A 57671-nucleotide genomic window follows, 5' to 3' on the forward strand; every position below is an offset into this window, starting at 1 on the left:
TTTCCTGCAACAGTCCGGACTGACGAAGAATCGTCAAATACTGACTGGCACATCTGTCTTTTGTATTGTCCGTCCAGCCATCCACAAATTCATCTCTCAAAGAAATCTCACTGAATTCCATCATGATGTCATTCTTCCTAAGCGTTCTATCCACCGAATTCCAATGCTTGACGGTGACATTGAAATGAAAATCAAAGACCAGTTTATAGGCTTTTAATATAGAATAAAGCAAATATGCCCTCTGAGTCTTTTCATTCTTGTCAATGAAAGCAATCCAAAATGAAGCAGGCACAGAATTATACCGTCGTTTAAACTCATTGAGAAATGTTTGTCTTGCCTTTTCCGAGTTCACCTGCAAGATACGGTTATTTTTCTTTTCATCTCTTAGTAGTTCATCAGAGTTTGGGGACATCAATAAAGGAAGAATGCGCAAAAACTCATTGAAGAGAAATGCACATCCGGTTATTGTTGCTGTATATGGACTGTTTTGTTTCATGTATTTTGTTTCTATAAAAATTTAATTAGCTTTACATCTTCACCTGCTCGTGAAGAATTAAGCAAATCTTTCACGTCTACTTCCAATACTTTTGAGATTTGAAGTAACGTTTCCAATCCTGGCTGGGCAGTGTTTGTACACCACTTTGAAACAGTCGCAGGGTCTTTGCCTAACTGTTCTGCCAACCATTTATTAGTGCGCTTTTTCTCAGCCAGCACTACTTTCAATCTATTGATGTCTTTTGTCGCTTCCATTGAAAAATACTGTTATAAATCTGTTTATACTTACCAAAGTAATAATAATTCCAGACAGATCATCATATTTCCCGATAAATTTACTAAATAAATTGCGTATAGCGTCAATTTAATGGTAATATATCCTTGTTTTTGCGTAAATAAGATAAAAATAGAGAATAAGGCAATAAAGAATTTGACCATTATATAGTTTATTCATTGAATTTTTGTACCTTTGCATTAATAGTTGATCACTTTAGGTGCATGATGACTGGTACATCGTCAACGTTTACTTGTTCTGGGGCCCGACCCCTCTCATAATCGGCCTATCAAAAAGGAGTTTGTTTAAACTTTACAACGAGTGAACGTATATGCAAGACAACATCATTATTACTTTTGCCAATCAAAAAGGCGGTGTAGGCAAGACAACGCTGTGTACGCTATTTGCCAATTATTTGGTAGCCCACCGGAAGAAGGTTCTTGTTATTGACTGTGACGTCCAGAAGACGATCAGTTTCAGGCGCAAGGCAGACCTTTAGAAATACAAGGATGTAACTATTCCTTATAACATTCAGCCTTTCAATATTGCCAATGCCACGAATGTACAAAACCTGATGACAAACCTTCGGAAGATGCAGGGAGTCATTCTCATTGATGCTCCCGGTAATCTTACCCAGCAAGGACTTATTCCCATCTTCGCCAATTCGGACTACATTATCTGTCCTTTTCAGTATGAGGTAACTTCCATCGTATGCCATCAGCAAACTGCGTCTTGTACTTATAGATTGTAAATTATAATGGATGTCCTATATGTAGTGGTTTTCGTGGAAGTAATGGATTTCAAATAACTCCATTTGCTTTCAATCTATCAGGAAGTAAATCAGCTAAGTCTCTAGAATAATCCTTGTCATAATCATGCACATGATCTAAAAAATATATCATCCATTTTCTAAAGTCTACATTTGCACCTTTGCAACATCCCATAAAACTGTATATAATGGCTGTACTTTCAGCAGTGTCATCATTTTGGCAAAACAAATTCTTCCTGCCTAAAGCTACCGGTATGGCTGCATTTTCTATGCCATTGTTGTCTATAAAGTATCTGCCATCAAGATGGTAACGTGATAATTTATCAAAACGTTTATATGTGTATAGAATTGCTTTTTCTATAGGACTGCCCTTGAGAACTTTTGGATGTTCTGCAACAAGCCACTTTTCAAATCTTACCATAATAGGATATGCCAATCGACTTCTTAGTTTAGCAGCGTCCTGGTATGAATGATTCTGGTCTTTAATCTAGCGTAAGTAATTTCATTATAGCATCCATGTCCCTAACATTGTCAATTTCCAAGACAACACCATTAGGATAAGTCAGTTTCACATTGTGTATCTGTGGATGGCGTGTTTCCTGTGACCTGGAAGTTTCTAATAAGTTCCTCGCACATTCATGACTTATAGGAAGAAATTTATTTGAAGGATTAGGGGAAGGGACGGTACGTTTCTTTATTATGTTTATCCAATAGTAAAAACTATTTTCTTTTAAACCTTGTCCCTTGCAGAACTCCCTTACACTCACTCCTGATGACTTATATTGATCATAAAGGATCTTGAAATAATCTAATATCCAGTATACCATATCTTTTTTTGTATGTAAAGATAGATAGCTATGTTACAGATAGAAGACGCAGTTTACCGATGGGATACTCTGCATCAAGCGAATCAGTATTGTATTCCTTACCATCCGCAGCTAGAAACTTCAGTTGGTTAGTGACACTAACCAACTGAAGTTTCTCTTTTTTGAGTTTCGTTTTAAGGTATTTCCAATAATTACGCTTTTTCTGATAGTCATCTTGAGAATTGATAGCTCCAATGATATCCAATACAGAGAACCACCATTTGGAACGCTCATCATCCCAAACAGCACGAACTTCATGATCATTGTAGAATCTGATTGATACCTTGCTCATAGTATTTAAATTCGATATTTTGTAACTTTAGTCACTTATACAAATATGCTCAAAGTTATTCCCAGATGATAATTTTAACAAAGGAAAAAGGAGTCGTAATCGCTATTATAAGCGTATTACTACTCCTTTTATAGTTTATAGTACTAATTTGTACCTTACATTCGATTAACTAGCCAAAGTTGTCGAACATGATAGAACTTGGATCAACTCCAAGACTGTCAAGCATATCTTGAGCAGCTTTAGACATAGGACCAGGACCACACATGTAGTACTCTATATCTTCAGGAGCTTCATGATTTTTCAGGTATGTTTCATAGATAACGCTGTGAACGAATCCCGGAGTATACTTAACACCTGCTGCATCTGCTGCTGGATCAGGACGGTCAAGAGCAAGATGGAAGTGGAAGTTAGGAAACTCCTTCTCAATATCTAAGAAATCCTGTAGATAGAATACCTCGTTCAATGCACGAGCACCATAGAAGTAGTGCATTTCACGATCAGTAGTATGCAATGTCTTAGTCATATGCATAATCTGAGCACGAAGAGGAGCCATACCGGCACCACCACCAATCCACATCATCTCTTTCTTAGAGTCGAATATTGGGTGGAACTCTCCGTAAGGGCCACTCATTGTAACTTTATCACCTGGTTTAAGAGTAAATATATACGAAGATGCTATACCTGGCATTACATCCTGAAATCCAGGGCCTTGTTCTCTTGGCTTGAATGGTGGAGTTGCAATACGTACTGTAAGCATAATTCTATCTCCTTCAGCTGGGTAGTTAGCCATAGAGTAAGCACGGATAGTCTCTTCTGTATTCTTACATTTCAATCCGAATAAACCGAAGTTTTTCCAAGCAGGCAGATAAGCATCACCAATAAGGCTCTTGTCGATATCCTTATCGTAATCCATATCGTATGTAGGGATCTTGATCTGTGCATACGAACCAGGGATGAAATCCATGTGCTCACCTTCAGGAAGAGCAACAATAAATTCCTTGATGAAAGTTGCAACGTTCTTGTTGCTGATAACCTCACACTCCCACTCTTTAACGCCAAGAACAGAATCAGCAACTTTGATGCTCATGTCACTCTTAACCTTAACCTGGCAACCTAGTCTCCAGTGGTCCTGCTGTTGTTTACGTGAGAAATGTCCCTTTTCAGATGGAAGTATGTCACCGCCACCTTCAACAACCTGACATTTACACTGTCCGCAAGAACCTTTACCACCACAAGCTGATGATAGATATACTCCATTTACTGAAAGAGTATTCAAAAGAGTAGAGCCCTGTTCTACATCTATAGTCTTGTCACTGTTTATTGTCAACTTCACATTTCCACTTGGAGTAAGGAATCTCTTACTTACAAGCAGCATTATTACAAGCAAGAGTATAATTCCAAGGAATACTCCAATGCTAGCTAAAATTAAATTTGTATCCATTGTTTTTTCCTTTTATATTTTAAGACCAGAGAAGCACATAAATGCCATAGCCATAAGACCTACTGTAATAAATGTGATGCCAAGTCCTCTCAATGGAGCTGGTACATCCGAATAAGCTAATTTCTCACGGATAGCTGCAAGACCTACTATGGCAAGCAACCAACCAATACCTGAACCAAGAGCGTATGTTGTAGCTTCACCAACATCTAAGAAATGACGTTGTTGCATAAACAATGATGCACCCATAATAGCACAGTTTACAGCTATGAGTGGCAAGAATATACCTAGAGATGCATAAAGTGTAGGACTGAATTTTTCAACCGCCATCTCAACAAGCTGAGTGATAGCTGCGATAACGGCAATGAAAAGGATAAAGCTCAGGAAGCTCAAGTCAACACCCTCAACGATAGCATTAGCTTTTAATACATAATTTTCAAGAAGGTAGTTCACTGGAAGAGTTACAACTAATACAAATGTAACCGCAATACCAAGTCCTAACGCTGTCTTGACATTTTTCGATACTGCCAGGTAAGAACACATTCCCAGAAAGTATGCGAAAATCATATTGTCCACAAAGATGGACTTTACAAACAAACTTAAATATTCCATATTCTTTTCGTTTTACTGGGATTAATTATTACTCTCCTGAAGTTCTTTATGCTTAGCACGCTGATACCAGATGATGCAAGCAAGAATGATAAGTGCCAAAGGTGGCATAAGCATCATACCGTTGTTGATATAACCAAGATCATAAAGAGATTGTGGTATTACCTGGAAACCAAATAGTGTTCCGGCACCAAACAACTCACGTATAAATGCTACAATTACCAGAATCTTAGCATAACCTATACCATTACCGATACCATCAAGGAATGATTCCCAAGGGCCATTCATCATTGCAAAAGCTTCAAGACGACCCATAAGAATACAGTTTGTAATAATCAAACCTATATAGACAGAAAGCTGTACACTTACATCGTAAGCAAATGCTTTCAATATTTCACTTACTATAGTAACCAGTGTAGCAACGACAACCAACTGAACGATGATACGTATACGGTTAGGTATTGTCTTACGCAACAAAGAGATTACGAAATTCGAAAAACCTGTAATGATAGCTACAGACAACCCCATTACTACTGCAGGTTTAAGCTGAGAAGTTACTGCTAGTGCAGAACAGATACCAAGTACCTGAACTGTTACCGGGTTATTCATTCCAAGTGGAGTTAAAAGAACTTCTCTATTCTTTTTAGAAAATAATTCGCTCATATTCTATTGTTCCTCCTCTTATTGTTTAACATTTAAAAAATTGGTATACATCTTAAGACAATCCTTTATCATGCATTAACACCATTTGAAGTAATTGTACCACCTGAGATACCATCTACCTGATGCGCCGCATCTGTCACCTTACCAAATTTTGCTACGCCAAGAGCAATATTACCATCACCCATGACTTTCTTATCGGTAAACTGGTTCTGGAACTTAGTTGTTGAGATTTCAGCTCCAAGTCCCGGAGTCTCACCCTGATGAGAGAAGTATACACCATAAACTGTATCCTTATCATCATTAAGTGCTACATAACCCCAGATAGGGCCCCAAAGTCCTGCTCCATATACAGGGATAACATATTTGGTAGCACCGTCTACATCACATACAAATACGTGAAGACGGTTATTTGCTAATTCGGATTTATAAGAGGTCTGGAAAGATCCTTCGTTCTTAGCCAATGTTCCATCAGGCTGAACCAACATATCTTCCTTAACATGTTTCTTGTAATCTGCTTCTGCATTCTGAACCTCTTTAAGATTAAGAGCAGAAAGAATCTGCTTCTTTGTATCCAGTTCAATATTCTTGTACTGAACATCTTTCAAAGATGATGATACAAAAGCAAGAAGGAATGCAACGATAACAACCATTACCGAAGCATAAATTATAGTATATACATTACTATTAGTATTCATGATGTTTCGATTTATTAGTTGTTGATTAAGTTAGCTCTCTTCATACGTGCTGTGATATTCTTCTGAACCACAATATAGTCGATAAGTGGAGCAAAAATATTCATGAGAAGAATTGAAAGCATCATACCCTCAGGAAAACCAGGGTTAAGCACGCGGATAATGATTGCCATTGCACCGATAATGAATCCGTAAATATATTTACCTGTTTCAGTACGTGCTGAAGTAACAGGGTCGGTAGCCATGAATACTGCACCGAAACAGAAACCTCCAAGTGCTAGATGTTCAAACCAAGGAAGTTGAGACATCACATTTGCCTCAGATCCGAATAGGTTGAATGTGATTGCCATTACGATACCACCTGCAAATACAGAGAACATTGTTCTCCAACTTGCAATACCACTCCAAAGAAGTATTATTGCTCCTATAGCGATTGCAATAACACTGGTCTCACCTATTGAACCGGGTATGAAACCTAAAATCATATCCGAAAGTGATGCCTGAGTACCGTCAACATTGATAAGTTCAAGTGCACCTGTTGATGTAGCAGCCTGTCCAAGCATTGTTGCACCTGTGTAACCATCAACTAGCTGACCGCCACCGATACCGAGAATACTCTGTGTGCTTACCCAAACAGCATCACCCGACATCTTAGTAGGATATGCGAAGAAGAGGAATGCACGGGCGATAAGTGCAGGGTTGAATACATTCATACCTGTTCCACCAAATACCTCTTTTGCAAAGATTACTGAGAATGCAACAGCAATGGCAAGAATCCATATTGGACACTCAACAGGAACTATCATAGGGATAAGAAGACCTGTAACAAGGTAACCTTCCTGAATCTCCTCCTTTTTCCATTGAGCTACTACAAACTCAATACCAAGACCTACTACATATGAAACAATGATTTTTGGCAATACTGCGAGGAAACCATAGATGAATTTCTCAAAGAATCCTGCTTCCTGTCCTACTGCTAGGAAATGCTGGTAGCCTACGTTGTACATACCGAACAGAAGTGCCGGCATCAACGCAATAACTACCATCGTCATGATACGCTTACTGTCTATCGCATCATGGATATGAACTCCTGATTTCGATGTTGTATTTGGAGTGAATAGGAATGTCTCGAATCCATCAAATACAGATCGGAATGCGTGGAGTTTGCCACCCTCTTCGAAGTTTGGCTTTATCTTGTTGAGATAATTTCTTAACGCTTTCATTAATTATATTAGTTTTTTATTAGCACATTTCTTTGCGAAGCATGTCAAGACCCTGACGTACTATACGCTGTAATTCCAACTTAGAAGAGTCGACAAACTCACAAAGAGCAAAATCTTCTGGAGCTACCTCGTAGATTCCAAGTGCTTCCATCTTGTCGATATCACCGGCAATGATTGCCTTGATAAGATATTCAGGGAAGATATCCATAGGGAACATCTTGTCGTATTCACCCGACATAATCATATGTCTCTCACCACCTTTAACACGAGCATCGATAGTATACTCCTTCTTAGGAAAGAGCCAGCTGAAGTAGCTATGGTTTAAACTGAACTGATTGCAGCGTGGCATAACAAAACCAAGGAATTCACTGATGTTGTCACCCTCAGGGATTACTGTAAGTGATGTTGTATGTGCACCAAGATATCCATTAGGTTTGATCTGCCTACCTGTAAGTACATTGCCGTCAATGTAACGAAGAGATTTTGATTCATCAACATTAGCAGCAAACACATCAGTCAGCATAGCTCCAACTTTAAGCTTGCAGTATGCAGCCTTCTTCACTTCAGAACCTGTAAGTGCTATTGTACGTGATAAATCAATTCTACCTGTATTAAATAGACGACCGATGAATATAACTTCTTCAGCACCAAGTGTCCAAACGACCTCACCCTTATTGATAGGCTGATGCGGTTAATCTGTACGCCGACATTACCTGCAGGGTTAGGACCTTGGAAAGCAGTTATTGTAACATTCTTGGCATCTGTAAGTGCCTTACTCTTTTGGCAAACGCAAATATTTAGATATGTCTTTGCTATCTTAGATAGTGCATCAAGACCGGTCTGGAAATCAGATTCCTGTCCTTGAAGAACATATTCAAAATCTGGAGCAAGAGGATTTTTGTCGAAAGCGGAGATAAAGATACCTTTAGGAGTAGAATTAGGATCAGCAATCACGCTGTAAGGACGTTGTACGAAGAAAGCGAACAAACCAGCCTCCAAAAGGGCCGACTTAACATCTTCTCCACTCATTGTCGATACATCTTTTTTGCCAAATTCCTGATAATCCTGTTCGGTTGCCGCTGCCACAGAGATACACATTACTTTTCTTCTCTCTCCACGCTCAACACTTGTAACAACACCACTAACGGGAGAAACGAATTTAATTTCGGGGTTATTCTTATCAACAAAGAGTGGTCCCCCGGCCATAACATATTCCTGTTCTTTTACCACCACTTTAGGAGTAACTCCATAAAAATCATCTGGAATCAATGCATAGATTTCCGGCTGATTTACTTTGATAATTTCCTGTGATGGTTTACCTTTCAGGTTGATGTCTAGGCCTTTACGTAATTTAATTACATTTGCCATATTTGGTTATATAAATGATTTTTAAATTTAGTCGCAAAATTAGATAAAAAATATATAAAAAAAGAATTTTAATATCACATTATGGAAAAATTTCTTCAATTAATCCATAAGTGATTATCAACCTTATAATAATTAAACATAAAAGTCGCTGAATCAGACAAAAACATATCATTATTCTACTTAAAAAGTTTATCTTTTTTCCTCGTAATCATACTATGCCAAGGCAACCTATTATCGTCTTCTCTCCATCATCCATAATAGTACCACAACCCTCTTATTATTGCTTTCGTTATGCTACTATTCCCCTTCGAATTGATAAGATAACATAAAAAGGAGTAAAAATTGATGAATTGTTTTGGGCAACATTGCACTATATTACTACTTTTGTTAACCAAAACAAAAAATGGCTTTAAAATTCTCTTATAAGAATCTGTTTAGGATATTTGTAGTCTCAATACTGGGAACCTATATACTTTTGATTGCTCTTTTGAATATCCCGTTTGTTCAAAAGAGATTGTCTGGTTTTATAGCCGACGAACTCAGTAATAAGCTGAAAACAGAGGTAAAAATAGGGAATGTAGATATCGGACTACTTAACAGAATTATAATACACGATCTTCATGTAAAGGATCAAAAAAAAGGTAACCTTCTTGATGTATCCGACCTCTCTGCTAAATTCAAAATTATGCCTCTTTTTGAGGGCAAGATTGTTATCAGCAGCGTGCAGATATTCAATTTCTATCTCAACGTCAACCGAAAAGATAACAACTCCCCTACAAATCTTCAGTTTATCATCGATGCTTTATCAAGCAAAGACAAGAAAGCAAAGAGTTCAAAAATAGATTTACGAATAAACTCCCTTCTTATACAGAATGGAAACTTCAAATACGATGTTATATCATTGCCAAAGACAGAGGGAAGGTTCAATACATCACATATCGATGTAAGCAATCTCTCTGGAATAATTTCTCTTAAAGCATTAAGAAATGACTCTCTCAATGCCAGAGTCAGACGCCTGCAGTTCAAAGAGAAGTCAGGCATAGACCTGCAACGTTTCTCATTCAGAGTAATAGGCAACAAGAAGAAGCTTAGCATAAGCAACATAGACATAAAGTTACCTTCATCATCATTAAGACTTAACAACATTGTCTTCACCTACAATGAATTGAAAAATCTCCCTCGCTTCTCGGATGATGTGCGCTTCAGCGGAAATTTCATTGCTCAGATCAGTCCTAATGACCTCTCCTCCTTCGTCCCTGTAATGAGTAACTATAGAGATGATATCAATATCAGCATTCGTATATCGGGAAACAATGATAAGGTTGTATGCTCACGCTTTAATATGACCGATAAGTTAGGTATGGAGATAAACGGCGAGGCATATATTGACGGGCTTAAGAGCAAGAATCCGGAGGTCTCACTTACTCTGTTCAACTCAAACCTCACTAATAGCAATATTAATAATATTGTAAACAGTTTCAGAATATCCCTTCCTGCTCCTATTACCGAGAGAAAGTTCATTAATTTCAAGGGAGAAATAAGCGGTGTACTCAGCAACCTTGCACTGAATGGTATTCTACAGTCCGATCTTGGTATAGTGAATACCAAAATTGTGATGAACAGAAACGATAATGGTATACGTTCATACTCAGGAAACGTAGATTGCAAGGAGTTCTCACTCTCCACACTGCTTAACAACACCGACTTTGGTAATGTTGACTTCAATGTTGAGTTGAAAGGTTTCAACTATAGAAACAAATTCCCTGAGTCGTACATAGCAGGCAATGTAAACTCATTTGAATACAAAGGTTACAAATACTCAAATATTTCTGTCGACGGCAACTTCAAAAAGGGTGGCTTCAATGGAAAGTTCAATATGGATGATAAGAACTGTAATATAAATGTAGACGGCGGATTCAGCTTAGAGAATAAGACCCCTGTCTTCAATATAATAGCAAAAGTAAAAAACTTCTCTCCAAACAGACTCAACCTGACTGATAAGTATGCTGACTCAGATTTCTCATTCAATGTCAATGCTAATTTCGTTGGGAAGACTATTGACGATATCGATGGAACAATCTCTGTAGATAGTCTTACACTGAATGCTCCAAAGGATGGTTCATACTTTGTCGATAACATATCTGTAAATGCAAACCATAATGGAAAAGCTAAAGAGATAACATTGTCCTCATCATTTATGAATGGTATCATTTCCGGAGAGTTCAACTACAACTCACTCCCTCATAGCATCATATCTGCTCTGAACAGATATATACCTTCACTGGTAGCAAATAAGAAGGCTGAGCAGTCACACAACAACTTCGATTTCAACTTCAACATTGAGAATGGTGAATTCTTCTCGAAGATGCTCTTCTTGCCTATCGAACTCAATAAGCCTGCCCGCATAAAGGGATTCCTTAATGATGATGAAAACAAGTTCAGAGTAGAGGCATCGATGCCGCAGTTCAAATACAACAACTCCCAATACGACTCGGGCGTACTACGCTGCGAGAATACTGGGAATGAGATATTGTGTAATATCTATGGCTCAACACTGCTCAACAGTGGTGTAATGGTCAACCTCTCAGTAAACTCCTCTTTGAAGGATGATAAGTTGAAGACCACACTCAACTGGGGAAACAACTCTGCAAATACCTATGGAGGTAAGTTCACCACAGTAACCGCCTTCTCAAAGTCAACAAAAAGCAATAATATCAATGCTGATATAGATATCCTCCCTACAGAGGTGATAATAAACGACTCTATATGGAACTTACGGCCATCATCTATCTCAATAACAGATGGTGATGTCGATATAAACAATTTCGTCTTCGAACATCGTAATCAGCATATCATAGTCAACGGACAGCTGACAAAGAATGATAATGACTCATGCGATATAGATTTGAAGGATATCGACCTACACTACCTTCTTAATATAGTTAAGTTCGATGATGTGAAATTCGGCGGTATGATAACTGGTAATGTAATCTTGAAAAATATAATGAAGAGTCCCGACATGTACGCACTCCTCGACGTTAAGGATTTCTCTTTGAATGATGCTGTTCTTGGTAGAGCAGATATAAAAGGAGTATGGGATAAGGAGAAAGGTGATATCCGACTTAATGCCGATATCAAAGATAATGAAAAGCATACCGTAGTCACAGGTTTTGTCTCTCCAAAACGAGCAGATCTTGACCTAAAGATAAAAGCCGACGGTACCAACATAGCTCTACTATCACCATTTGTCAAAGGTATCTTCAGTGATATTCGTGGTGGTGTATATGGTGATGTACGACTATTTGGCGACTTCAAGCATCTCGACTTCGAGGGTGATGCCAAGGCAAACCTTGAGGCAAGAGTGGATGTGCTCAACACCTACTTCCGTATAGTAAACGACTCTGTACATATCCGACCGGGAGAGTTTGCATTCAACAATGTACATATACAGGACAGAGATGGAAACGACGGATATGTCACAGGTGCCCTGCGTCATACAAAACTAAAGAACCTTACCTACCGCTTCAACATCAATGGTAACAACTTGCTTATGTACAACACAGCACAGAGCAGCTCATTACCATTCTTCGGAAAGGTGTATGGAACTGGAAATGTAGTTATCGACGGCGGCAACAATGCCATGAACATAGATGCATCAATAAGGACATCCCGCAATACCACATTTACATATCTTACTTCTATGCCAAACGAGGCGACAAACACACAATTTATCACTTTCGTCGACAAGACTCCTAAGAGAATTCAGGATGTTGTTGAGACAAACCTCTATCACCCTCTCAACAAGAAGAAACAGAAAGAGGAAGATGGACCTCCTATGGATCTCCATATCAACATGGCAATTGAGGCTACTCCTGATGCAACAATGAGGATTATCATGGACCTATTTCAGGCGATAACATCTCAGCTACAGGTAATGGAAATCTGCAGGTGAACTACTATAATAAAGGAGATTTCAGAATATTCGGCAACTACATCATCGATAAAGGTATGTATAAACTGAGTATGCAGGAGATTATACGCAAGGATTTTACTCTGAAACAGGGTGGTACAGTGACATTCAGCGGAGATCCCTATCAGGGTAATCTCGATGTACAGGCTTCATATACGGTGAACTCAGCATCACTTAGCGACCTTGGCGTAGGTGTATCCACCTCACAAGGAGGACAGAGCACAGTTAAAGTCAACTGCCTCATGAACCTCAACGGCAGCATCTCAAACCCGACAATAAAATTTGATCTCGAGTTGCCTAATGTCAGCGAAGAGGATAAAGAGATTGTGCGCAGCGCCACACGTACCGAGGAGCAGATGAATACCCAGATTATATATCTACTTGGTATTGGTAAGTTCTACACATACGACTATGCCAACAATGCCAACACCCAGTCATCGAATGCGACTAGCTCACTCGCCTTCAGCACCCTGTCGGGACAGCTCAACAACATGCTCTCACAATGGATGGACAACAAAAACTGGAATATCGGAGCAAACCTCTCCACAGGTGAGAAGGGATGGACAGATGTAGAGGCAGAAGCAATACTCTCGGGAAGTCTTCTTAACAACCGACTACTGCTGAACGGAAACTTCGGATATAAGGATAATGCCTTGGCAAATACCAACTTCGTAGGAGACTTTGAGGCTATATGGCTTCTTACAAAAAATGGAGACTGGCGTTTGAGAGGGTACAACCAGACAAATGATAGATATTACTTGAAATCAACTCTTACCACTCAAGGTATCGGCATTATGTACAGAAAGGACTTTACTAAATGGAATGACCTTTTCAAATGGGCTTTGTGGTGGAAGAAATCTGATAAGAAAAAATAGATGACTATGAATAGACCCTTTTTACCTGCTGAATGGGAAGAACAGGCCTTCATTCAGCTTACTTGGCCACATAAAGAGACTGACTGGAATTATATGCTCGATGAAGTTGAGGAGTGCTATATAAATATTGCACGTGAGATACTCAGCAGAGAGAGATTGATAGTCGTCACTCCTGAACCGGAACATGTGGAACAGGTACTGGCTAAAGCCGGCATCTGCTTAGACAACCTCACCCTTGTAAAGATTGAGACCAACGATACGTGGGCACGCGACCATGCTTTCATAACCACCATCGACGAAGATGGCAATGCAATGCTTAATGACTTCTGTTTCAACGGATGGGGAATGAAGTTTGCAGCCAACCTAGATAATCAGATAAACAAGAAGCTTATGAAAGAGGATCTGTTGCAAGGGAAATATGTCAGCCGACTCAATTTCGTTCTCGAAGGCGGTTCTATAGAGAGTGATAGTGATGGCACCCTCCTCACCACAGCTGAATGTCTTCTCTCCGACAACCGCAACGATACCTTGTCGCGTGAGGAGATAGAGAAATATCTCAAGTCTACATTCCATGTTGAGAAGGTATTATGGATTGAGAATGGTTTTCTCGAGGGTGATGACACAGATAGTCACATTGACACACTTGCCAGACTCTGTCCAGACAACACTATAGTTTATGTGAAGTGTAACGATAAAGATGATATCCATTATTCAGCCCTCAAGGCTATGGAAGATGAACTTTTTCAGTTCACAAACTGCAGAGGTGAGCACTACAGACTGCTCCCTCTCCCATTTCCTGATGCTGTTTATGATGAAAATGATGAGAGACTTCCTGCTACTTATGCAAACTTCCTTATTATGAATGGAGCCGTTCTCTGCCCTGTATACAACCAGGAGGAGAATGACAAAGAGGCTTTGAAGGTTCTTAAGAGTGCCTTTCCTGACCATGAGATTATAGGAATAGATTGCAGTCCTCTAATACGTCAGCATGGTTCATTGCACTGCATCACCATGCAATATCCAAAATGTGTTCAAAAATAAATCTATATTTAGTTATGGAAAGAAAAGTGATAAAAGTCGGCATCGTTCAGCAGTCATGTTCTGCTGACTTCAAAGGTAACATAGAGAAGCTGAAAAACAATATAAAGGATGTTGCTCAGAAAGGAGCTCAGCTTGTTGTACTTCAAGAGTTACACAACTCTCTCTATTTCTGTCAGGTTGAAGATACCAATATGTTCGATCTTGCAGAGAGCATACCCGGACCATCGACAGACTTTTACGGAACACTGGCAAAAGAGTATGGAATAGTGCTCGTTACGTCTCTCTTCGAGAGACGTGCACCGGGTCTCTACCACAACACAGCCGTTGTCTTCGAGAAAGATGGCACCATAGCCGGCAAATACCGTAAGATGCATATCCCTGATGATCCTGCATATTACGAGAAGTTCTACTTCACCCCTGGCGATATAGGTTTCGAACCTATTGAGACATCTATTGGTAAACTTGGTGTTCAGGTCTGCTGGGATCAGTGGTATCCTGAAGGAGCACGCCTTATGGCACTCAAAGGTGCTGAGATACTTATATATCCTACAGCCATAGGCTGGGAAAGCAGCGACACCGATGATGAGAAAGCTCGTCAGTGCGATGCATGGACAACAGTACAGAGAGGTCACGCCGTGGCCAACGGACTTCCAGTTATCTCTGTAAACCGTGTGGGACATGAAGATGACCCATCCGGTCAGACTAATGGAATACAGTTCTGGGGAAACAGTTTCATAGCGGGACCTCAAGGTGAGATATTAGCAAAAGCATCCAATTCTAAAGAGGAGAATATTGTCATAGAACTCGATATGCAGAGAAGCGAGAATGTTCGCCGATGGTGGCCATTCTTAAGAGACAGAAGAATAGAAAAGTTCGATGATCTGGCAAAACGATTTATCGATTAAGCCACATAGTCACATATAGTGATGATGTAATAAAGCTTAAGCACCGGAATTGTGATGGAACTATAAATTATTGATTGTCTGATAAGACTTAATAGCTGAAATTTAAAACTTAAATTCCTCAAATTTTGATGGAGCTATAAGGCTGAAACCCCGCATAGTTATAGTGCAATAAAATAGTAATGTGTAAGTAAGCTTAAGTCCTTCAAATTGTACTTTCGCAATTAAACAATTTATTATAAAATAAGATAGCCCTGTAATATTAACTATTACAGGGCTATTCTTTATATCTATTAAAATTACTGCTCTTTGATATCCACTATCAGGTTAAGTTCGTCAAGCTGTTTCTGCTCTATTGCTGCAGGTGCATCAAGCATCACATCACGACCGCTGTTATTTTTAGGAAATGCTATACAGTCACGTATGCTATCCAATCCAGCAAATAGAGATACCCAACGGTCAAGACCGTAAGCAAGACCACCATGAGGAGGAGCACCATATTTAAATGCATTCATCAAGAAGCCGAACTGCTCCTCAGCCTTCTCTGCTGTGAATCCCAATATCTCGAACATCTTAGCCTGAAGTTTTGGATCATGAATACGTATAGAACCACCTCCTACTTCTACACCATTGACAACCATATCGTAAGCATCTGCTCTTACGGCTGCAGGATCAGTATCAAGAAGAGCTATATCCTCATCTTTTGGATGAGTGAATGGGTGGTGCATAGCCATAAGTCTGCCTTCCTCCTCGCTCCATTCGAACATAGGGAAGTCTACAACCCATAGGCAAGAGAACTTATTCTTGTCACGAAGACCAAGTTGACGTCCCATCTCAAGACGAAGTTCACAAAGCTGTTTACGACACTTCATAGTGTCATCACCGCTGAGGATTAGGATAAGGTCACCCGGTTTAGCACCAAATGCCTCTTTCATCTTCTGGAGAACCTCCTGTGTATAGAACTTATCTACGCTTGATTTCACATTACCGTCAGCTTCTACTCTTGCATATACCATGCCCTGAGCACCAATCTGTGGCCTCTTAACGAAATCTGTAAGCTGATCCAACTGCTTACGTGTATATGTTGCGGCACCATCTGCACAGATACCACCGATATATTTAGCATTGTCGAATACTGAGAATCCATGACCCTTCATGATATCCATCAGTTCAACGAACTTCATTCCGAATCTTGTATCTGGCTTGTCGCTACCGTAATATTTCATTGCATCCGACCAAGACATTCTCTGGAAAGGCTCATTAAGTTCCACACCTCTCAACTCTTTGAACAGATGTTTAGCCATACCTTCGAAAGTCTCGATTATATCCTCCTGCTCTACAAAACTCATCTCGCAGTCTATCTGAGTAAACTCTGGCTGACGGTCAGCACGAAGGTCCTCATCACGGAAACATTTTACTATCTGAAAATAACGGTCGAAACCTGATACCATAAGAAGTTGTTTCAATGTCTGTGGAGATTGTGGAAGAGCATAGAACTGTCCCGGATTCATTCTTGATGGAACAACAAAGTCGCGTGCACCCTCAGGTGTTGAACCGATAAGCATAGGAGTCTCAACCTCTAGGAATCCTTTTTGGTCTAGGTAACGGCGAACCTCCATAGTCATTCTATGACGTAGTTCAAGATTCTTTCTAACGCACTCGCGACGAAGATCCAGATAACGGTACTTCATTCTCAAGTCATCACCGCCGTCACTGTTCTCCTCTATTGTAAAAGGAGGAGTAAGAGCGCTGTTCAACAGATTGAGGTCAGAAACTATTATCTCTATATCACCTGTTGGGATATTCTTATTTTTGTTGGAACGTTCGCTAACCTCACCTACAACTTGAATCACAAATTCACGTCCAAGTTTGTTGGCACGCTCGCATAATTCCTTATTAATTTCTTCATTGAAAACGAGCTGCGTGATGCCATAGCGATCTCTCAAATCGACAAATGTCATACCACCCATTTTTCTAGAACGTTGAACCCAGCCGGCAAGAGTTACTTTTTTGCCTGCATCACTAAGTCTTAATTCACCGCAAGTATGATTTCTAAACATATATTTTTTGTATTATAATCAATTGATTGGCAAATTTAGTATATGTTTTTCACTTATCCAAAGCAGTGAATCTTTAATATAAGTTGCCGGGAGCACATAATTATTCTTTAATAATATTCTATCGGGAGTTTATTAAATAAAAGGTCCCGAAGATTACTATCTTCAGGACCTACTTCTCTCTTCATGTGTGTGTCTTGCTCGAAATTTTCAAGCTAAACTTATATAATATTTATTACTACTCTCTCTGAGCCGGCTCTATAAATCCCTTTTTTCATGTCATTAATCTTTAATAATTCATATAATAGAAGCATCACAAAATGCTTTGCAAATCTATGATAACATGCACCTCCCTCTTTAGTGAAAAAGTTGATTGTGATACATAATGTAATTCATAATTGTAGTAAGTATATAATAAATATTCCAAATTTCAAATATTTAAGGTTGCTTTTCTTGGTGTTTATGGAAAAACTCGGATATTTCATATTACTTCTCAAAAAAATCTGCCATAACCACATTGTCTTTACGGCAACATGACTATGGCAGAATATCTAAACTAAATATATCTCTTACCTACAGAACATATCCTTCGGAACTTCGTAATTCGAGATCTTCAACTGAAACTCCTTCATCTGTTTCAGGTCATGGACAGGTCTTTCCATCTGCTCAGGTATCTCCATATTCGAGAAAGTCTGGAAATAGAGAAGACAAGCATCTCTCCACCACACAGCATCTCTCGACTGAATCTTAAATCTCCTCTGGATATCTTCAAATTGATCTTTGTCTACATATCCCTTCATCTTATCCCATACACCCTGGAAGGTGCGAACCTGATTGACGCCTGTGTTGTATTTATCACATAGATTATACCACATTGTCTTTCCATTCTTCATAGTGTAATCCCAAGGCACATGATGGAACCACAGAATATACTCCTCTGGACAACTCTTTATATTTTCGTAAAGAGTGTTGTAAGGAGCAGGATATTGTGCAGTAGCATAGCTACCTGTTGCTGTTCTGTCGAAGCCGAGACCTTTAGCATCTGCCTGTGATAGTATGAAGGCAACCAGTCTGCTCTGGCTCCAGGTATCTCACACCATGGCTGAGGTCCGTAGTGGTGTCCCCAAGCAAAGATATGATGAAGACCAAGAGGCATCATATAGTTTACCACTGCCTCCCTGCTCTCAAGAAGCACATTAGTCATTGGTTCAACAAATCCTTTATCTTTTGTGAAAGTCTGTGATAGCCACTCCTTGGCAATAGTCTCGCTTGAGAGTGATGTATCCCATGACAGACGGCCGAAAGCGTACCAGTTCGATTGTGCCAGATCATTACCGCACCAGTTATCATCGTCACCTATGTTAGCAACGCCTGCTGCAGCAGTGAGAGACTGAGGTTTCACATGACTGTAGAACTCCTTCCACATAGGAGCAAGAAATGCAAGATGATTAGAGAAGCCTAGATACTCCTGTGTAATCTGGAACTCAACCATCGACTTGCTCTTGTGCAGTGAAGTGAAGAGCGGGCTGAATGGTTCACGTGGTTGGAAATCTATAGGTCCGTTCTTTATCTGAATTATCACATTATCTCTGAACTGTCCGTCAAGAGGCTGGAACTCTAGATAAGCCTGTTTAGCACGGTCATTATCTGTAGGGTTATAGACAAAAGCTCTCCACATCACGATACCTTTATAAGGTTTCAGTGCGTCGGCAAGCATGTTAGCACCGTCAGCATGAGTCCTGTTGAAGTCGCATGGACCAGGCTGACCTTCCGAGTTAGCCTTTACAAGGAATCCTCCGAAATCAGGAATGATTGAATAGATCTCCTTAACCTTGCTTCTCCACCACTTTATAACATCCTTATCAAGAGGGTCGCTGTCTTCAGTCCCGCTAGCTGCATAGGTGATGCAAAGTTTATCGACAGATAGACCTTTATTCCATAAGGACGGAAGATATCTGCCAGCACTTTCACCTTGTTAAGGTACTCATCCGATAGAATCAGATGTGATGCATTAACATTGTTTATCACCGTACCATTTATACCAATTGAGGCATTTGCTCTGGCATAAGCCTGGTATCTGTCCGAAACCTTATCGGGAAGTTCCTCCCATTTCCATAGTGATTTGCCTGCATAGCCTCTCTCTATGGTACCATTCAGATTATCCCAATGATTCAGTATTCTGAACTGATATGATGGATTACTTACCTTATCTTTAATTATGCCATCACTCTGCTGCATTCTCAACAGTTCATACACTCCATAAAGAGCACCTGCATCTGTTGTAGCCAGAATCTGTACAAAACCTCTTTTGTCGGCAATCTTAAAGCCATCCTTTTCAAGACCGTTCTTCTTGCTGACATCAATCTTTACCGGTTTGCCATTCCAACAGCCATTTATCTCCTGCATAGCAACAGAGATGACAGGTGATTTCACATTACATGCAACCTCACCCTTATTGCCGTTAAAAACAGGAAGCCAGAGTCGGCTTACTTTGCCGACACTGACTTCTGTTACAAACATTAATAAAATAATTATAAAAAATTTCTTCATTATCCTTCTCCGTCGATAGTAATTATATTGCCATCCTTGTCATATTCCAACTCACAAACCTTAAGGCTTCTCAACCAAGTCTTTCCGTTAGATGGAACACAGTCGTGATGGAACAGATACCATTTTCCTTTGAACTCAGCAATAGCATGGTGAGTTGTCCATCCCACAACAGGAGTTAAGATCACACCTTTGTATGTGAAAGGTCCGTAAGGATTATCTCCTACAGCATAACATAGGTTATGTGTGTCACCTGTTGAGTATGAGAAGTAGTATTTACCATTATACTTATGCATCCATGAAGCTTCGAAGAATCTCTTCTCGTTCTGACCTGCAGTAAGAGGCTTACCATCTTCACCAAGGATTACTATTGGTTTTGGTTCCTCAGCAAACTGAAGCATGTCATCGCTCAGTTTCACAACTCTTGAAGGGATAGCTGCCTTGTCATCATCTTCAAATTTAGCTGATTCAAGAGCTTTATTATCTCTGTATCTCTGAAGCTGACCGCCCCAAAGACCTCCGAAGTACATGTAGTAGTTGCCATCGCCATCATCAAGAATAGCAGGATCAATACTGTAGCTTCCTCTGATAGGATCTTTCTCAGGAACGAATGGTCCATAAGGTTTATCGCTTGTGGCAACACCTATTCTGAATATATCGGTCTGATCTTTCAGTGGGAAATACATATAATATTTACCGTTTTTGTAGGCTACATCACAGTCCCAAAGCTGTCTTCCAGCCCAAGGAATATCTTTAACAGCCAAAACAACGCCATGATCCTTTATCTCACCGTTCATTATATCATCAGTAGAGAATACATGATAGTCATTCATATCGAAGTGATCACCGTTATCATTCTCCTCGATTCCACTTTCACGGTCATGTGATGGGTAGATATAAACCTTACCATCAAAAACATGCACTGCAGGATCGGCCATATAGTCATTTGGCACCAAATATCTCATATTTTTTTTCATAACGCAGTAATAATTATTTGTTTATCAAATCCTTTACGAAAGGTTTTGGTTCATAGTTTCTGTCAAACCATAGAGGGTAATCTACTCTACCTCTCATAGGCCAGTTGTTCTTCCATGAATCACTATCTATAACTCCCCAAGCAGTAACCCTGGTGATGACATCAGCATTTTTGAAGAACAGGTTGAAGAACTCAGTCATTCTATTGTTCCACTGTGCCGATACATCTTCAGGAAGTCCGTTTGGATATGGATTAAGCTTCTTCTCAAACTCCACCTTGTCGGCTACGTTTGCACCTCTGTTGATAGTAGGAAGTGCACTCATATCCATCTCAGTAATCATTATCTTCACACCTGCAGCTTTGAAAGCATCGACGCTCTTCTGGAACTCAGTAATCTCAGGATAGTCTAGACCTACATGGCACTGCATACCTACACCGTCAATTCTCAGTCCTCTATCCTTAAGCATCTTTACAAGTTTTACAACAGAATCTCTTCTACCCTTATCCGACATACCATAATCATTATAGTAAAGTTCTGCATCAGGATCAGCTTCATGAGCATATTGGAAAGCCAGAGGAATGAACTCCTCACCAAGAATCTGATAGAACTTGCTGTTTCTCCATGAACCATCACTCTCGATAGCCTCATTTACAACGTCCCAACCCTTTATCTGACCTTTATATCTGGTTACTATAGTAGTAATATGATCTTTCAATCTCTTCTTGAGAACATCAGCCGATACATTCTTACCATCCTTGTCCACGCAGAACCATTTAGCCAGCTGAGAATGCCATACCAGACAGTGACCTATGATAGTCATGTTATGCTTCTTACCGAAGTTTACGAACTCGTCAGCTTCAGTAAAGTTGTATACATTCTCTTGCGGATGAATCTCTTCACTCTTCATGCAGTTCTCAGCTACAATGCTGTTGAAATGCTTGTCAAGAAGTTCAATACACTTAGGGTCTTTCCCCTTTACCTGGTTAACATTAACTGCAGCACCTATAAGGAACTTACCTTGAGCTACATCTTTCAATCCCTTCTCCTGAGCATTACACGAAGAGCTCAAAAATGCCGATAAGAGCAGAGTTGAAAAGATAAATGTTGTAGTTTTAATGTTCATAATAACAGTTGATTTTTTAAAGATTAATAATCAGCTTTTTTTCTTCTTTCATCCAAAGATGCCTGCATGTTCTCGTTAAACTCTTTAGTAATTGGGTAGAACCATAGAGCAATTACTCCGATAAAGAATATTAATGCAGGTATTAAACTTGATGATAGAACGATACCATGTATAGCAGAGTCATCCTGAACCATACCGATACCCGACTTATAACCGAATCCGGAGAGTAGGAATCCTAATATAGCACCACCTATGCCTAGACCGGCTTTAAGAGCGAAAACTACACCTGCAAATACGAAACCTGTAGCACGTCTGTAGTTTACATACTCCATATGGTCAGCCACGTCTGCAATCATAGCCCAAAGCAATGGAACTGTTGGAGCATAAGCAAGACTCTTAAGGAAGTTAAGTACGAACATTGTCTCTACATCTGCTTTACCTGGGAAATAGAACAGTGCTGTGAAGATAGCAGTAAGAGCAAGACATATAATGAATACACGTTTCTTACCGAATCTGTTAGCAAGGAACTGAGAGAGGAAAAGCACTCCGAAGAACTGTACTAAGGCACCAAGCATGTTGAACACACCGAAACCAACCTCATAACACTTGTCAGGTGAGCTTACAATCAATCCGAAAGAGTCGAGTATAGAGTGCCATAAACCTGTCTTTCCTTCAACGGCAACAAGACCTAATTTATCGAGGAACTCATATAGAGCTCTTGGATCTACATAGTTTTCGAAGTAGTAGTTCATTGCACTACCCCACATAGCCAATGTGGTGAAGAGGAATAATGTAAGGATGAACATTGCTCTCCAAGGGATGTCGGCTAATACATCTTTAATATCTTTCTTGAAATCATTCTTCTGATTTGAAGGAGGAGTGATGCGCTCTTTAGCAGATGTACCGGCTATAATAAGGAATACAAAACCGATTACTGCGAAAATAGATATAGTGCATAACCAACCGTGACCCATGTCACCGCCGTTAGAGAACTTACGTACCAAAGGAAGAGTAAGACCTTGAACAACGAACTGAGCTAACGTAGCTGCGATGAATCTGATTGATGTAATACTTGTGCGCTCTTTGATATCGCTTGTCATAACACCACCCAAAGATGAATAAGGAGTGTTATTGAAAGAGTACATAGACATTAAAAGAGTGTAAGAGATGGTTGCATATAGAGCAACAAGACCTTTATCTTCGATGCCAGGGTTATAGAAAGCCAAGATATAGAATACCATGAATGGAAGAGCTGTCCAAACAACCCAAGGTCTGAACTTACCCCATTTTGACTTTGTTCTATCCGACAACAGACCTACCGTTGGGTCAACGAAGGCATCAACAATTCTGGCAATAAGCATAACAGAACCAGCTATAGCACCTTCAAGTCCAAAAATATCTGTATAGAATTTTGTTTGGTAGATCATCATCATCTGGAACACTAGATTCGCAGAGAAATCCCCTAAACTATAACCGATTTTCTCGGTCATCGAAACTTTCTGATTCAACATAATATTAGTCTTTAATCTTTATAATGTATTTTTCAAATGTGTGGGTGTTAAAAAAGTTGTTATGGAATTGTCTTCACTTTTCGTGAAAGACAATTCCAATAACTAACTTAACCTAATTAAAACGAACCAAATTAATATATAAACACCTAACTTTTCTAATATAATAATGTAAAATAATATTTTTTACACTGAGTTAAAACTCCTTTACGGAAATGTAAAAGACCACCATTTTTCTTATCACAAATATACTTTATTACTCCCATTAATATTACTTTTTATGTTTCAAGGATTATTTATTATAGTACATAAAACAGTCAAAATGTAACATATGTTATTGCGCAGGTTACATTTTATTTATTGTAAATAATTGCATGCTTATTTTTATATTTATATATTTATGCACTCTAATAAAATAATAAGATTTAAAACCTTTATTTCTATCATGAAATTCAGAATAAGATTGGCACTTATACTAATGATTTTAGTGATGCCATCTTTACTTTACTCACAGAGAGGCAAATTCTATACAACAACAGACAATGATCTGTCGAGTAGCCTTATCAACCAGATATTCCAGGATAAAGATGGATATATATGGATAGCTACTGAGTATGGGCTTAACAAATTCGACGGAAATCACTTCGTCACATATAAGCATGATGAAAAAAATCCATTATCCCTCAAAAACAACTACGTAAAATCACTCTTCCAAGACCGCGACGGCAATTTCTATGTTGGTTGTGTTGACGGTCTTATGCTTTATAATAAGGCAGCCGACTCCTTCACTGAGATTAAGATGGAGAGCAAGCATAAGATTGTATCCCCACATCTTCTCTCATTCTGTCAGCTCCCCAACAAAGATATCCTCATTGCAACAGCCGGCTATGGCATCTTCAGATTGAAATATGGCAGCAACAAGGCCGTCATTGATCAGGAGCTCAGCAAGAGAGTCCCCGATCAGTATGTTAGTACACTCCTACTTGCATCCGACGGCACCCTATGGATAGGCACCGAGAACAAGGGACTACTTTCATACTCCTTCAAGAGAAAGAGAGGCTCATACTACTCCTACCCAAACCTCACAAGCGACAATATCACCTGCCTTCTTGAGAACGACAACAATGATATCATTGTAGGAACACTCAACAATGGTATAAATGTATACAACCATAAGACAAAGAGCTTCTCGCCAATAAAGGATGTCGCAGCTAATAAGGTATCTGTTAAGCATATCACAAAGGTTGGTTACGATATTTTAATAGGTACCGACGGTGATGGTCTGAAGAGATACCACGACGACACTGTCAGCGACTTTCCTCTTACCGGTCTCACTTTCGATTTCACCAATGCAAAAATTCACTATATCCTCTCCGATAATGAGAATAACCTTTGGCTAGGCGTCTTTCAGAAAGGTGTTGCTATAATTCCCCGCCCTAATCATTTGTTCCACTACTGGGGTAACAACTCCTTATCCACCAACCCTATTGGAAAAAGTTGTGTGATGTCCGTCTTCTGTGACAGCAACGACGACATATGGATAGGTTGCGACAGTGAGGGACTCTTTCAGGTCGGAAGCAAAGGTGAGAGAAAGAGACACTTCTCGCCCACCTCACAATCAGATGTTCCCAAGACTCCGCTCTGCATGTTCGAAGACTCCCAAAACAACTTTTGGGTCGGCTCATATGCCGAAGGAGTTGCAATAATGGACCGCAAGAGCGGTCGCTGCAACTATCTTCCCGAGCTAAAGGGACAAAAGGTCTATTGCATCACCGAAGACAACAGCTCTAATATCTATATCGCCACACTTGGTTCCGGCTTCTACATATATAACCTCAAGACAAAGAAGATTGAGCAGTATAAATATTATAACAGTGACAATGAAGCGGAGGATATGAATGGTGTATTCTACGACTGGATAAACTACATACTCTATGATGATGCCGGCTATCTCTGGATAGCCCACTATAAGGGAATAAGCTGTTTCGACTTGAATAAGAGACGTTTCATCATCCACAGCTCTCTTCAGAAAAAAGTATCCAACTGCATCGCCTACTCAATCCTTAAAGCTGAGAACGGAGATACCTATGTCGGCACATCAAACGGTCTTTATATAGAGGAGAATGGCACCGAAAAAGTCTCACATCTCTCCCTGCAAGATGGTCTGCCTAACGAGATAATATGTGGAATTACCGAGGATAGCAATAATAATATATGGATGAGTACATATATGGGTATCTGCAAATACGAACCTGCAGCGGGTAAATTCATAAACTACTATGCCGGCGATGGTCTACAGGGTAATGAGTTCACCCATGGCGCCTTCTGCAAAGGTTTCGATGGCAGCATATTTTTCGGAGGTGTAAACGGAATAACATACTTCCTAGACTCTGATGAGAGTAGCCAGGAAGAGTTGAATGTATTTATCAAAGGCTTCTATATCTATGGCAAGAAGATAAACTGCAACACCAAGTCGGGCAGCAAATATATCATCAACACTGCCGTCTCCGATGCCAAGGAGTTCAATCTCTCCTACAAGGACAACACATTTACCATCGTCCTCTCTACAATGAGCTATGTCAATCAGGAGAAGATTGTCTATCAATATAGAATACCCGAGATGGACAAGAAGTGGCTAAGTACAACTCCTGGACTTAACACTGTAACCTTCAACTCCCTCTCTCCAGGCGAATACACTTTCGAGGTCAGAGCAGAGCGACAAGGTAATTTTTCAGCCGTCAAGAGCATAAAGATCATCATATCACCTCCATGGTATCTCTCATGGTGGAGCTACTGTCTCTATTTTGCAATCACTGTCGGTGTGATTTCAATCATTGTAGCTCAATACAGAGCCTCACAGAGAAGTAAGCGTGAGATGATGAAGATAGAACATGCAGAGCAGATCAACGAGGCTAAGTTGCAGTTCTTCATAAACATCTCGCACGAGATTCGTACCCCTATGACACTCATCATCAGCCTATGGGCAAACTCCTCTCCGAGGTAAAGGATGCCAAACTCAGACAGACATACCTCATGGTATATCGCAACTCACAGAGGATACTGAGACTGGTAAACCAACTAATGGACATTCGAAAGATTGACAAGGGACAGTTTTTCCTGAAGTTCCGTGAGACAGATATCATCGGTTTCATAGAAGATGTCAAGCTGACCTTCGAGTATAAGGCAAAGCAGAATAATATAGATTTCACCTTCCGACACGATATGGAGAAGTTGAATGTATGGATTGACCTCAACAATTTCGATAAGATAATGATGAACCTGCTCTCAAATTCCTTCAAGTTCACACCCGAGAACGGTTCTATTGATATTGAACTAAAGATAGGCAGCGACGAACTGGTGAAAGGTCCTCTGCGTCACTACTTCCAGATAACTGTAACCGACTCCGGCATAGGTTTAGACAGTGAAAAGATAGATAAGATATTCGAGAGATTCTATCAGATTACCAACGACACCACACAGTCCAACTTCGGAACAGGTATCGGTCTGCACATGTGCAAGACCCTTGTCGAACTTCACCACGGTACCATAAAGGCTGAGAACCGCACAGATACCATCGGCAGCCGTTTCATCCTCCGTCTTCCTCTAGGCTCAGCTCACCTCACAAACGATGATAAGGAGATAAATAATGACGATTCCATCATCATTCGCCATCCATTCATACACAATGAGATAGAGATTGAGGAGGCAAAGAAAGAGAAAGAGACAGTCGAGAAGAGAGGCCGAAACAAATCGATGAAATCGATACTTATTATTGAGGACGACGACGAGATAAAGGACTATATTAAAGATGAGCTTGAGAATGAGTTCACAATCCTCACGGCCGATAATGGCAAGGAGGGTTACGACATGATACTCAAACAGATGCCCGACCTTATCATTACCGACGTAATGATGCCCGAGATGGATGGAATCACACTCTGCAAGAAGATAAAACAGAATGACAACATAAACCAAATCCCTGTCATCATGGTCACAGCCAAGTCAAAGAGCGAGGATCAGATAGAAGGTTTCGAATCAGGTGCCGACGACTATATAGTTAAGCCATTCAACATAGATGTACTTCACTCCAAGGTTGTAAACCTTATAAAGAACAGAAGTATGCTTAAGAACAAATATCTCCTTGTCAAGGATCAGCTCGATAAAGTAGTTAAGCTAAATATGAAGTCCTCCGATGAGCATCTCATGGAGAAGATTATCAACACCTTGAACCGTCACATGAACGACCCAGAGCTTAATGTCGAGACACTCGCTGCTGCAGTGGGAATTAGTCGCGTACATATACATAGGAAGCTCAAGGAGCTTACCAACATGTCGGCAAGAGATTTCATAAAGAGTGTGCGACTGAAACAGGCTGCCGAGATGCTTAGTGAGAAGAAACTCACCATAGCCGAGGTTGCTTATGCCGTTGGCTACACCAACCCATCCTATTTCACTACCAACTTCAAGGAGCACTTCGGTATGAGCCCTAAGGATTACATGAACAAAGCCATCGAGGATAGAACCATGACAGAAGAAGATGAGAGCAAAGTGGAAGATGAAACCGAAACTGAAACGGTGAAGGAAGATGGCAAAGAATAGGATACTACGGAATCCACTGAAATGAGAATGAAAAGAATGAAGCCCCGAAATTAGTGATTACGAAATGTAATGAACGAGATTGAAAGGTTGTAGAGTTGTTGATTAGGTAGAAATAATCTACCCGAAGTGTGATGATGAAGTTGAAATCATTAAGTGGCTAAAGGTTATAAATAAGCCGCCCAAATGATGATAATGTGATGATGAAGTCGTGATGAATGATGAAAGATCATGAGAACTAGAAAACTATAAAGGTAAATAAAGAGAGGACCCGGTTCATGGCATAACCCGGGTCCTCTTTTTTGTAACTCAGCACCTCTCACAGGCACCAATGCAATCACTATTTTGCGGGTATCCCCGCATCGTTCATAAAACTAATATCACAATTACTGTACATCTATCTGGAAAGGAGAAGCAGGCAGTCCCGCCTCATTCTTCAGAGAGATATCTGTAGGATTATCATCCCATCCATATCTCACCTTCAACACTTTCCCTTTGAACTCTCCTTCGAGAATCACCTTGTTGCCAACAGTGCTAGCCTTAACCCATCTGTATGGAGTTCTATCAGCCTGTACGGCAAAACCTTTCATATTCTTCTCCTGAATAAGTTTATCTGTTCCCTCCTTAAATGATATCTCTATCTTTCCATCCTTTAAGACAGCCTTTTCGCAAATAGGACCGTCACTTATCACCTTACTGTTCTTGTATGCCATTTTCTCCATCTGCTGAGCTATTCTGAATGCAAGATCCTTCTTGTTTAACGGATGAATATCATTCCACTCACCAAGGTCTATAGCCACAGTCAGTGCAGTCATAGGCAACTTCATTGTCACCTGTCTCTGCGCCTCGCGCAATCCTGCCCATCCGCTCTCCACAGGATTCTTATGGTGCTGCATGAAGTTGGGAAGTTGTACAACAACGAAAGGTATCTCTCTGTCATTGAACCTCTCTCTCCAGTCGCCTATCATTGACAATAGCAGCGCCTCATATTCATTAGACTGACCTGTATTCGATTCACCCTGATACCACATTGCACCTTTAAACTTAAGGTTGAGTATAGGATTAATCATCGAGTTGAACATACCTGTAGGCACATTCTGGAAAGAGATGCTAGAAGCTTCGAAGGCATGTTACATCCTGACTTATATTTCCACTCATGCGATAGGTTTATGGTATCCCCATCCTGAGCAAGGCAGTATAGTTTATCCTTAACAAACGATGGCATACCGCCATAGCTTATCATGCGCACTGTCACATTATTGCTTCCCTCTTTTAGTATTGAGGCAGGAACATTATATATTCTAGGAGGGTACTGGTAAGATACTGTACCTACGAAATGGCCGTTCACATATACCGAGTCGGCATCGACAATACATCCCACTCTCAGCACGCTATTCTTTTTAGCCTGTTCGGCAGTGAGGTTTATGTTCTGACGGAACCAGTGTGATCCGTTTGCCATACGTCCATTGCTTATTTTCCAATCATTCGCAAACATGTCTACTCTCTTCCAATCACTGTCATCCAGATCAGCAGCATACCATCTCTTCTCACTCTGCATGCCCTTATCATTCTTGTATAGAGCGTTACTCCACTGTCTGTCTGTCATCATGCTCTGCATAGCTGCAGCCTTACGGTATTCATCGCTGTTGTACACATCCCTCTCGGTAAGTTTTATAGGAAATTCCTTCAGAGCATCCTCGCTCATCCATGCCTCTATGGTGCTACCGCCCCAGCTTGAGTTGACTATACCTACAGGTACCCCTTTTCTCTTATACATCTCTTTGGCATAGAAGTAGACCAGTGCGCCGCACTCCTCAAGGTTTCCCTTTGTCATCTTTTTCCATTTCAACGAAGAGATGTTCTTGTATGCCTTAGGATCTTCATGACCATCGCCCTGGTCCGATTTCATCTCAAAGCGGGCAATATCCTGCTGTATACCTTTAGTCTCGTTGCCATAAGGAATCTTTGCAAAACGGATATTCTCATTCTCATACTCTGCAATCTCCTTTGCATATTTGTCAGTCACCCTTCTAACCTGGAGTTCCATATTCGACTGACCTGTACAGAGCCAAACGTCACCTATCAGGATATCCTCCACCACAATATTGTTAACCTTGAGAGTATATGGACCTCCCGCCTTCATGGCAGGCAACTCGATCTTCCATTTTCCATTGTCGGGAGTTATCAGTGAGTAGTTCTTCTTGTTGAATGTTATAGATACCTTCTCTCCCTTCTCGGCCCAACCCCAAATGGATATGGGTCTCTCTCTCTGCATCACCATTCCGTCGGTTAAGATGGCAGGTAGTGTCACCTTTGCATCTGCTGACGATAAGACAAACAGAAAAAGTAAAGCCGATAAAATTCTGTTTTTCATCCTTATTTGTATTATGATTTTTTATTTATTCTAAGCAAATGTAAAAAGAATAATTCGGCGATATACTATTTTGTGTTACATATACTTTATTATACGTAACAAAAAAGCCCCATCCATCGTTGATTTGATGAATGGGAACCTTTTATTTTTTATTTCTCCGCTTTCGCGGTTGCTCCTTCTTACAGCGGCATATTGCCATGCTTCTTTGGAGGATTGCTCTGATTCTTGTTGTGAGCCATCTCCAAAGCCTGAATAAGTTTGTATCTTGTATCGCGAGGCATTATCACCTCATCTATCAATCCTCTCTCAGCTGCACGGTAAGGATTCGAGAACTTGCTCTCATATTCAGAGATAATCTCCTGCTTCTTCTCATCAGTAGCCTTTCTGTATAGTATGTTCACTGCACCCTCAGCACCCATCACAGCTATCTCTGCCTGTGGATAAGCCAGGTTCACATCTCCGCCAATCAGTTTGCTGCCCATAACGATATAAGCACCACCATAAGCCTTACGAGTTATAAGAGTTATCTTAGGCACAGTAGCCTCTGCATAAGCATATACTATCTTGGCACCATGGCGTATTATACCGTTGTGTTCCTGCATTGTTCCCGGAAGGAATCCCGGTACATCCTCGAAAGTGATGACAGGAATATTGAAGCAGTCGCAGAAACGTATGAAACGTGCTATCTTGTCGCTAGCATCTATGTCCAGTACACCAGCAAGGAAGGCAGGCTGATTTGCCACAATACCTACCGAGCGTCCGTTAAGACGTCCGAATCCCACCACTGCATTCTTTGCAAAGTGAGACATCACCTCAAACAGATATTGGTTATCCAGTACAGGTTCTATAATATCCTTTATATCGTAAGGCATGTTAGGATCCTCAGGTATCACTGTCTGCAGTGCCTCATTCACTCTGTGTATGTCGTCGCTGCAAGGTACCAAAGGAGCATCATCCATATTGTTCGATGGTATGAAACTCAGCAGTTCGCGTATGCTCATCAGCGTCTCCTCTTCAGTAGAGCACATGAAGTGGGTCACACCGCTCTTGCTGCTATGTGTCAAGGCACCACCTAACTCCTCTTTGCCAACCTCTTCATTGGTTACTGTCTTCACAACATCAGGTCCTGTGATGAACATATGACTGTTCTCCTTAACCATGAAGATGAAGTCGGTCAATGCAGGCGAGTAGCATGCACCACCCGCGCAAGGTCCCAATATCGCAGATATCTGAGGGATTACTCCCGATGCTATTGTATTGTTGTAGAATATGGATGCATAACCGGCAAGTGAACTAACACCCTCCTGTATTCTTGCACCACCCGAGTCATTAAGAGCGATGATAGGTGCACCATTCTTCAATGCCAGTTGTTGAACCTTTACAATCTTTGCAGCGTTGGTCTCACTCAGTGAACCACCATGAGCAGTGAAGTCATATGCATAGACGAACACCAGTCTTCCGTCTATCTTACCATATCCTGTCACCATTCCGTCGCCTGCAATCTGCTTCTTCTCCATGCCAAAGTCATTGCATCTATGTGTAACGAACTTATCCAGTTCATTGAATGTTCCTTTGTCGAGCAGGATATTTATCCTCTCTCTTGCGGTCATATGCCCATTGGCATGTTGTTTTTCTATTTTATCTATACCACCTCCGAGAGATGCTCTTTTGTCCATCTCTTCGAACTCTCTGTATATCTCTTCTCTTTCCATTATTCCACGTTTTCTATATCCAGTAATATCAACTCCTGGTTTGCATTTACCGCATCCCCTTCGTTTACTAAAATATCTCTCACAGTGCAGTCGGATGTCACCTTGAAGTTGCTCTGCATCTTCATCGCCTCGAGTACGACAGCTATATCGCCGGCCTTGAGTTTGTCCCCTTTGTTCACCGGTATCTTAACTATTTTTCCCGGCATAGGAGCCACAATCTTGTTATCCTGCTCCTCTTCACCGCCTCTTTTCATTCTCAGGTATTTCGCCTGAGTATCTACTATATCCACACGATAAGAGCGGTAGAACATGTTCACATCATAGCTCTTGTCCCCTTCGCCACGTATCACCTCTGCATTGAAAGAGTTTCCCTCATGAAGTATTGAGCAGCTTCCATTTTCAGCCATCACTATATCCACATCATAAGGTTTGCCGTCCACTAGCAGGCTCACCTGGTTTCCATCTTTCTTTACCAGAGTCACATCAGCAACTCTCGATCCTATATGTATTTCCATATCACTTCAAATTATATACGTAAAACACCCTTCTGAAGTCCGAACTCTCTCCATCTGCTGATAGGTCTGTTGTCGGGCAGCATATTACTCTTGTTCTCCTCAAGGTTTACAATATAGTCCATGTACGAAGCAATCATTGCAATGTTCTCAATCTCCTCATTGTTTCCGTTGTTTCTCAGGAGCATTTTCTGGTTCTTCTCTATGAACAGAGTATTATATTCACCCTTAACAAAGTCAGGGTTATGCATTATTCTCTTCAGGTAGCTCAGGTTTGTCTTCAGACCTGTTATCTTGTACTCATATAGAACTCGACGCATACGCTCTATGGCATATTGCCTGTTTGTCGCCCACACTATCAGCTTACCAATCATAGGGTCGTAATAAATAGGAATCTCATATCCCTCGTACACATAGCTGTCTATACGTACGCCGATGCCGTTAGGTTCAGTAAGTTGTTTTATTATACCAGGTGAAGGCATGAAGTTGTTCTCAGTATCCTCAGCACATATACGACACTCTATTGAGTGACCTCTCTGATAAATCTCATCCTGTTTAAGATGCAGTGGTTGGTTGTTGGCTACATGAATCATCTCCTTAGCCAGGTCTACTCCCACCACCTCTTCAGTGATAGGATGTTCCACCTGCAGACGAGTGTTCATCTCAAGGAAGTAGAAGTTGCGGTTCTTGTCCACAAGGAACTCGATAGTACCCGCACCCGAGTAGTTCACTGCCTTAGCAGCAGCCACTGCCTTCTCACCCATCTCTTTTCTCAGTTCAGGAGTAAGGAATGGTGATGGACTCTCCTCCACAATCTTCTGGTTACGTCTCTGTACCGAACATTCACGGTCGAACAGATGTATCACGTTGCCAAAGTTGTCTCCCAATATCTGGAACTCAATATGATGAGGTTCCTCAACAAATTTCTCCAGATATACTGTGTCGTCACCGAATGATGACATAGACTCCGAGCGAGCTGTGTTGTATGCCTCTTCCACCTCCTCTTCCGAGTGTATCAGTCGCATACCCTTGCCGCCACCACCCATCGATGCCTTCAGCATCACCGGATAGCCAATCTCGTTGCATATTCTTACTGCCTCTTCCACGCTCTGCAGAGGTTTCTCTGTACCGGGTACCACAGGTACTCCGGCTTTTATCATCATCTTTCTTGCGGAGATTTTATCACCCATTGCCTCCATTGTCTCAGGAGCAGGGCCGATAAAGATTATTCCCTCTTCTCTACATCTTCTCGCGAAGTCGGCATTTTCCGACAGGAATCCATATCCTGGATGGATAGCGTCAACCTGTGCAAGCTTTGCCACTTCGATAATTTTCTCAATATTAAGATAGTTCTCTTTAGCTATGGCACCTCCAATAGGATATGCTTCGTCGGCATAAGTTACATGCCGTGATGTTCTGTCTGCTTCCGAGAATACAGCTATACTGCGTATGCCCATCTCTTTGCACGAGCGCATCACTCTCAAGGCTATTTCACCTCTGTTTGCTATTAATACTCTTTTTATCATAATCATTCTCTTTTTATAGAGCCTTTCTCATTATTATGCAGGGTTTCCCCCACAAAAAATGGTGAAGACATTGTTATGCTTCACTACTTATTAAAAAACAATCATTTCAAAGTGTTTTCTTTATAATATTAGATATCAGACAGATAGTCTCCTGTAGAGTCGTCTGATTTTGAAGGTCATAGTTTAAAGGTCGGGCAAAGATACTCTATTTTTTAATTCGTTAAGCTCTTTTCACTACTTATTCTTGTCTGAGCCCGGTTTACGTAAACCATTGCGCAATGTTTTACAGATACATTTCTTATATTTCGGCTATCAAATAATATTTTTGTTTTTAAGAGAAACATAAAAATTTACACTATGAAATATAACGAAATAGGTAAGACAGGAATCAAAGTATCCAACCTCAGTTTTGGCGCCTCTTCACTCGGCGGAGTTTTCCACGATATAAATGAGAATCAGGCTATCGATGCAGTATTCACTGCTGTCGACAATGGCATCAATTTCATCGATGTATCCCCATACTACGGTCACTACAAGGCAGAGACAGTACTTGGCAAGGCATTGCGTCAGATAGACCGTGACAAATATTACCTCTCTACTAAGGTGGGACGTTACGGAAAAGATGGTGTCAACACATGGGACTACTCCGCTACCCGCGCCCGTGAAAGTGTCTTCGAGAGCATGGATAGATTAGGCATCGACTATATTGACATCATCAACGTACACGATATAGAGTTTGCCGACCTCAACCAGGTTGTTAACGAGACCCTTCCAGCACTTGTCGAGTTACGTGATAAGGGCATTGTTAAGCATGTCGGTATCACCGACCTCCAGTTGGAGAACCTCAAGTGGGTCATCGACCACAGTGATGATGGCGTGGTAGAGTCTATCCTCAACTTCTGTCACTATGCCCTAAATGATGACAAGTTGGGCGACTTCCTCGACTACTTCGAGTCAAAGGGTATCGGCGTTATCAATGCCTCACCTATCTCTATGGGACTTCTCTCAAGCAGAGGCATACCCGAATGGCATCCTGCACCAAAAGCATTAGTCGAAGCTTGTGCCCGTGCAGCACAATACTGCAAAGAGCAGAACTATCCTATCGAGAAGCTCGCTATACAATATTCAGTAAGCAACCCAAGAATTGCCACAACACTCTTCTCTTCCGCCAATCCAGAGAATGTCCTCAAGAACATACGCTATGTCGAGGAAGAGATCAATCAGACCCTTGTTGAAAAGGTCAAAGAGATTATCGGTGACCAGCAGCGAGTAAGTTGGTCAAACTCATAAACAGTGCTGCCATGAAGATTATTGATGCTCATTCCCACCTCTGGCTCCGTCAGGATACAGAGATTGACGGTCAGCCCATAAAGACCACTCACAATGGTCGTTCCATCTTCTTCGGTGAGGAGCGTCAGATGCTCCCACCATTTATGATAGATGGTATGAACAGTGCCGAGGTCTTCCTCTCCAACATGGACTATGCCCAGGTCTCAGCAGCCGTTGTCACCCAGGAGTTCATCGACGGTATACAGAACGACTACCTACTCGATGTGCAGAGCAGATACCCCGACAGGTTCTTTGTCTGCGGCATGTGCGACTTCCGTCGTGACGGTTTCCTTGAGAAGGCGAAAGGGCTTATCGACAAAGGCTTCCGTGGCATAAAGATTCCTGCACACCGCATGTCTCTCGATGGCATTCGCAAACCACTTAACAGCCCCGAGCTGATGAGCATGTATGCATATATGGAGGAGAAAGAAGTCATCCTCTCTCTCGACCTTGCCGAGGGAGCAACCAATGTTGCCGAGATAGATCAGATTGTCGCAGCCTTTCCCGACCTGAAGATTACCATAGGTCACTTTGCCTGTGTCACCATGCCCGACTGGGAGCAGCAGCTCCGTCTTGCTCTTCATCCCAATGTCATGATTGAGTCTGGTGGCATCACCTGGCTTTTCAACAGCGAGTTCTACCCTTTCAATGGAGCAGTCAAGGCCATACGTCATGCTATCGACACAGTAGGTATCAACAAGCTCATGTGGGGTTCCGACTATCCCCGTACCATTACGGCCATCACCTATCGCATGTCGTACGACTTCCTCTTCAGGAGCGGTCAGTTCACCGACCGTGAGCTAGAGCTCTTTCTTGGCATCAATGCTCAGAAGTTCTATGGTTTCGACCATCTAATAGAGTTACCTTATATTAAAAACATGTCCGAATAGATCTATTATTATGAAAAACAAACTCTTTTTACCATTAGCACTTATCTTCTGCCTCTTTTTCCTTTGGGCGATAAGTAGCAATCTCCTTCCGACGATGATCCGTCAGCTTATGAAGACCTGCGAGCTCAACACCTTCCAGGCCTCTTTCACCGAGTCCGCCTATTGGCTGGCATATTTCATCTTCCCTATACCTATAGCCATGTATATGAAACGTTACAGTTATAAGTCGGGAATAATCTTCGGTCTCACCCTTGCTGCCCTAGGCAGTTTCCTCTTCTTCCCTGCAGCCATCATCAAGGAGTACTGGGCATACCTCTGTATCTTCTTCATCATCGCTACAGGAATGTGTTTCCTTGAGACAGCAGCCAACCCTTACATCACCTCTCTTGGTTCAAGTGAAAGTGCACCCCGTCGTCTCAACATAGCCCAGTCGTTCAATGGTCTCGGAGCATTTATTGCAGCTATGTTCCTCAGCCGTGTTGTCCTCAGTGGCAACAACTACAGCCGTGATACCCTTCCTCTCGACTATCCCGGTGGTTGGGAAGGATATATACAGGTTGAAACCGACTCCATGAAGACCCCATATCTCATTCTGGCACTCATTCTTATTGTCATTGCCTTATCTTCTTCTTCGTTCATATGCCAAAGACAAAAGATGAGGAAGAGTCAACAATTACTATAGGCGAGAAGCTCATCGACTTCTCTGTTCTTCGCATCCCCCATCTGCGTAATGGAGTTATAGCACAGTTCTTCTATAACGGCGGTCAGACAGCTATCAACTCCCTTTTCCTTGTCTACTGCTGTACCTATGTAGGAATCCCCGAGAATACCGCCACCACCTTCTTCGGTTTCTATATGCTTGCCTTCCTGCTGGGGCGTTGGATAGGTTCCATGCTTATGATTAAGTTCAAGCCTGCAAATATGTTGCTTGTCTACTCCATAATAAATGTATTACTTTGTATGGTGATAATAATCTTTGGCGGTATGGTAGGACTGTATGCCATGATAGGAGTCTCATTCTTCATGTCCATCATGTACCTACTCAGTTCTCGCTTGCCCTTTCCGGGTTGGGCGACAAGACCAAGAGTGCCTCTGCCTTTCTTGTCATGGCCATCATCGGCAATGCCATGTTACCTCAGGCTACCGCTTATATCATGCATATCAATCCTGAAATATACCAGGCTGCCTACATCATTCCGCTCATCTGTTTTATTGTCTGCGGATTGTATGGTTGGCGCGGCTACAAAATAAAATAAATAGAATATGAAAGCTGTTCAGATTAAATCGACACATGAGATTGGTCTCGTAAATATTCAGAGACCCGAAATAAAAGATAACGAGCTCCTTCTTAAGATAGGATATGTAGGCTTTTGCGGTTCCGACCTCAACACCTACCGTGGTGCGAATGCCATGGTTGAATTTCCACGTATCCCCGGTCATGAGATAGGTGCCACCATCAGTGAAGTAGGCTCGTCAGTACCTTCTCACCTCAAGGTAGGTATGGTAGTCACTGTCAACCCATATACCAACTGTGGCAAATGCTCCTCATGTCGCAACGGCAGAGTCAATGCCTGTCAGGACAACCAGACCCTTGGTGTCCAACGTGATGGAGCCATGTGTGAATATATAGCCATACCATGGGAGAAGGTTATCCCTGCCGAAGGTATCGGTGAGATGGAGTCAGCCTTATCGAGCCAATGAGTGTAGGTTTCCATGCAGTATCCCGTGGAGCTGTTACCGATATAGACTATGTCCTTGTCATAGGATGTGGTATGATTGGTATAGGTGCCATAGTAAGAGCATCCATGCGAGGAGCCAATGTCATTGCCATGGATCTTGATGATGAGAAGTTGGAGCTTGCCACTCATTTCGGAGCCCGATACACCATAAATTCAAAGAGCGAGGATGTTCATACTAAGTTGCAGGAGATCACTGGTGGTTTCGGTCCTGATGTCATCATCGAGGCAGTAGGTTCCCCTATCACCTACCAGACAGCCATCAACGAGGTAGCCTTCACAGGCCGGGTTGTCTGCATAGGTTACTCCAAGCAGGATGTCACCTTCCAGACAAAGTATTTCGTACAGAAAGAGCTTGACATACGCGGTTCCCGCAATGCCATGCCGTCCGATTTCCGTGCAGTGATAAACTATCTCCGTTCTGCCCAGACCCCATATCATAAGGTCATCACTTCAGTCATTGCCCCTGATGAGACAGCGAGGCACTTGCCAAGTGGGATGCCAATCCCGGAAAGGTCTTCAGGATCTTGGTTAAGTTCTGATAAATAAGAAAAGGAGATTGCGACAAATAACAATCTCCTTTTTCTTTTTTGTCTTTAATGTAGGTTACACAATCTGTATACCTGCATTTTTTAATTCTAACGCAAACTCTCCGGAAATGTCGCTATCAGTAATCAGAGTCTGAATGAGCGAAGCCGGTCCCAAGTTTGCAAATGCGCTCGACCCTAGTTTGGATGAGTCTGCAAGCAGATAAATTGCATCAGCAGATTTAATCATAGCCGATTTTACCACTAAATCACTTAGTGTAGGATAGGTCAGCTTAAGGGTAGATGATATGCCGGCAGTAGCCAGAAACAGTTTATTGACATGAATGTTCTTAAACGATTCCGCAGCCAGTTCTCCTGTCAGCGACATAGTCTGAACCTTTAGCTCACCCCCTGTCATGATCAAGTCGATGTTTGGATTATCTACAAGGATCATTGCCACAGAAAGTGAATTAGTTATTACAGTTAGTTGCCTGAAGTTCTTAAGAAGTTTAGCCAGTTCGGTAGTGGTGGAGCCTGAGTCAAGGATAATGCTGTCTCCTTCCTGAATGAAGCACACAGCTTTCTGAGCAATCTCCTTTTTCTTCTCGAGGTTCGCCTCGTTCAGAAGGTTCAGTTGACTTTTGGTCAGATTATCTTTATCTATATAAACGCCACCATGTTCCCTATGTACATAGCCCTCCTTTTCAAGGAACTCGAGGTCTTGTCTTATAGTTACTTCAGTAACTTCAAAAGTTTTGCTTAAAGTCTGAACCTTAGCAAAACCATTCTTTTTGATCAGTTCTAGAATATTAGTCCTGCGATGATTTAGTGCCATAGTACGATTCATTTGTATTACACTGGTAAAAGTAATAAAAGAATAAACAAAAGCAAATATTTCTTTCTTTTTTTGACTGATTTCTTCTATTTTTTCCGAAAACATAAAAAATAATAAGCAAACGAAAGTTTATCATTCTTTTTTTATATTCTATATCACCTCATTATCAACATACTATTACTTTATTTCACTTCTGTTTGCATAGCGCAAAAAATCTCTCTCGGAAGATTCCGAAAGACGATTAACTATTAAATCCCTTTTAGAATCCTAGCAGGTATATTTTTTCAGAGTAGTGCGTACAGCACCCACTCCCGCAATAAGTTCCTTGAAATAGTTGCAAACTGTCTCAGCCATACCCACCTCATACAGATCCACGCCGAAAATTTTTGCGTTTTGCAGTATAGGTTTCAGGTACTTCTCAACCTCTCCTGTATAACCAAGAGAGAACTCCGATACAAATGGGCAGACCTCGTCGAGTAGCGGATCAGGCTAAGTGTAAATTTCTCTCCATTATCATCTACAGCCATCAGATATCTCAGCCATCCTGCGAATACCAGCGGAATCAGTTTCAGGTCAGTCACATTCAGTTTCTCCGAAGCCTGATAAGCCTTTATTGTCTCACCGAATCGAATAGCCAGTTTCTGAGAAGTATCAGTAGCGATACGTTGAGGAGTGTCAGGCATGAACGGATTAGGCACGCGTACCTTGAGCACAGTATCAATGAACTTCTTAGGGTCAAGAATGCCCGGGTTTACCACCACCGGCAATCCCTCTTTGTATCCAATCACCTCTACCATTTTCACCAGGTTCTCATCCTTCATCTCGTCAGCTATCAGGGTATATCCCAGCAGGCATCCATAAACAGCCAGTGCAGTATGTAGAGGATTCAGGCAAGTACATACCTTCATCTTCTCCACCTTGTTCACTGTCTCTCTGTCTGTGAACATCACCCCTGCCTTTTCCAGTGCAGGACGTCCGTTAGGGAACTTATCCTCAACAACCAGATATTCGCACTCCTCAGCATTTACAAAAGGAGCCACATAAGTCTTCTTTCCTGTAATGATAGGATCAAGATCTTCAACACCATCCTTCTTCAGCATCTCCAGAACGGAGTTGTCAGGACGCGGAGTAATCTTGTCTATCATAGACCAGGGGAAAGTCACCTTTTTCTCATCATTTATATATTCCAGAAATCCCTTCTCAGCAAGACCATTATTGCACCAAGCATCAGCATATGCCTTTATAGATTGGTATAGTTTTTCGCCGTTGTGTGAGCAGTTGTCTGTACTTATCATAGCTATAGGCAGTTCACCCGCCTTATATCTCTCATATAGCAGAGCAGCCACCTTACCTATGTAGCTTTGAGGTTTCTCCGGACCCGATGCAAAGTCGGCTGTCACCACCGGCAGCATCTCACCCTGAGCATTAGTCAGGCTATAACCCTTTTCTGTGATTGTGAAAGTAGTCATCTGCAGAGACTCTTTTCTGAATATCTCTTTCAGTCGTGCAAACTCACTCACATTGTTCGAGTCTAGTATGCACGATTCAGTTATCGATCCTATCACGCTCTTCTCCACCTTTCCGCTCACCTTCAGAGTAGCAAGGATGGTCAGTTCATCACATTTGCGGTTCACCCTCTCCACTATCTCGTAGTCGAATCCTTCCGCAACAATGATACCTCTGTTTATCTCACCGCTGTTCAGCAGTTTCTGTACAATATTTGTATGGAAAGCACGGAATATGTTTCCTGCTCCGAAGTGTACCCAGAAAGGATTTTCCGCAGTAGCCTTGTTCACAGCCTCTCTGTCGAAATGAGGCAAGTCGTATCCGGCAGCCTCCCACAGAGCAGCTTCACTCTTTATGCTATTATTATTCAGTCTCATTCCATTAGTTTTTAGCAGCGGCTCTCTTGGCATTTTTGTCTATAGCCTCCCAAAGTCCATTAATATATGTAGCACCAAGAGCGCGGTCGTACAGACCATATCCCGGCATAGCCTTCTCTCCCCAGATCATACGTCCATGGTCAGGGCGTATAGGGCCGTTGAATCCAATCTCATATAGAGCACGTACAATCTCGTACATGTCGAAAGATCCGTCCGATGACAGATGAGCCGACTCCTCAAAGTTTTGTTGGCTGTGGAACTGCAAGTTACGTACATGAGCAAAGTGAATACGACCTTTCAGTGCACGTATCATGTCAGGCAAGTTATTCTTAAGGTTGGTACCATAAGATCCTGAGCAGAAGGTCACACCATTGTGAGGGTTATCCACCATCTTCATCATGCGTAGAATATTCTCCTTATTTATTATGATGCGAGGCAGACCGAACACAGGCCATGCAGGATCATCCGGGTGAATAGCCATATTGATATTATATTTATCACATACAGGCATTATACGTTCCAGGAAATATTTCAAGTTTTCGAACAGTTTCTCATCGTCCACCCCTTTATATTTCTCGAACAGTACTTTCACAGTCTCCATGCGGTCAGGTTCCCATCCCGGCATCACCATGCCGTTCATATCATTTTTAATTGATTCGAACATCTTTTCAGGGTTCAGAGCATCCACAGCCTCCTGAGTATAAGCCATTACTGTAGAACCGTCAGGACGAACGCGAGCCAGTTCAGTACGAGTCCAGTCGAATACCGGCATGAAGTTGTAGCAAACCATATGAATATCCTCCAGACCTAAGTTTTCCAGAGTCTGAATATAGTTGTCAATATACATATCTCTATCCTCAGAACCAATCTTAATGGCATCGTGAACGTTAACGCTCTCAATGCCGGCAACTTTCAGTCCTGCCTTTTCGACCTCCTCCTTCATCGCTCTGATTCTCTCTCTTGACCACACCTCACCCGGTTTAGTATCATAAAGAGTAGTAATCACCCCTTTTACCCCAGGTATCTGTCTGATCTGTTCCAGTTTTACGGTATCCCATCCTGTGCCGTACCACCTAAAAGTCATTTCCATAATATATTGTATTTATAAAATTAAGTATCAATATCAACGTTCTGAAACATTGTGTTCGCAAACGAAACTGTTTTAGACGTTGTAAAGCTACAAAAAAATATATGTAATCAAAGCTAATAATTCAAAAAATAAATATATCCTTGGTTATTATATCATAGAGATGCACTGGTCGCTCATTGGGCTTAGTTTAACAGCTATGTTGCAGCATAGTGATATAGCTATTGACATTTTCTTCGATCGCTTTATTCTCTTTGCTAAACATTTCAGGCCATTTAGGCTTCCTTTGCTTATGCATGCCATGAAATACTCCTCCATTGAGCAGTGCATATTATTCACAGTTATTATGGAGCTACCTTTATCCTCTTCTATAGCTTTTCTTGCCATCATCATGGTCTCGTCATCAACAGTATTAACCATTTTCTCTGGATCAAACATGTCCATCAGATAGCTTGCCGACTCCCCATTTTGGAAATCCGCAATCAGTCCATCTGCAATAGCTTTCTCAGCCTTTACAAAAGCCAGATTATGAAGCAGAGTATTTGCACCCCGCTTTATCACATAGCACTCCACTCCCCTCTCCTCTACGAAGTGTTTAAATTTGTTTTCTTGCTGTCGGTATAGCCTGATAGCAATCCATTGATTATTCATAGTCGTGTTAAAATATTAAAACAAAAGATCTTATTTTCAAATTAGCACTCAATATTTCTCTTCAAAGTTTTCAGATCCATCCGAACCATATTTTCCATCTTTGCATTCAAAGATAACAGCCCCGGATTCTAGCGATTCCAAGTTATGCCACACATTCTTTGATATATCTACACCATAACGCCCATCTTCTTGGCAGAGGACAACACTCTCCAGCATTGACCCGTCGTCGTTATAGGTAGTTACTCTAACCTTGCCTCGCAATACCACAAATGATTCATCCTTAGTGGGATGTCTATGAATAGGCACTTCTGAACCTGGTTCAACAGCGTTCAGCATCCTGTGGCACTTATCATCCAACGACTGATGAAAGTTATAATTCATCCTCAGTCGTGGCGATTTCTTTGCCTCAGAAGAGACCTTCTCCAATAAGGACTTCTCTATTATCTTCATCTTTCCGATTTGATTTGTTGCAGGACTCCTTCAATGTCTCCAATAGCGACGACTCCACCCCACATGCGATATACATACAGTGGTGTCACGCACCCAAAGTCTATTGAACATGACCTAGCTTCATACTCCATGAACTCCTGTAATTTTGAAACAACTGTAATCTTATTCTCCATTTGCAGCAGAACGTAAACCATTAATAATAATTCTAGGGAAGAACCTAATAGAATTAAGGGGAAAAACCCTTGCATGCCTAATTAAATCACCGACTCTATGTCCCAAAGAAATCGCTTTTCTGAAAATGTAAGGCCTGCTGCCATGGTAGTTCAGATTACGGTTGTGACCAAAGTTCCCTACTTCCATTATAAAAGAACTTATTCTTTCAGCATTACTATGCCATTTCTTTTTATCAGAATAAAAAGGCATTGCCTCAACAGGCATCCCAATGTAATCAACAGAGAATGCGCCAAATGCTTTCCATTCACTCATCAAACCCATCGTATGCAGGCATTTCTCTAGCTTATCAATCTTTATTGCATCTTTATATTTCCACAATAACCTGCACCAATCGCAGATTTGTCTCATTCCAAGCCCTCCTTTATAAAAATGTTTTACAAAGTGAGTAAATATGATAATGATATCATTATTAACATCTGCCAATGAAACAAGAACTCCATTATCGTCCCAAAACCTTATGGTATTATTGTTGCAAATTTCAGATTTTATGGCATCAAGGGCTTTATCCATTCTTCTTGTAAGCCCACATCTAATTGAGCCATGCAATTCCAGACACCATCCGTTTACAGTGACAATATACTCTTTGCTATATAAATCTTCTTCTGGAGTCGTATCAGAAATCTCATTTAATAAAATCTTACCTTTTCGATAGTTATCATCGTCCAATAACAAATCAACATCACCAGAACTTCGCCAGAGTGGTCTATCATAACATTGAGCAACCCCCTGCCCCTTTATTAAAACTGGATTAATCCCACCATTGCCCATTATTTCAATCACTTCCCTTATGAAATCGTTCATAGCTAAATTTCTCTGCTCTAACTGCAGAGTCTGGCCAATAAACTGTAGAGCAATCTCTTTAGGTACTTTTATGTCATTTACATGCTCAAGCCCGGCAGTAACCAGACCAATCACTGCCTGCTCCTCAGCAAGGCGCATTATTTCATCGTAATCTATATCGCCATACTGCTGTAGTTGTACATCCCGTTCCCAGAGACCGCCTTGAACTAAAGCAAAGAATGACGCTATGGTATTATCTTTTATCACAGAACTAACGCTCGCTAACTATCACCCAAAATGTTTTGAAGATTAAAGCTATATCATAAAAGAATGAGTGTTTCTCCACATATTTCAGATAAAGCTTAATCTTTTCTTGCATAATGACCTCTATGTAATACTTCTCTGGATCTTCCGCCTTCTCCATAAGCTCGTTCTCATTGCGAAACTTAATGGAAGCAGGGTCTGTGATTCCTGGTCTTACATCCAATACATGCATCTGCTCTGGTGTCCAGTAGTCCACATAGTGGCGTACTTCTGGGCGAGGGCCAACCAGCGACATATCACCTACAAACACATTGATTAACTGAGGCAGTTCATCAAACTTGAATTTCCTGATGATATACCCAGAACGTGTGATACGAGGGTCATGCCCGCCAATTGTCACAAGACTTCCTTTGTCAGAACCCACCCGCATAGAACGGAACTTAAAGATACGGAAATCTTTGTTGTACCTTCCTACACGTACCTGCCGGTAAAACACAGGCCCCTTGCTATCCAGTTTGATCCAGATAGCAAGTATAAGGAATATAGGACTTAAAACGATTAGCCCTAACCCACTAGCAATGATGTCGAATAAACGCTTCACAGACTCTTTACTATTTCAACAAAATTAGATGTAACGTACTCTATTTCTTCATCCGAGAGCTTGGTATGCAATGGTAATGACACCTCATTCTCAAACAGATGATAAGCATTCGGATAATCCTTGATGTCAAAACCCAGTGCCTTATATGCAGTCATCATAGGCAACGGTTTATAATGCACATTGCAAGCAATACCTCTTTCAGCCATTTTCTCAATTACATTGTTGGCATCCTCGCGTGTTTTACCTAACAAACGTACAAGATAAAGATGATGAGAACCACAATGGTCTGCTCCCTTATGATTTAAAACTACCACCGGCAGATCTTTCAATGCATCATCGTACCTGCGTACTATCTCATAACGCCTTTCAAGAATACCTTTATATCGTTCCATTTGAACAAGGCCCAATGCTGCCATAATGTCCGTCATATTGCACTTGTACCACGGGCCTATGATGTCATATTCCCAAGCTCCCAACTTGGTCTTTGCCAACGCATCCTTATTCTGGCCGTGAAGGCTAAACAACTGGGAGAGCCTATAAAGCAACTCATTCCATGTCTCGCCCTCTTTCTTTGGCACAGTTGGCATATAATCCAAACCTGAAACTGGAACTTGTTCATTGCCAAACGGAAGATTCCACGTCAGAGCTCCACCTTCAGCAGTAGTGAAGTTCTTCACTGCATGGAAACTGAATGAGCTGAAGTCCGCAATCTCACCAGCCATCTTACCCTTCTGGTTGGCACCAAACGAGTGAGCACAGTCTGCAGATACAACAATTCTACCTATCTTAGCCTGCAAAGCATTTGAAGGTTTGAACAAACTTTTCTTCTGCTCTACAATCTCAAAGACCCGTTCATAGTTAGCCACAATACCGCCAAGATCCACAGGACAAATCACTTTGGTATGCTCTGTGATAGCTTCAGCCAGCTTTTCATAATCCATCTCTACATTGTCCTTCTGGCTATCTACCATCACCAACTTGCAGCCCATATGCTGAGTTACAGATGCTGTAGCAGTGTAAGTATATGCCGGCACAATTACTTCATCCTCCGGCTTCAAGTCCAGCAAATGCAAAACCATCTCAAGAGCTGCAGTCGCAGAATTTAGACACACGGTTTTATCCGTATGCACGTACTCTGAAATCTGCGCCTCCAGCTTCTTTGTTCGAGGACCTGTTGTTATCCAGCCAGAGAGGATTGCTTCTCTCACTTCTTGTGCCTCTTTCTCCGTCATATCAGGCGGAGAAAAGGGAATATTTCTAAGTTTCATGTTCATATTGTTAAAGGAATCTTGATTAATCCATTAATTTCTTTTCAAGATATTCATTCAATCCTGCTATTTGTTTTGGACGATTAAATACCTCGTTTGCACATCTTATACAGTTCTTTTTCTTTTCCTCAACTTGTTTTGGCTCTTGCATAAAAGAACCAATGTTTTCAATCATTTTATTATAATCTTTTGCAGGAGCTACCCAACCTAAATTATATTTTTCAATAATCCTTTGGCCCTCGCCCTCACCAGAAAACAAAATGGGTAGTCCTGCCGCCATTGCCTCATAAATCTTTGAAGGAACTGCCCCATAAATATTTACGACGAGAGGGATAAGCGCAACGTCAGAATCAACAAGTATCTGAGGTATTTGTTCTCTAGTAACTTTCCCATGATAGAATATACCTCTACCTGGATTATCAGCTAGATACTGCTCAATGAGCTCTTGTTCACCGCCTGCGCCATAGATATGAAATTCGACACCCAATTTGTAAAAATCTATACTCTTACATATATCAAAAATACCTTGAGCATAACCAAGCAGGCCAGCATATACTATTTTTAAAGCTTCATAATCTTTGCGATTACTTCTGAGGCCCTCAAAACGACTTGGATCCACTCCATTTCTAAATAAAAAGGTATTATTTGCTCCATGTGCCGACATATACTCAACAATTTCGGATGATTGGCCTAAACAAATAGAAGATTTTTTGTAGATAAAACTCTCTATTTTCTCCAATCCCTTATACGTGAAGCTATCACCCGAAATTGCTCCCAGCTCACGGGCAGAAAGGGGCCACAGGTCCGAAATGTTGGAAACTAGTCTTGCCCTACAAACTTTTGATAGAAGCCACGCTGTCAAGCATAGTGTAAGTGGAGGGCTTTCTACTATAATGTAGTCTGGTTTAAACTTCCTCAAATGTTTAAGTGAAAACAAAGCTGTCAAAGAAAACGACACCATGTTCCAGATTCTTTTTAATGTCTTCTTAGTATTGGTCGCATATAACCAATATCTATAAACAGGCACATTATCCAGATTATCCTTATAGGAAAATTTCCCATTGTATTCATCGAAAATCCTTCCCGCAGGATAGTTTGGCATCCCTGTAATTACAATTAGATCATTATCAAGACTCTTAAGACCTGTTACCATTTCATATAGGCGATTCTGTGGTGCGCCCATTTCAGGTTTATAATACTGTGTTATCAGAGCTATTTTCATAATGATAATTTTATGATTTTACCGTCAAATTTCTTTATTGCCATCCCATTACATTGAATTGTGTCATAATGACCAGCATCATAATATGGAAAAGTGATTTGTCCATATTGAAATAGTTGCATAGGCAAACAATCTTTTTTATACTTCCCCAATATGCTGATTTTCTTATTTTTATCCACATGTAGCAAGTAAACATTTCTATCCACAACACCAGGTGCAATACGGTCATCAAGAATTGTTTTCAAGAATGATTTTGAAGAGGGGTAAGGTTCCACTGTCGTTGATAATAATAGTCCTTCTGAAATATTGCAACCATAAATGACCGAACCGTTTATCTCACTTAAACACTCCACTTTCCCTGGTTCAGAATAGCTCACATAGTAGATATGATTTTTATTTAGAACTGCATCCGTAGCCCATAAAAAACCATCCTTTAGAGCCATTCCCTGAACTGCCCGATATTGTTCATTACCAACCAGGAATGGAACTACTTTAGTAAAATTTAAATCAGCAGTATAAATACCGACATTATCACCGAAGTCTCCAGTAAGTATGAAAAAACGTTCATTCCACTTGTCAAAAAGAATATTATGGATATGAAAAATAGAATTGGCCGGAAAAGTATATAAAACCTTTACATCTCCATTCTTGTCTATTCGGTATATGTTAATTGGATGAAAATCTCTATTCATTCCATAATCACCCCAATAAACATACTCGTCATTGAACGTCGTCAAATTTAATGGAGTACTCAAACCATCTGGAACTAAAATTACCTTACTTATTCTTTTTTCAGCAACATTAATAAAGAACACTCTATTTGACATTGCTAGAATTACAATATCATCATTGAGCATTGTTGCACATCGTGGTTCTAGACGGAATAGTCGACTTAATATTCTTATCCTTGAAAATCTAAATTTCCACGATAGGTAACTAAAAATTACAATAGGATCATTATTATGGAATAATACAGACCCATCATAAGCCAAAACATGGTTTCTACTCTGAAATAATATTTTCATTATTCTTATCTTTCATCAATCTCTTTGTTTCATCTATTGTGTCTTTGTATTCTATCTTATTCAACTTACAATAGAGAGAAACAGCCTTATTAAAAAGCCAAAATTTAAAAGGAGAAACAACAAACCTAAAAGTATATCCTCTTTTTAAACTAGAAGCGAACCTACTTTTAAAGCGCTGAATGCCCTCATATTTGGAACCAGATTCATACACTAACCTTGCTCCGACCATATCATACTCCTTAACCCCTTTGTCTCGCAGAAACTTCATTAACTCATACTGTAAATAGTTCACACTGCCTGTATGAGGCTTGGCACTGCTCCCCCCATACATATAATAAGCATGCTCATTATCATAGATTACCAATGCGCAGCCTTCCACTTCATTATTAAAATTAGAAGTAAAGAAGCCTACATTATTGGGAATCTTCTCTATAAGTGCATTATAGTAAGATAACTCAGGATAGTGTACGTGCTGCCTTATCAGCGTATCTTTTATGCATTGATAAACATCATTTGGGTCAGCATTTAAATTAACCGTCACACCATCTTTCATGGCTTTTTTTATTACGTTTCTATGCTTTGAATGAAATGACATCATCAACTCATCGTCTGTCTTGCATAAGTCTACGATGTAGCTACCCCAAGGAATATTCTCACCGTATGTTGTTTCAACATTAAAAACAACATTTGTTTGAGGCATAGTAACATGATCACAAACGTTTTTATGAGACTTTAAATACAAACAAATTGAGTCTAAAAAAGCCTTTTCATCCTCAAGAGATGCACCTGAACTTAAGGGTGTGGGAGAGTAGGTAATTACAATCCATTTGAACAGCAATTTTTTAGAAATAAAAAAAGGCATGTAGAATTTTTCGTCAACAAACCATCCATAATTGTCAGATTTGATCGACAAATAATTCTCTGTAGACAACACATTGTTAATAGGAACACCTAGCTCCTTTTCTTTCAATACTATTTTTAACATATATTTTCTTTTTTGAAGATTGCTCAATATATTTTAACAAGAAATACAAAAGGATCATATAAAAAAATGTAGTCAACCCCAAAAAGGTAGATAACAAAGAACCAGATGTCGAATTCAACCATGAAACGTAGACGGATGTAAAATATATTGTAACCAAGGTGTTATATCTTAGTTTATCCGAACGTCTTGTTCTGTACAATATTACAATTAGCTTATATGTTAGAATACCTGCGATAATTGAAAGAATGAAAAAATAATTGTGTCCAAACCAATAGACGGCCTCTCCGAAAGAGGTAACAGTTAAATTACCAGATCCAGTTATTGCTCCTTCTGGGTCCATATAATAATCATATGTAACATCTCGAGCAACATTAAATTGCAAAAATTCTTTTGAATGACGATTTATTCCAGTAATTTTTGATGCTAAGTTCTCTCCAAATGTATTGAAAATAGTTAGATAAGCTGAGGGACAACCATTGGGGTATTTGTCCCACACACATGCTGTACCAAAGCCCGCAAGGTCTGTTGACCTATAAATATTATAGCTTACCGATTCTGAGAACGTTTGTCCCATTTGTTTCTCACCTATTAAAACTATAGACAAAGCCCCCAATAAACCTATATAAAAACCTTTCTTTACTGTAAGCTTTTGACTATACTGAATTAGAGCTGGAAACATCATTGTTACAACACTCGATTTCCCTCCGAGCATGAGTCCTACAATAACACCAAGTCCAAGTAAAATATAAAACTTAAACCGCAACTTTTCTTGTGTGTTTTTATCCGAATAAAAACAATATACCACAGTAGCAAATGACATCATACCAGGTACAGCATACCTTGAAATAAATGTAACTAACCATCCGAATGCGCCCACGCTTGTCCTTACATCACCTCTGTATACACCAGAAAAGATAGCGCGTCCATAAAGAAAGAATACTATTATAGATAATATAATGCTATATCTAAGGATTAAGCTAAACAGCTTATCCGTATTAAGGAAAGTTCGACCGTTTTCTTTCCATCCATAGTTTTTTATTTTTACTTTTTTTATTGCTAAGAGAGCACTAAAAAATATTATAAAAACATGAATCAAATTTGCTACAAACATTCCGCTTGTATCAAGATTCCATAGCTCAGATGCAATATATACACCTATTAATGGCAGTATGGTAAAAAGTCCTATTATTAAAAGAACGGCAAAAAAGGTCATATAATTAATGAAACTTTAACTCGCTTTTTAACTTATTATAATGATCTATATCTCTATGCTTAAATACTTTTGCTGGGTTCCCTCCCGCAATCCCACAAAATGTATATCATTCACGACAACGCTTCCTGCTTGTATAATTGCCCCCTCTTCTATTCTTACATTACCCAGTATTTTTACACCAGAGCCTATCCAAACATTATTACCTATCTCACAAGAATAATATATGTTAGTACTATCATAAGGAAGAGAATCACCTTCATAATTATGTGAATCTGTGTATATTTCAATATTCTTTCCAGAATGGAAATTATCTCCAATTTTTAGAGAGCCCCCTCCAAAAACCTTTATTCCATTAAAGTTACAGTTATCCCCCACCTCTGTATTTTTATTAAATTTACAGGGAAAGTTTACGATAAGACGACTACCGTATTTTTTCATTTGTCTCTTTGCACAAAATGTGCAGAGGAATCTAAGAATTTTTTTTAAGAATTTAAATAACATCGGAAAGATTTTTGTGAGGTTTGGAAATCAATATATATTCTTGATCTTTAATTCTTTGGTACTCATTTTTATAATTCACATCATCTATAATATAATTTACACCATTTAGATAGGCTTGATAAAGTACTGTAGAACACAACGAAATCACATTCATAGAACATGCAACAGAAGTTTGAATAGGAACACTGCAATCCTCTATTTCATCGTTGGGAAATAGCTCCTTTACTTTTTCCATATTACTATATGCAGGATGAGGCCTCACTTTAACTGTATACCCCTTGCTTTTTAATATATTTAGGGAATTAGCCACACCGGCTAACTGTGTATTTTCAAACAAAATATACTTGTAATCTATCAAAGGTATCGTTCCCTTCAGTTGATCCATATCTATTACTAAGGATTGCGGTTTTTCCACCACAAATACATTTTCTGTAGCCCTTAGTTTTTTAAACAATTCCACATAATACTCATCCCATACAAAGCATTTTGTAAACCTGAAAAAACTATCTCTTATATAAAAAAAGTTTTTCGCCATGCATGATATTAATATGTTCTATTGATTGTTCCTCGCAATACTTTGTCATTATGGAAGAGCAGCAGGAAAATTCAGAATTAATCACAAGAATTTTGGGGGTGTATGCTGTTATAAAATAACGATATATTGATATTTTTATAATATTCTTCAAGACGAAATATGGTGAGAATGGATAATGTAGAAAGATACTTAATATGAAGTTTATATCTTTAAGTTTTAACAACAGACCATCGTATTCATTTGTAATATGAGACAAAGGGTAACGTTCTTTTAAAGAAACAGGGATTATTGATTTATCTTTAATAGATATGCTATATACTGCGTCAACCCTTTTTATGAATTTTTTATTTTTCAGCAGACAAAACAATATATAAAATGGTATTATGAATACGCTAGCGATATTGAGAATTAAAGTGGCATACCTTTTTCTTATCGAACATTGACATTGATATTGCCGATACGAACGTTGAAAATCATTTTTAGGCTCTGATAGTTTCGAAATGAAGGCATAATCTCTTTTTACATCTACCTCATAATATGCCTGAGTTCGAAATAAATTATTAGTAATAGCCTCAACTGCTACATCAAACAATCTTTTTTTCATCTGCTATTTATATTCTAGAATTTACCAGTATGTTGTCCTTTTTATATGAATAATATGCGAAAATGAGAATTACAATCTCTTGGACTAATTGTGCGCCAAAAAAAGCGACTACACTAGATAAATGTATATTTAATAATAAAAACAGGGAAATAAGGTAAAAGACACTGCTAATTAATGTCATAACAAGCATCAGCCGCTGGTGTTCCCATAGCACCATATGCACTTTATATAAAATAACGAATAGATGAACTGGTAAAAAAAACATGCCTACATAATATGCGTCGATATCTTCGACATAAACCTCATTAAAGATGGAAAGAAGAAATCTCCCAAATACTGCTACAATGGTAAATAATACAGCTCCAGCCAAAATAAGAATCTTTCCCATCCTCTCAAATTTGGAGAAATATTCATTATACTCTTTTTTACTATTAGATACTGCTACAAAAGGCATGAACGCCTGAAAAAAATAGGTTGGCAATAAAATAATAAAAGTTCTTATCTGTGAAATAACTGTTAAACTACCTACTGAAGAATACGAATCATATTTAGCCACTATCGACTGCGCAAACCAATTCAAAGGGGCGTCAATAAAAGACATGATAAATACCGGCAGGATCATAGTAAATATGATTTTTCGCTCACTCCAAATGGAGTCCACCTTACAAAGAATGTGGCTTCGTCTGTTAGTTAATAATACAATGCACAGGCCAGCGACCGAAAAAAAAGTATAATACATTAGAAGACCAATAATTGCACCATTGACACCTCCTATTTTTATACCTATTATTATAAAAAGTAAGCCTAAAGCAGACGAAATAGTATCGTAAATACCGGAGAGGTTAAACATTTTATAGCCCTTAAGCATAGCATTAAACAAAGGGCCTATAAGAAAAAGTGGTAATAGTATCCATGTTATTTTAATATAACGAACAATCATAGAGGACTCTAAATAACCTTCCATTATTGATTCAGGAATGGTTAAAATCGGAATACTACAACAAAGACTTGCACAAAATGTAAATACGAATAATATATATAGACGCTTCAAGGCCAACTTTGAAACACTGGCTTCGGCAGCAAATTTTACGCAGAGACTAGTGAAATTGGTGGCACACACCCATACCACCAAATTTAACGTGTTCTTTATAAAACTATATGAGCCAAAATCATCCTTAGTTAATACATTAGTACAATACAGTGTCGTTAGTACCATTATTAACTTAGACAGTCCACTCCAAATAGTAGTAGAGGCAAATCCCTTCAGTAAATCTGATTTTTTAAATCTTTCTATGATGCTCATAGTGCCAAATACGGTTGAAGTTCGTCATACATTTCTTTACCTCTAACACAATTATTCATAAATAGAATCTTTGCTTCACTTGTATAACGTTTTCTTAGTAACAATTCAATATCCCTACTGCGAGAAGATACAAGTTCACTTTTCTTATATTCATATTCTGGATGCTTTAAATTAAAGAGAATATAATAGCCAACAATTGGAATATCTGTTGTGTCGATAAAAGAAACGCCCCTTCCTTTTGGCAAATCCAACCTGAAAATTCGTTTAATATCACATAAATTATTTAAATCTGCCAATATGTTTTTTTTTGACGATTCATCAATATTATAAATTAAACAACCTAAAGAAACTCCATTATTTATTAAAATCTCTTGGATGTCCTTAGTTTGTTTGTATATCTTCTCCAAAAAATCTGTTTCTAACCCCAAATTATAATAATAATCTAAATTATGAGGATATTTGCTCTTGCGCCTTAATACTCTTGCATTTAACTCCCAATGTTGGCTAAATATAGCCATTGCAACTCTGTGGGTTCCATCTGTCAGTGTTCCTTCCTTATCTAATTCTAATACTGATCCTTCGTCATATCCATTTTCCAAAAACGAGTCTATTAATCCTGAAAAATGATCCGACATAAGCCTATGGTTATAATCCTTTCCGTATCTTTCACCGTACTTGTGTTTCGCAAGTGTATCCTGAATAATAAAACGATTATCTTTTTTTTCCACGTAGGAATATATATCAAGAATCCTTGATATGGTAGAAAACTGAACAAAGCTAGCTTCTGTTCGGGGCATTAGAATATCGCCGACTGATACAATTGTATTTTTACATGTAATTAAATCATATAAAGCCAAGCAATAATGATGCAAAAGAGTTAACGCTCTATGATATGTCATAATAATATCGTTTATAAAGAAACTATAGGAAAATTACAATTATCACATAATCATCCTAATTCGTTATAACTTGCGCCAAAACTCCGCTTATCCTGGTATTTACTTTTATAAGACAACTAACCAGGCCCTTAACTAAAGAATTCGCCATTGTAAAAAAACTGATGTATTAGTACTCAATCAATTATTTGCTATAGGTTATTATTTATAATTTTTTCAAAATCAAAACCACGCAAATCTAGGAGTATTTCCACGGCCTCACGAAATGCTCCTCGGCCACCTAAACCTTCGCAGATAACAATAGAAGAATTCTTCGCTCTCTTATCTGCATCCCCAACAGCTATTCCTAATCCACAAGCACGTAGGAGCTTCACGTCATTAAGTTCATCGCCAATAAAAGCAATGTTCTCCATAGAAAGCCCTTCTATTTGTACAAACTCTTGCATGGCTTCCAGTTTTTTGTGGGTGCCAAAGATGTATTTATCAATCTTCAGTTTTTTTGCCCGCTGCTCAACAATTGGAGAATTCTCAGTAGTGATAAAGCCTGTTTTTATTCCTGCCTGTCTGAGCAGAAAAAAACCTGTACCATCCCTGAGGGAAAACTTCTTCAGCAGTTCCCCCTCAGGTGAATAGTAAACACAACCGTCGGTCAGTGTGCCATCAATATCGCAGAAAAACCACTTGATTTTGGCAGCACGTTCCCGTAATTCGTCAAGCGATATCTCCATCGTATATAGTTTTATCTGCAGCTATGTCTTTCGTGGCCTTCTTGCCAAAAAGATCCCAATACTTGACAGGGGAGATACCACCACCTGGGCACTTTACCATTATATCAGCTTCTTCAATCACTTTTCCTGCAGGAATAGCGCGACGTGATGTAACCGAGACACCATACTTAATGCGTGCGGCCATTTCGTGCTCATTATTTTCACGCTCATGCTTACCAAGCGATTGATGAACGGCTGTAGCATACTTCTTAATCAGTTCCATGCCACGAGGTTCAACTGATGCAGCATGGTCAGGACCAATCATCATACGATCAAGTGTAAAATGCTTCTCTATGACACACGCACCTAATGCTACAGCTGCGGCAGGAATCATTACACCCTTATCATGTGAAGAATAACCGACCAATGTTCCCAACTTTTCTTTGAAGGTAGTCAATACATTCAGATTCACATCCTCATTGGGGACAGGATACATGGTCACAGCATGGAATACCATGATCTTATCATTAAATTGCTTGATAAACCGAACAGAATCTTCGATTTCTTCCATAGTATGCATACCCGTGGACAGGAAAATAGGTTTTCCATATTCAGCTACCTGCTTCAAAAGAGGATAGTCAGTTATAAACGGAGAAGCGACCTTATGAACAGGAACATTCAGTTTCTTCTCAATAAACTCAAATCCTGTTGAATCGAAGCCACTAACAAGGAACTCTACACCCAGACTATGGGTGTATGCCTGTAGTTCAAAATACTGTTCATCAGTAAACTCTAAGGCGTGCTTATGCTCACCGTAAGTTTTACCAAATGCATAAGGTTTGTTGTAGGGAACATCAAGAGCATCCTTGGTGTACATTTCCTCTATAGTACGCTTCTGCATTTTAATAGCATCCACACCTGCATGGGCGGCTGCATCAATCATCTTTTTGCAAAGTTCGAAACTGCCATTATGGTTAATACCAATTTCAGCAATTACATAGGGTTCTTCGCCCTCACCAATCCAACGATTGGGGCCAACTTGAATTCTATTTGCCATTGTATCTTATTTTTTATTTGTAACCTTGTTTATTTCTTCAACAAACCACTGGGTGATAACTCTTGGACGGGTAATAGCTGTGCCGCTAATAACGGCATAGGCTCCAAGTTTCATTGCCTCTCCTGCTTCAGATGGTGTATTATAACGACCCTCTGCAAACACTGGTATTGAAAGGCCATTCACACACTCCTTCAGCACTTCATAGTTTGGCCCATCGTGATACTGCATGGTATCTGGAGTATAGCCATTCAAGGTGGTGGAAACACAATCTGCTCCTGCTTCCTCGCATGCTTTAGCTTCATCATAAGTAGCGATATCAGCTAACACCAAACAACCATAGCGTTTCTTTACTTCACGTATGAACTCAGGTCCAGTCAATCCTTCGCGTTTACGGAACGTACCGTCAATAGCGACAATATCACTCATGGATGTAATTAACTGTTCTACTTCATCAAACTACCAGTTATTCTTACCGTACCATCCTCAAACTGGCTTTTCAGAAGCCCAATTACCGGAAGTGGGGTGGCACGTTTAATAGCTTCAAGTTTTGCGATGCCTTGAGTACGAATACCAATGGCTCCGCCCATTTCGGCAGCACGGGCGAACAATGCCATGTATTCGGGATCAGCGTTAAAAGGGTCATCGCCTTCTGCTTGGCAGGAGACTATCATTCCACCCT

At 40.2% G+C, this 57671-nt stretch carries 41 protein-coding genes and 9 pseudogenes (2 of these 50 cut by a window edge); 10 read left to right on the forward strand and 40 right to left on the reverse strand.

Features of this window, described 5'->3' with window-relative positions:
- Positions 1–496: the 5' portion of a BrxA family protein gene (locus JCM15092_RS04025; protein ID WP_024993542.1), read on the reverse strand. 137 nt of this gene lie to the left of the window's left edge; only the first 496 of its 633 coding nucleotides appear in the window; it begins with the start codon at positions 494–496; its stop codon lies beyond the left edge, outside the window.
- 11 nt (positions 497–507) lie between these two features.
- Positions 508–750 carry a helix-turn-helix domain-containing protein gene (locus JCM15092_RS04030; RefSeq protein WP_024993543.1) on the reverse strand — a complete coding sequence of 81 codons (243 nt, stop codon included), beginning with the start codon at positions 748–750 and terminating at the stop codon, positions 508–510.
- A 350-nt stretch (positions 751–1100) separates the two neighbouring features.
- On the opposite strand from JCM15092_RS04030, the gene JCM15092_RS17330 reads away from it, so the two are divergent.
- Positions 1101–1268, forward strand: coding sequence for a ParA family protein (locus JCM15092_RS17330; protein WP_204367506.1), 168 nt, complete (start codon positions 1101–1103; stop codon positions 1266–1268).
- 301 nt (positions 1269–1569) lie between these two features.
- Here JCM15092_RS17330 and JCM15092_RS04040 read toward each other — a convergent pair.
- From JCM15092_RS04040 to JCM15092_RS14845, 9 genes and pseudogenes are all read right to left on the reverse strand, one after another.
- Positions 1570–1995, reverse strand: a pseudogene (locus JCM15092_RS04040) (IS66 family transposase); the annotation flags it as partial.
- Between the two features lie 25 nt (positions 1996–2020).
- Positions 2021–2365 carry an IS66 family insertion sequence element accessory protein TnpA gene (gene tnpA, locus JCM15092_RS04045; protein ID WP_024993546.1) on the reverse strand — a complete coding sequence of 115 codons (345 nt, stop codon included), beginning with the start codon at positions 2363–2365 and terminating at the stop codon, positions 2021–2023.
- Between the two features lie 67 nt (positions 2366–2432).
- Positions 2433–2696: pseudogene (locus tag JCM15092_RS04050) on the reverse strand (cell filamentation protein Fic); the annotation flags it as partial.
- 169 nt (positions 2697–2865) lie between these two features.
- Complete coding sequence (nqrF, locus tag JCM15092_RS04055; protein ID WP_024993548.1) at positions 2866–4137, reverse strand: NADH:ubiquinone reductase (Na(+)-transporting) subunit F; 1272 nt, start codon at positions 4135–4137, stop codon at positions 2866–2868.
- A 12-nt stretch (positions 4138–4149) separates the two neighbouring features.
- Positions 4150–4746 (reverse strand): NADH:ubiquinone reductase (Na(+)-transporting) subunit E, encoded by a 597-nt coding sequence (gene nqrE, locus JCM15092_RS04060; RefSeq protein WP_024993549.1) that lies wholly within the window; start codon positions 4744–4746, stop codon positions 4150–4152.
- A gap of 21 nt (positions 4747–4767) precedes the next feature.
- On the reverse strand, positions 4768–5406 hold the full coding sequence (locus tag JCM15092_RS04065) for an NADH:ubiquinone reductase (Na(+)-transporting) subunit D (RefSeq protein ID WP_024993550.1): 639 nt from the start codon (positions 5404–5406) through the stop codon (positions 4768–4770).
- Positions 5407–5424: 18 nt separating this feature from the next.
- Positions 5425–6101: pseudogene (locus JCM15092_RS14840) on the reverse strand (Na(+)-translocating NADH-quinone reductase subunit C).
- 14 nt (positions 6102–6115) lie between these two features.
- Positions 6116–7321: an NADH:ubiquinone reductase (Na(+)-transporting) subunit B gene (locus JCM15092_RS04075; protein ID WP_024993551.1), complete on the reverse strand. Its 1206-nt coding sequence runs from the start codon at positions 7319–7321 to the stop codon at positions 6116–6118.
- A gap of 19 nt (positions 7322–7340) precedes the next feature.
- Positions 7341–8689: pseudogene (locus JCM15092_RS14845) on the reverse strand (Na(+)-translocating NADH-quinone reductase subunit A).
- A 403-nt stretch (positions 8690–9092) separates the two neighbouring features.
- On the opposite strand from JCM15092_RS14845, the pseudogene JCM15092_RS17800 reads away from it, so the two are divergent.
- The 3 genes and pseudogenes from JCM15092_RS17800 to JCM15092_RS04095 all read left to right on the forward strand — a co-directional run bounded on the left by JCM15092_RS17800 (position 9093) and on the right by JCM15092_RS04095 (position 15480).
- Positions 9093–13534, forward strand: a pseudogene (locus JCM15092_RS17800) (translocation/assembly module TamB domain-containing protein).
- Between the two features lie 6 nt (positions 13535–13540).
- Positions 13541–14575, forward strand: coding sequence for an agmatine deiminase family protein (locus tag JCM15092_RS04090; protein WP_024993552.1), 1035 nt, complete (start codon positions 13541–13543; stop codon positions 14573–14575).
- 14 nt (positions 14576–14589) lie between these two features.
- Positions 14590–15480 (forward strand): carbon-nitrogen hydrolase, encoded by an 891-nt coding sequence (locus tag JCM15092_RS04095; RefSeq protein WP_034541543.1) that lies wholly within the window; start codon positions 14590–14592, stop codon positions 15478–15480.
- Positions 15481–15776: 296 nt separating this feature from the next.
- Here the strand turns inward: JCM15092_RS04095 and aspS are convergent, their stop codons facing one another.
- The 5 genes and pseudogenes from aspS to JCM15092_RS04130 all read right to left on the reverse strand — a co-directional run bounded on the left by aspS (position 15777) and on the right by JCM15092_RS04130 (position 23692).
- Positions 15777–17537, reverse strand: a complete 1761-nt coding sequence (gene aspS / locus JCM15092_RS04100) for an aspartate--tRNA ligase (RefSeq protein ID WP_024993554.1) — start codon at positions 17535–17537, stop codon at positions 15777–15779.
- A gap of 566 nt (positions 17538–18103) precedes the next feature.
- Positions 18104–20054, reverse strand: a pseudogene (locus JCM15092_RS14855) (alpha-glucuronidase).
- Positions 20055–20083: 29 nt separating this feature from the next.
- Positions 20084–21058, reverse strand: coding sequence for a glycoside hydrolase family 43 protein (locus JCM15092_RS04120; RefSeq protein ID WP_024993558.1), 975 nt, complete (start codon positions 21056–21058; stop codon positions 20084–20086).
- 13 nt (positions 21059–21071) lie between these two features.
- Positions 21072–22181, reverse strand: coding sequence for an endo-1,4-beta-xylanase (locus tag JCM15092_RS04125; protein ID WP_024993559.1), 1110 nt, complete (start codon positions 22179–22181; stop codon positions 21072–21074).
- Positions 22182–22204: 23 nt separating this feature from the next.
- Positions 22205–23692 carry an MFS transporter gene (locus tag JCM15092_RS04130; RefSeq protein ID WP_034541531.1) on the reverse strand — a complete coding sequence of 496 codons (1488 nt, stop codon included), beginning with the start codon at positions 23690–23692 and terminating at the stop codon, positions 22205–22207.
- 442 nt (positions 23693–24134) lie between these two features.
- Here JCM15092_RS04130 and JCM15092_RS17435 point away from each other — a divergent pair, with 442 nt between their 5' ends.
- Both JCM15092_RS17435 and JCM15092_RS17440 read left to right on the forward strand, forming a co-directional pair.
- Positions 24135–26693, forward strand: a complete 2559-nt coding sequence (locus JCM15092_RS17435; RefSeq protein WP_235782266.1) for a ligand-binding sensor domain-containing protein — start codon at positions 24135–24137, stop codon at positions 26691–26693.
- Positions 26669–28288, forward strand: coding sequence for a hybrid sensor histidine kinase/response regulator transcription factor (locus JCM15092_RS17440; protein WP_235782267.1), 1620 nt, complete (start codon positions 26669–26671; stop codon positions 28286–28288). Before JCM15092_RS17435 ends, JCM15092_RS17440 begins: the two co-directional genes overlap by 25 nt.
- Positions 28289–28671: 383 nt before the next feature.
- Here JCM15092_RS17440 and JCM15092_RS17890 read toward each other — a convergent pair whose 3' ends face one another.
- From JCM15092_RS17890 to accC, 5 genes are all read right to left on the reverse strand, one after another.
- A complete protein-coding gene (locus tag JCM15092_RS17890; protein WP_369384644.1) occupies positions 28672–29355 on the reverse strand; it encodes a sialate O-acetylesterase in 684 nt (227 codons plus the stop codon).
- Positions 29352–30659, reverse strand: a complete 1308-nt coding sequence (locus JCM15092_RS14865; RefSeq protein ID WP_369384645.1) for a sialate O-acetylesterase — start codon at positions 30657–30659, stop codon at positions 29352–29354. Before JCM15092_RS14865 ends, JCM15092_RS17890 begins: the two co-directional genes overlap by 4 nt.
- Before the next feature lie 179 nt (positions 30660–30838).
- Entirely contained in the window at positions 30839–32371 is a 1533-nt protein-coding gene (locus JCM15092_RS04145) for an acyl-CoA carboxylase subunit beta (protein WP_024993561.1), read from the reverse strand.
- A complete protein-coding gene (locus tag JCM15092_RS04150; RefSeq protein ID WP_024993562.1) occupies positions 32371–32886 on the reverse strand; it encodes an acyl-CoA carboxylase biotin carboxyl carrier protein subunit in 516 nt (171 codons plus the stop codon). Before JCM15092_RS04150 ends, JCM15092_RS04145 begins: the two co-directional genes overlap by 1 nt.
- An 11-nt stretch (positions 32887–32897) precedes the next feature.
- The gene (accC, locus tag JCM15092_RS04155) at positions 32898–34409 is read right to left on the reverse strand and encodes an acetyl-CoA carboxylase biotin carboxylase subunit (protein ID WP_024993563.1); all 1512 of its coding nucleotides are present in this window, start codon (positions 34407–34409) and stop codon (positions 32898–32900) included.
- A 357-nt stretch (positions 34410–34766) separates the two neighbouring features.
- On the opposite strand from accC, the gene JCM15092_RS04160 reads away from it, so the two are divergent.
- From JCM15092_RS04160 to JCM15092_RS14875, 4 genes and pseudogenes are all read left to right on the forward strand, one after another.
- Positions 34767–35699, forward strand: a complete 933-nt coding sequence (locus JCM15092_RS04160; RefSeq protein ID WP_024993564.1) for an aldo/keto reductase — start codon at positions 34767–34769, stop codon at positions 35697–35699.
- An 11-nt stretch (positions 35700–35710) separates the two neighbouring features.
- Positions 35711–36628 (forward strand): amidohydrolase family protein, encoded by a 918-nt coding sequence (locus tag JCM15092_RS04165; protein ID WP_024993565.1) that lies wholly within the window; start codon positions 35711–35713, stop codon positions 36626–36628.
- 10 nt (positions 36629–36638) lie between these two features.
- A pseudogene (fucP, locus tag JCM15092_RS14870) lies at positions 36639–37884 on the forward strand (L-fucose:H+ symporter permease).
- Between the two features lie 7 nt (positions 37885–37891).
- Positions 37892–38906 (forward strand): annotated as a pseudogene (locus tag JCM15092_RS14875) (zinc-binding alcohol dehydrogenase family protein).
- Between the two features lie 64 nt (positions 38907–38970).
- Here JCM15092_RS14875 and JCM15092_RS04180 read toward each other — a convergent pair.
- The 19 genes and pseudogenes from JCM15092_RS04180 to JCM15092_RS14890 all read right to left on the reverse strand — a co-directional run.
- A complete protein-coding gene (locus JCM15092_RS04180) occupies positions 38971–39726 on the reverse strand; it encodes a DeoR/GlpR family DNA-binding transcription regulator (protein WP_024993566.1) in 756 nt (251 codons plus the stop codon).
- A 407-nt stretch (positions 39727–40133) separates the two neighbouring features.
- Positions 40134–41609, reverse strand: coding sequence for a mannitol dehydrogenase family protein (locus tag JCM15092_RS14880; protein ID WP_304622516.1), 1476 nt, complete (start codon positions 41607–41609; stop codon positions 40134–40136).
- Positions 41610–41613: 4 nt separating this feature from the next.
- A complete protein-coding gene (uxuA, locus tag JCM15092_RS04190; protein WP_024993567.1) occupies positions 41614–42699 on the reverse strand; it encodes a mannonate dehydratase in 1086 nt (361 codons plus the stop codon).
- 147 nt (positions 42700–42846) lie between these two features.
- Positions 42847–43347 (reverse strand): hypothetical protein, encoded by a 501-nt coding sequence (locus tag JCM15092_RS04195; RefSeq protein WP_024993568.1) that lies wholly within the window; start codon positions 43345–43347, stop codon positions 42847–42849.
- A gap of 48 nt (positions 43348–43395) precedes the next feature.
- Positions 43396–43797, reverse strand: a complete 402-nt coding sequence (locus tag JCM15092_RS04200) for a WbuC family cupin fold metalloprotein (protein ID WP_024993569.1) — start codon at positions 43795–43797, stop codon at positions 43396–43398.
- A gap of 162 nt (positions 43798–43959) precedes the next feature.
- Positions 43960–45078 carry a nucleotidyltransferase family protein gene (locus JCM15092_RS04210; protein ID WP_024993570.1) on the reverse strand — a complete coding sequence of 373 codons (1119 nt, stop codon included), beginning with the start codon at positions 45076–45078 and terminating at the stop codon, positions 43960–43962.
- A 4-nt stretch (positions 45079–45082) separates the two neighbouring features.
- Positions 45083–45676 (reverse strand): sugar transferase, encoded by a 594-nt coding sequence (locus JCM15092_RS04215; RefSeq protein ID WP_024993571.1) that lies wholly within the window; start codon positions 45674–45676, stop codon positions 45083–45085.
- Positions 45673–46950: a DegT/DnrJ/EryC1/StrS family aminotransferase gene (locus JCM15092_RS04220; RefSeq protein ID WP_024993572.1), complete on the reverse strand. Its 1278-nt coding sequence runs from the start codon at positions 46948–46950 to the stop codon at positions 45673–45675. Before JCM15092_RS04220 ends, JCM15092_RS04215 begins: the two co-directional genes overlap by 4 nt.
- 19 nt (positions 46951–46969) lie before the next feature.
- A complete protein-coding gene (locus tag JCM15092_RS04225) occupies positions 46970–48166 on the reverse strand; it encodes a glycosyltransferase family 4 protein (protein ID WP_024993573.1) in 1197 nt (398 codons plus the stop codon).
- Positions 48163–49191, reverse strand: a complete 1029-nt coding sequence (locus JCM15092_RS04230; RefSeq protein WP_024993574.1) for a hypothetical protein — start codon at positions 49189–49191, stop codon at positions 48163–48165. The genes JCM15092_RS04225 and JCM15092_RS04230 overlap by 4 nt, the downstream gene beginning before the upstream one ends.
- Complete coding sequence (locus tag JCM15092_RS04235; protein ID WP_148296594.1) at positions 49169–50176, reverse strand: lipid II:glycine glycyltransferase FemX; 1008 nt, start codon at positions 50174–50176, stop codon at positions 49169–49171. Before JCM15092_RS04235 ends, JCM15092_RS04230 begins: the two co-directional genes overlap by 23 nt.
- The gene (locus JCM15092_RS04240) at positions 50130–51389 is read right to left on the reverse strand and encodes an oligosaccharide repeat unit polymerase (RefSeq protein ID WP_024993576.1); all 1260 of its coding nucleotides are present in this window, start codon (positions 51387–51389) and stop codon (positions 50130–50132) included. Before JCM15092_RS04240 ends, JCM15092_RS04235 begins: the two co-directional genes overlap by 47 nt.
- A gap of 45 nt (positions 51390–51434) precedes the next feature.
- Positions 51435–51827: an LbetaH domain-containing protein gene (locus JCM15092_RS14885; RefSeq protein ID WP_204367507.1), complete on the reverse strand. Its 393-nt coding sequence runs from the start codon at positions 51825–51827 to the stop codon at positions 51435–51437.
- A 52-nt stretch (positions 51828–51879) separates the two neighbouring features.
- Positions 51880–52425, reverse strand: coding sequence for a hypothetical protein (locus tag JCM15092_RS04250; protein WP_024993577.1), 546 nt, complete (start codon positions 52423–52425; stop codon positions 51880–51882).
- A gap of 611 nt (positions 52426–53036) precedes the next feature.
- Positions 53037–54332, reverse strand: a complete 1296-nt coding sequence (locus tag JCM15092_RS04260; protein WP_024993579.1) for a lipopolysaccharide biosynthesis protein — start codon at positions 54330–54332, stop codon at positions 53037–53039.
- The gene (locus JCM15092_RS04265; protein ID WP_148296595.1) at positions 54329–55060 is read right to left on the reverse strand and encodes a hypothetical protein; all 732 of its coding nucleotides are present in this window, start codon (positions 55058–55060) and stop codon (positions 54329–54331) included. The genes JCM15092_RS04260 and JCM15092_RS04265 overlap by 4 nt, the downstream gene beginning before the upstream one ends.
- Before the next feature lie 359 nt (positions 55061–55419).
- A complete protein-coding gene (locus JCM15092_RS04270) occupies positions 55420–55956 on the reverse strand; it encodes a KdsC family phosphatase (RefSeq protein WP_024993581.1) in 537 nt (178 codons plus the stop codon).
- A complete protein-coding gene (locus JCM15092_RS04275) occupies positions 55940–56992 on the reverse strand; it encodes an N-acetylneuraminate synthase family protein (RefSeq protein ID WP_024993582.1) in 1053 nt (350 codons plus the stop codon). The genes JCM15092_RS04270 and JCM15092_RS04275 overlap by 17 nt, the downstream gene beginning before the upstream one ends.
- Positions 56993–56998: 6 nt before the next feature.
- Positions 56999–57671: pseudogene (locus tag JCM15092_RS14890) on the reverse strand (N-acetylmannosamine-6-phosphate 2-epimerase) (it continues 25 nt past the right edge of the window).

This window comes from Phocaeicola paurosaccharolyticus JCM 15092 (assembly GCF_000613805.1).
Taxonomy (GTDB): Bacteria; Bacteroidota; Bacteroidia; order Bacteroidales; family Bacteroidaceae; genus Phocaeicola; species Phocaeicola paurosaccharolyticus.

Bases quoted from the DNA above. Each gene is read 5' to 3' on its own strand.
- JCM15092_RS04030 (WP_024993543.1), bottom strand. From the start codon at position 750: ATGGAAGCGACAAAAGACATCAATAGATTGAAAGTAGTGCTGGCTGAG.
- JCM15092_RS17330 (WP_204367506.1), top strand. From the start codon at position 1,101: ATGCAAGACAACATCATTATTACTTTTGCCAATCAAAAAGGCGGTGTA.
- tnpA (WP_024993546.1), bottom strand. From the start codon at position 2,365: ATGGTATACTGGATATTAGATTATTTCAAGATCCTTTATGATCAATAT.
- nqrF (WP_024993548.1), bottom strand. From the start codon at position 4,137: ATGGATACAAATTTAATTTTAGCTAGCATTGGAGTATTCCTTGGAATT.
- nqrE (WP_024993549.1), bottom strand. From the start codon at position 4,746: ATGGAATATTTAAGTTTGTTTGTAAAGTCCATCTTTGTGGACAATATG.
- JCM15092_RS04065 (WP_024993550.1), bottom strand. From the start codon at position 5,406: ATGAGCGAATTATTTTCTAAAAAGAATAGAGAAGTTCTTTTAACTCCA.
- JCM15092_RS04075 (WP_024993551.1), bottom strand. From the start codon at position 7,321: ATGAAAGCGTTAAGAAATTATCTCAACAAGATAAAGCCAAACTTCGAA.
- JCM15092_RS04090 (WP_024993552.1), top strand. From the start codon at position 13,541: ATGAATAGACCCTTTTTACCTGCTGAATGGGAAGAACAGGCCTTCATT.
- JCM15092_RS04095 (WP_034541543.1), top strand. From the start codon at position 14,590: ATGGAAAGAAAAGTGATAAAAGTCGGCATCGTTCAGCAGTCATGTTCT.
- aspS (WP_024993554.1), bottom strand. From the start codon at position 17,537: ATGTTTAGAAATCATACTTGCGGTGAATTAAGACTTAGTGATGCAGGC.
- JCM15092_RS04120 (WP_024993558.1), bottom strand. From the start codon at position 21,058: ATGAAAAAAAATATGAGATATTTGGTGCCAAATGACTATATGGCCGAT.
- JCM15092_RS04125 (WP_024993559.1), bottom strand. From the start codon at position 22,181: ATGAACATTAAAACTACAACATTTATCTTTTCAACTCTGCTCTTATCG.
- JCM15092_RS04130 (WP_034541531.1), bottom strand. From the start codon at position 23,692: ATGTTGAATCAGAAAGTTTCGATGACCGAGAAAATCGGTTATAGTTTA.
- JCM15092_RS17435 (WP_235782266.1), top strand. From the start codon at position 24,135: ATGAAATTCAGAATAAGATTGGCACTTATACTAATGATTTTAGTGATG.
- JCM15092_RS17440 (WP_235782267.1), top strand. From the start codon at position 26,669: ATGGGCAAACTCCTCTCCGAGGTAAAGGATGCCAAACTCAGACAGACA.
- JCM15092_RS17890 (WP_369384644.1), bottom strand. From the start codon at position 29,355: ATGATTAATCCTATACTCAACCTTAAGTTTAAAGGTGCAATGTGGTAT.
- JCM15092_RS14865 (WP_369384645.1), bottom strand. From the start codon at position 30,659: ATGAAAAACAGAATTTTATCGGCTTTACTTTTTCTGTTTGTCTTATCG.
- JCM15092_RS04145 (WP_024993561.1), bottom strand. From the start codon at position 32,371: ATGGAAAGAGAAGAGATATACAGAGAGTTCGAAGAGATGGACAAAAGA.
- JCM15092_RS04150 (WP_024993562.1), bottom strand. From the start codon at position 32,886: ATGGAAATACATATAGGATCGAGAGTTGCTGATGTGACTCTGGTAAAG.
- accC (WP_024993563.1), bottom strand. From the start codon at position 34,409: ATGATAAAAAGAGTATTAATAGCAAACAGAGGTGAAATAGCCTTGAGA.
- JCM15092_RS04160 (WP_024993564.1), top strand. From the start codon at position 34,767: ATGAAATATAACGAAATAGGTAAGACAGGAATCAAAGTATCCAACCTC.
- JCM15092_RS04165 (WP_024993565.1), top strand. From the start codon at position 35,711: ATGAAGATTATTGATGCTCATTCCCACCTCTGGCTCCGTCAGGATACA.
- JCM15092_RS04180 (WP_024993566.1), bottom strand. From the start codon at position 39,726: ATGGCACTAAATCATCGCAGGACTAATATTCTAGAACTGATCAAAAAG.
- JCM15092_RS14880 (WP_304622516.1), bottom strand. From the start codon at position 41,609: ATGAGACTGAATAATAATAGCATAAAGAGTGAAGCTGCTCTGTGGGAG.
- uxuA (WP_024993567.1), bottom strand. From the start codon at position 42,699: ATGGAAATGACTTTTAGGTGGTACGGCACAGGATGGGATACCGTAAAA.
- JCM15092_RS04195 (WP_024993568.1), bottom strand. From the start codon at position 43,347: ATGAATAATCAATGGATTGCTATCAGGCTATACCGACAGCAAGAAAAC.
- JCM15092_RS04200 (WP_024993569.1), bottom strand. From the start codon at position 43,797: ATGAAGATAATAGAGAAGTCCTTATTGGAGAAGGTCTCTTCTGAGGCA.
- JCM15092_RS04220 (WP_024993572.1), bottom strand. From the start codon at position 46,950: ATGAACATGAAACTTAGAAATATTCCCTTTTCTCCGCCTGATATGACG.
- JCM15092_RS04225 (WP_024993573.1), bottom strand. From the start codon at position 48,166: ATGAAAATAGCTCTGATAACACAGTATTATAAACCTGAAATGGGCGCA.
- JCM15092_RS04230 (WP_024993574.1), bottom strand. From the start codon at position 49,191: ATGAAAATATTATTTCAGAGTAGAAACCATGTTTTGGCTTATGATGGG.
- JCM15092_RS04235 (WP_148296594.1), bottom strand. From the start codon at position 50,176: ATGTTAAAAATAGTATTGAAAGAAAAGGAGCTAGGTGTTCCTATTAAC.
- JCM15092_RS04240 (WP_024993576.1), bottom strand. From the start codon at position 51,389: ATGACCTTTTTTGCCGTTCTTTTAATAATAGGACTTTTTACCATACTG.
- JCM15092_RS14885 (WP_204367507.1), bottom strand. From the start codon at position 51,827: ATGAAAAAATACGGTAGTCGTCTTATCGTAAACTTTCCCTGTAAATTT.
- JCM15092_RS04250 (WP_024993577.1), bottom strand. From the start codon at position 52,425: ATGGCGAAAAACTTTTTTTATATAAGAGATAGTTTTTTCAGGTTTACA.
- JCM15092_RS04260 (WP_024993579.1), bottom strand. From the start codon at position 54,332: ATGAGCATCATAGAAAGATTTAAAAAATCAGATTTACTGAAGGGATTT.
- JCM15092_RS04270 (WP_024993581.1), bottom strand. From the start codon at position 55,956: ATGGAGATATCGCTTGACGAATTACGGGAACGTGCTGCCAAAATCAAG.
- JCM15092_RS04275 (WP_024993582.1), bottom strand. From the start codon at position 56,992: ATGGCAAATAGAATTCAAGTTGGCCCCAATCGTTGGATTGGTGAGGGC.